The sequence below is a fragment of the Mycobacterium farcinogenes genome, from assembly GCF_019739075.1.
GTDB lineage: Bacteria > Actinomycetota > Actinomycetes > Mycobacteriales > Mycobacteriaceae > Mycobacterium > Mycobacterium senegalense.
The window spans coordinates 1264860-1320149 of the sequence record NZ_CP081673.1 but is presented as its reverse complement, the minus strand read 5'-3'; the positions used below and the strand labels follow the sequence as shown (position 1 = coordinate 1320149).

Annotated in this window: 57 protein-coding genes (1 of these 57 cut by a window edge); 26 read left to right on the top strand and 31 right to left on the bottom strand. The window is 66.0% G+C overall.

The annotated features are described in order from the left end of the window. The 5 genes in view from K6L26_RS06015 to K6L26_RS05995 are tightly spaced (at most 42 nt apart) and all read left to right on the top strand, a layout consistent with a single transcriptional unit that may run on beyond the window. Nucleotides 1-316: the final stretch of a xanthine dehydrogenase family protein molybdopterin-binding subunit gene (locus K6L26_RS06015; protein ID WP_019344272.1), read on the top strand. The gene continues 2066 nt to the left of window position 1, outside the view; 316 of the gene's 2382 nt are visible here — the last part of the coding sequence; its start codon lies beyond the left edge, outside the window; its stop codon occupies nucleotides 314-316. A gap of 2 nt (nucleotides 317-318) precedes the next feature. Next, entirely contained in the window at nucleotides 319-1020 is a 702-nt protein-coding gene (locus K6L26_RS06010) for an SRPBCC family protein (protein WP_019344271.1), read from the top strand. Next, the gene (locus K6L26_RS06005) at nucleotides 1017-1901 is read left to right on the top strand and encodes an FAD binding domain-containing protein (RefSeq protein WP_019344270.1); all 885 of its coding nucleotides are present in this window, start codon (nucleotides 1017-1019) and stop codon (nucleotides 1899-1901) included. The genes K6L26_RS06010 and K6L26_RS06005 overlap by 4 nt, the downstream gene beginning before the upstream one ends. Beyond that, the gene (locus tag K6L26_RS06000; protein ID WP_019344269.1) at nucleotides 1894-2400 is read left to right on the top strand and encodes a (2Fe-2S)-binding protein; all 507 of its coding nucleotides are present in this window, start codon (nucleotides 1894-1896) and stop codon (nucleotides 2398-2400) included. Before K6L26_RS06005 ends, K6L26_RS06000 begins: the two co-directional genes overlap by 8 nt. A gap of 42 nt (nucleotides 2401-2442) precedes the next feature. Continuing rightward, entirely contained in the window at nucleotides 2443-3330 is an 888-nt protein-coding gene (locus K6L26_RS05995; RefSeq protein WP_019344268.1) for an NAD(P)-dependent oxidoreductase, read from the top strand. A gap of 4 nt (nucleotides 3331-3334) precedes the next feature. Here the strand turns inward: K6L26_RS05995 and K6L26_RS05990 are convergent, their stop codons facing one another. Continuing rightward, nucleotides 3335-4168 carry an SDR family oxidoreductase gene (locus tag K6L26_RS05990; RefSeq protein WP_036392880.1) on the bottom strand — a complete coding sequence of 278 codons (834 nt, stop codon included), beginning with the start codon at nucleotides 4166-4168 and terminating at the stop codon, nucleotides 3335-3337. A gap of 2 nt (nucleotides 4169-4170) precedes the next feature. Beyond that, complete coding sequence (locus K6L26_RS05985) at nucleotides 4171-5079, bottom strand: enoyl-CoA hydratase (RefSeq protein WP_019344266.1); 909 nt, start codon at nucleotides 5077-5079, stop codon at nucleotides 4171-4173. 265 nt (nucleotides 5080-5344) lie between these two features. Here K6L26_RS05985 and K6L26_RS05980 point away from each other — a divergent pair, with 265 nt between their 5' ends. The 5 genes from K6L26_RS05980 to K6L26_RS05960 all read left to right on the top strand — a co-directional run bounded on the left by K6L26_RS05980 (nucleotide 5345) and on the right by K6L26_RS05960 (nucleotide 8280). After that, nucleotides 5345-5728 carry a hypothetical protein gene (locus tag K6L26_RS05980; protein WP_047038988.1) on the top strand — a complete coding sequence of 128 codons (384 nt, stop codon included), beginning with the start codon at nucleotides 5345-5347 and terminating at the stop codon, nucleotides 5726-5728. Nucleotides 5729-5832: 104 nt separating this feature from the next. After that, the gene (locus K6L26_RS05975; protein WP_085980542.1) at nucleotides 5833-6120 is read left to right on the top strand and encodes a hypothetical protein; all 288 of its coding nucleotides are present in this window, start codon (nucleotides 5833-5835) and stop codon (nucleotides 6118-6120) included. A 108-nt stretch (nucleotides 6121-6228) separates the two neighbouring features. Beyond that, nucleotides 6229-6618, top strand: coding sequence for a hypothetical protein (locus tag K6L26_RS05970; protein WP_036391795.1), 390 nt, complete (start codon nucleotides 6229-6231; stop codon nucleotides 6616-6618). A gap of 45 nt (nucleotides 6619-6663) precedes the next feature. Continuing rightward, nucleotides 6664-6828: a hypothetical protein gene (locus tag K6L26_RS05965; RefSeq protein WP_019345941.1), complete on the top strand. Its 165-nt coding sequence runs from the start codon at nucleotides 6664-6666 to the stop codon at nucleotides 6826-6828. Then, nucleotides 6829-8280 (top strand): alpha,alpha-trehalose-phosphate synthase (UDP-forming), encoded by a 1452-nt coding sequence (locus K6L26_RS05960; protein WP_064897032.1) that lies wholly within the window; start codon nucleotides 6829-6831, stop codon nucleotides 8278-8280. A 31-nt stretch (nucleotides 8281-8311) separates the two neighbouring features. On the opposite strand, the gene K6L26_RS05955 is transcribed toward K6L26_RS05960, so the two are convergent. The 12 genes from K6L26_RS05955 to K6L26_RS05900 all read right to left on the bottom strand — a co-directional run bounded on the left by K6L26_RS05955 (nucleotide 8312) and on the right by K6L26_RS05900 (nucleotide 20121). Beyond that, on the bottom strand, nucleotides 8312-8797 hold the full coding sequence (locus K6L26_RS05955) for a hypothetical protein (RefSeq protein ID WP_064900098.1): 486 nt from the start codon (nucleotides 8795-8797) through the stop codon (nucleotides 8312-8314). Then, complete coding sequence (locus K6L26_RS05950; RefSeq protein WP_047038992.1) at nucleotides 8797-9495, bottom strand: Rv1363c family protein; 699 nt, start codon at nucleotides 9493-9495, stop codon at nucleotides 8797-8799. Before K6L26_RS05950 ends, K6L26_RS05955 begins: the two co-directional genes overlap by 1 nt. Further along, nucleotides 9495-11174 carry an MCE family protein gene (locus tag K6L26_RS05945; RefSeq protein ID WP_047038994.1) on the bottom strand — a complete coding sequence of 560 codons (1680 nt, stop codon included), beginning with the start codon at nucleotides 11172-11174 and terminating at the stop codon, nucleotides 9495-9497. Before K6L26_RS05945 ends, K6L26_RS05950 begins: the two co-directional genes overlap by 1 nt. Then, complete coding sequence (locus K6L26_RS05940; RefSeq protein ID WP_047038997.1) at nucleotides 11174-12370, bottom strand: MCE family protein; 1197 nt, start codon at nucleotides 12368-12370, stop codon at nucleotides 11174-11176. The genes K6L26_RS05945 and K6L26_RS05940 overlap by 1 nt, the downstream gene beginning before the upstream one ends. Continuing rightward, the gene (locus tag K6L26_RS05935; RefSeq protein ID WP_043368613.1) at nucleotides 12367-13782 is read right to left on the bottom strand and encodes a virulence factor Mce family protein; all 1416 of its coding nucleotides are present in this window, start codon (nucleotides 13780-13782) and stop codon (nucleotides 12367-12369) included. Before K6L26_RS05935 ends, K6L26_RS05940 begins: the two co-directional genes overlap by 4 nt. Further along, entirely contained in the window at nucleotides 13779-14837 is a 1059-nt protein-coding gene (locus K6L26_RS05930) for a virulence factor Mce family protein (protein ID WP_019345603.1), read from the bottom strand. Before K6L26_RS05930 ends, K6L26_RS05935 begins: the two co-directional genes overlap by 4 nt. After that, a complete protein-coding gene (locus K6L26_RS05925) occupies nucleotides 14830-15876 on the bottom strand; it encodes an MCE family protein (RefSeq protein WP_043368615.1) in 1047 nt (348 codons plus the stop codon). Before K6L26_RS05925 ends, K6L26_RS05930 begins: the two co-directional genes overlap by 8 nt. Continuing rightward, on the bottom strand, nucleotides 15876-17081 hold the full coding sequence (locus K6L26_RS05920) for an MCE family protein (protein WP_047039002.1): 1206 nt from the start codon (nucleotides 17079-17081) through the stop codon (nucleotides 15876-15878). The genes K6L26_RS05925 and K6L26_RS05920 overlap by 1 nt, the downstream gene beginning before the upstream one ends. A gap of 15 nt (nucleotides 17082-17096) precedes the next feature. Further along, the gene (locus tag K6L26_RS05915; protein WP_019345104.1) at nucleotides 17097-17939 is read right to left on the bottom strand and encodes an MlaE family ABC transporter permease; all 843 of its coding nucleotides are present in this window, start codon (nucleotides 17937-17939) and stop codon (nucleotides 17097-17099) included. Continuing rightward, complete coding sequence (locus tag K6L26_RS05910) at nucleotides 17936-18700, bottom strand: MlaE family ABC transporter permease (protein ID WP_003879810.1); 765 nt, start codon at nucleotides 18698-18700, stop codon at nucleotides 17936-17938. Before K6L26_RS05910 ends, K6L26_RS05915 begins: the two co-directional genes overlap by 4 nt. Before the next feature lie 270 nt (nucleotides 18701-18970). Then, on the bottom strand, nucleotides 18971-19891 hold the full coding sequence (locus tag K6L26_RS05905; RefSeq protein WP_036391774.1) for a 3-oxoacyl-ACP reductase: 921 nt from the start codon (nucleotides 19889-19891) through the stop codon (nucleotides 18971-18973). A 38-nt stretch (nucleotides 19892-19929) separates the two neighbouring features. Continuing rightward, complete coding sequence (locus K6L26_RS05900) at nucleotides 19930-20121, bottom strand: ferredoxin (protein ID WP_036391771.1); 192 nt, start codon at nucleotides 20119-20121, stop codon at nucleotides 19930-19932. Between the two features lie 165 nt (nucleotides 20122-20286). Here K6L26_RS05900 and K6L26_RS05895 point away from each other — a divergent pair, with 165 nt between their 5' ends. From K6L26_RS05895 to K6L26_RS05880, 4 genes are all read left to right on the top strand, one after another. Further along, nucleotides 20287-21465: an acyl-CoA dehydrogenase family protein gene (locus tag K6L26_RS05895; RefSeq protein ID WP_036391767.1), complete on the top strand. Its 1179-nt coding sequence runs from the start codon at nucleotides 20287-20289 to the stop codon at nucleotides 21463-21465. A 13-nt stretch (nucleotides 21466-21478) separates the two neighbouring features. Further along, nucleotides 21479-22576, top strand: a complete 1098-nt coding sequence (locus K6L26_RS05890; RefSeq protein WP_064900096.1) for an acyl-CoA dehydrogenase family protein — start codon at nucleotides 21479-21481, stop codon at nucleotides 22574-22576. Nucleotides 22577-22578: 2 nt separating this feature from the next. Continuing rightward, the gene (gene fadD17 / locus K6L26_RS05885; RefSeq protein ID WP_064900094.1) at nucleotides 22579-24090 is read left to right on the top strand and encodes a long-chain-fatty-acid--CoA ligase FadD17; all 1512 of its coding nucleotides are present in this window, start codon (nucleotides 22579-22581) and stop codon (nucleotides 24088-24090) included. A gap of 62 nt (nucleotides 24091-24152) precedes the next feature. Next, entirely contained in the window at nucleotides 24153-25127 is a 975-nt protein-coding gene (locus tag K6L26_RS05880) for an NAD-dependent epimerase/dehydratase family protein (protein WP_221852857.1), read from the top strand. Here the strand turns inward: K6L26_RS05880 and K6L26_RS05875 are convergent. Next, entirely contained in the window at nucleotides 25113-25667 is a 555-nt protein-coding gene (locus K6L26_RS05875; protein ID WP_043368337.1) for a TetR/AcrR family transcriptional regulator, read from the bottom strand. The two genes, K6L26_RS05880 and K6L26_RS05875, sit on opposite strands and share 15 nt — an antisense overlap. 42 nt (nucleotides 25668-25709) lie before the next feature. On the opposite strand from K6L26_RS05875, the gene K6L26_RS05870 reads away from it, so the two are divergent. Further along, complete coding sequence (locus K6L26_RS05870) at nucleotides 25710-26426, top strand: helix-turn-helix domain-containing protein (RefSeq protein ID WP_064900090.1); 717 nt, start codon at nucleotides 25710-25712, stop codon at nucleotides 26424-26426. Here the strand turns inward: K6L26_RS05870 and K6L26_RS05865 are convergent. Next, nucleotides 26363-26758: a VOC family protein gene (locus tag K6L26_RS05865; RefSeq protein WP_064900088.1), complete on the bottom strand. Its 396-nt coding sequence runs from the start codon at nucleotides 26756-26758 to the stop codon at nucleotides 26363-26365. The genes K6L26_RS05870 and K6L26_RS05865 overlap by 64 nt on opposite strands. Nucleotides 26759-26886: 128 nt before the next feature. Between K6L26_RS05865 and K6L26_RS05860 the strand changes: the two genes are divergently transcribed. After that, entirely contained in the window at nucleotides 26887-28446 is a 1560-nt protein-coding gene (locus tag K6L26_RS05860) for a succinic semialdehyde dehydrogenase (RefSeq protein WP_064900086.1), read from the top strand. 22 nt (nucleotides 28447-28468) lie between these two features. Here the strand turns inward: K6L26_RS05860 and K6L26_RS05855 are convergent, their stop codons facing one another. The 3 genes from K6L26_RS05855 to K6L26_RS05845 are packed head-to-tail and all read right to left on the bottom strand — an operon-like array spanning nucleotide 28469 to nucleotide 32122. Next, nucleotides 28469-29317 (bottom strand): class I SAM-dependent methyltransferase, encoded by an 849-nt coding sequence (locus tag K6L26_RS05855; protein ID WP_064900084.1) that lies wholly within the window; start codon nucleotides 29315-29317, stop codon nucleotides 28469-28471. Nucleotides 29318-29350: 33 nt separating this feature from the next. Further along, nucleotides 29351-30472 carry an NAD(P)H-dependent flavin oxidoreductase gene (locus tag K6L26_RS05850; protein WP_036391748.1) on the bottom strand — a complete coding sequence of 374 codons (1122 nt, stop codon included), beginning with the start codon at nucleotides 30470-30472 and terminating at the stop codon, nucleotides 29351-29353. Beyond that, nucleotides 30473-32122 (bottom strand): acyl-CoA synthetase, encoded by a 1650-nt coding sequence (locus K6L26_RS05845; protein WP_043368335.1) that lies wholly within the window; start codon nucleotides 32120-32122, stop codon nucleotides 30473-30475. 69 nt (nucleotides 32123-32191) lie between these two features. On the opposite strand from K6L26_RS05845, the gene K6L26_RS05840 reads away from it, so the two are divergent. Further along, on the top strand, nucleotides 32192-32992 hold the full coding sequence (locus K6L26_RS05840; RefSeq protein WP_019345119.1) for a crotonase/enoyl-CoA hydratase family protein: 801 nt from the start codon (nucleotides 32192-32194) through the stop codon (nucleotides 32990-32992). Between the two features lie 67 nt (nucleotides 32993-33059). Here K6L26_RS05840 and K6L26_RS05835 read toward each other — a convergent pair whose 3' ends face one another. The 4 genes from K6L26_RS05835 to K6L26_RS05820 all read right to left on the bottom strand — a co-directional run bounded on the left by K6L26_RS05835 (nucleotide 33060) and on the right by K6L26_RS05820 (nucleotide 36570). After that, nucleotides 33060-33386 (bottom strand): hypothetical protein, encoded by a 327-nt coding sequence (locus K6L26_RS05835; protein WP_131722078.1) that lies wholly within the window; start codon nucleotides 33384-33386, stop codon nucleotides 33060-33062. 144 nt (nucleotides 33387-33530) lie between these two features. After that, complete coding sequence (locus K6L26_RS05830) at nucleotides 33531-34736, bottom strand: cytochrome P450 (protein WP_064894028.1); 1206 nt, start codon at nucleotides 34734-34736, stop codon at nucleotides 33531-33533. Beyond that, nucleotides 34733-35413 carry an acetoacetate decarboxylase family protein gene (locus K6L26_RS05825; RefSeq protein WP_051752798.1) on the bottom strand — a complete coding sequence of 227 codons (681 nt, stop codon included), beginning with the start codon at nucleotides 35411-35413 and terminating at the stop codon, nucleotides 34733-34735. Before K6L26_RS05825 ends, K6L26_RS05830 begins: the two co-directional genes overlap by 4 nt. A gap of 116 nt (nucleotides 35414-35529) precedes the next feature. After that, a complete protein-coding gene (locus K6L26_RS05820; protein ID WP_019345714.1) occupies nucleotides 35530-36570 on the bottom strand; it encodes an LLM class F420-dependent oxidoreductase in 1041 nt (346 codons plus the stop codon). Between the two features lie 58 nt (nucleotides 36571-36628). Here K6L26_RS05820 and K6L26_RS05815 point away from each other — a divergent pair, with 58 nt between their 5' ends. From K6L26_RS05815 to K6L26_RS05795, 5 genes are read left to right on the top strand one after another with little or no spacing between them, the layout of a single operon-like run. Beyond that, nucleotides 36629-37621, top strand: a complete 993-nt coding sequence (locus tag K6L26_RS05815; protein ID WP_036391738.1) for a Zn-ribbon domain-containing OB-fold protein — start codon at nucleotides 36629-36631, stop codon at nucleotides 37619-37621. Nucleotides 37622-37630: 9 nt separating this feature from the next. Continuing rightward, nucleotides 37631-38695, top strand: a complete 1065-nt coding sequence (locus K6L26_RS05810) for a thiolase family protein (protein ID WP_064894027.1) — start codon at nucleotides 37631-37633, stop codon at nucleotides 38693-38695. Then, nucleotides 38695-39870 carry a thiolase family protein gene (locus K6L26_RS05805; protein ID WP_019348372.1) on the top strand — a complete coding sequence of 392 codons (1176 nt, stop codon included), beginning with the start codon at nucleotides 38695-38697 and terminating at the stop codon, nucleotides 39868-39870. Before K6L26_RS05810 ends, K6L26_RS05805 begins: the two co-directional genes overlap by 1 nt. A gap of 37 nt (nucleotides 39871-39907) precedes the next feature. Then, a complete protein-coding gene (locus K6L26_RS05800; RefSeq protein ID WP_064894026.1) occupies nucleotides 39908-40786 on the top strand; it encodes a TIGR03619 family F420-dependent LLM class oxidoreductase in 879 nt (292 codons plus the stop codon). Between the two features lies 1 nt (nucleotide 40787). Next, nucleotides 40788-41207, top strand: a complete 420-nt coding sequence (locus tag K6L26_RS05795) for a nuclear transport factor 2 family protein (RefSeq protein WP_043370616.1) — start codon at nucleotides 40788-40790, stop codon at nucleotides 41205-41207. Here K6L26_RS05795 and K6L26_RS05790 read toward each other — a convergent pair. Beyond that, a complete protein-coding gene (locus K6L26_RS05790; protein ID WP_036392875.1) occupies nucleotides 41204-41728 on the bottom strand; it encodes a gamma carbonic anhydrase family protein in 525 nt (174 codons plus the stop codon). The genes K6L26_RS05795 and K6L26_RS05790 overlap by 4 nt on opposite strands. Nucleotides 41729-41789: 61 nt before the next feature. On the opposite strand from K6L26_RS05790, the gene K6L26_RS05785 reads away from it, so the two are divergent. The 3 genes from K6L26_RS05785 (at nucleotide 41790) to K6L26_RS05775 (ending at nucleotide 44160) form a co-directional block, all read left to right on the top strand. Then, nucleotides 41790-42425 (top strand): hypothetical protein, encoded by a 636-nt coding sequence (locus K6L26_RS05785; RefSeq protein WP_064894025.1) that lies wholly within the window; start codon nucleotides 41790-41792, stop codon nucleotides 42423-42425. A gap of 107 nt (nucleotides 42426-42532) precedes the next feature. Beyond that, nucleotides 42533-43684 carry a 3-ketosteroid-9-alpha-monooxygenase, oxygenase component gene (locus tag K6L26_RS05780; RefSeq protein WP_036391722.1) on the top strand — a complete coding sequence of 384 codons (1152 nt, stop codon included), beginning with the start codon at nucleotides 42533-42535 and terminating at the stop codon, nucleotides 43682-43684. Then, nucleotides 43684-44160: a hypothetical protein gene (locus K6L26_RS05775; protein ID WP_064894024.1), complete on the top strand. Its 477-nt coding sequence runs from the start codon at nucleotides 43684-43686 to the stop codon at nucleotides 44158-44160. The genes K6L26_RS05780 and K6L26_RS05775 overlap by 1 nt, the downstream gene beginning before the upstream one ends. 72 nt (nucleotides 44161-44232) lie before the next feature. On the opposite strand, the gene K6L26_RS05770 is transcribed toward K6L26_RS05775, so the two are convergent. The 3 genes from K6L26_RS05770 to K6L26_RS05760 all read right to left on the bottom strand — a co-directional run bounded on the left by K6L26_RS05770 (nucleotide 44233) and on the right by K6L26_RS05760 (nucleotide 47361). Further along, complete coding sequence (locus K6L26_RS05770; RefSeq protein WP_085143234.1) at nucleotides 44233-45378, bottom strand: sulfotransferase family protein; 1146 nt, start codon at nucleotides 45376-45378, stop codon at nucleotides 44233-44235. 70 nt (nucleotides 45379-45448) lie between these two features. Next, the gene (locus tag K6L26_RS05765) at nucleotides 45449-46231 is read right to left on the bottom strand and encodes an SDR family oxidoreductase (protein ID WP_019348446.1); all 783 of its coding nucleotides are present in this window, start codon (nucleotides 46229-46231) and stop codon (nucleotides 45449-45451) included. Between the two features lie 2 nt (nucleotides 46232-46233). After that, on the bottom strand, nucleotides 46234-47361 hold the full coding sequence (locus K6L26_RS05760; protein ID WP_064894022.1) for a hypothetical protein: 1128 nt from the start codon (nucleotides 47359-47361) through the stop codon (nucleotides 46234-46236). A gap of 104 nt (nucleotides 47362-47465) precedes the next feature. On the opposite strand from K6L26_RS05760, the gene K6L26_RS05755 reads away from it, so the two are divergent. After that, entirely contained in the window at nucleotides 47466-48371 is a 906-nt protein-coding gene (locus K6L26_RS05755) for an IclR family transcriptional regulator (protein ID WP_043370697.1), read from the top strand. A gap of 11 nt (nucleotides 48372-48382) precedes the next feature. On the opposite strand, the gene K6L26_RS05750 is transcribed toward K6L26_RS05755, so the two are convergent. The 4 genes from K6L26_RS05750 to K6L26_RS05735 all read right to left on the bottom strand — a co-directional run bounded on the left by K6L26_RS05750 (nucleotide 48383) and on the right by K6L26_RS05735 (nucleotide 55121). Further along, nucleotides 48383-48706, bottom strand: coding sequence for a hemophore-related protein (locus K6L26_RS05750; protein ID WP_064894021.1), 324 nt, complete (start codon nucleotides 48704-48706; stop codon nucleotides 48383-48385). A 148-nt stretch (nucleotides 48707-48854) separates the two neighbouring features. After that, entirely contained in the window at nucleotides 48855-51740 is a 2886-nt protein-coding gene (locus K6L26_RS05745; protein ID WP_047036179.1) for an MMPL/RND family transporter, read from the bottom strand. A 28-nt stretch (nucleotides 51741-51768) separates the two neighbouring features. After that, complete coding sequence (locus K6L26_RS05740) at nucleotides 51769-54657, bottom strand: MMPL/RND family transporter (protein ID WP_064894020.1); 2889 nt, start codon at nucleotides 54655-54657, stop codon at nucleotides 51769-51771. Beyond that, complete coding sequence (locus tag K6L26_RS05735; RefSeq protein WP_019346792.1) at nucleotides 54654-55121, bottom strand: MmpS family transport accessory protein; 468 nt, start codon at nucleotides 55119-55121, stop codon at nucleotides 54654-54656. The genes K6L26_RS05740 and K6L26_RS05735 overlap by 4 nt, the downstream gene beginning before the upstream one ends. Nucleotides 55122-55290: the final 169 nt, after the last annotated feature.

The following is a 55290-nucleotide window of genomic DNA, read 5'->3' as shown; positions in this document are numbered from 1 at the left end:
CGGCGCGCTGCTGGAGAAGCTGTCCTATGACGACGCCGGGAACCCCCTGTCCTCAACGTTTGTCGACTATCTGCTGCCCACCGCCACCGAGGTCCCGACGATCGAGTACGGCCACGTCGAGGTTCCCGGTCCCGGCGTCGGCGGCTACAAGGGGGCGGGCGAGGGCGGCGCCATCGGCTCGACCCCCGCGGTGATCAACGCCGTCAACGACGCGCTGGCCCCGCTCGGCGTCACGCTGACCACTCTGCCCGCCACCCCGGCGGCCATCGTCGAAGCCATCGAACGGGCGCAGGAAACATCAGGAAGGGACAACTGATCGTGGAGCTCAACAACGAATTCCGGGTCGCGGTACCGGCGGCCAAGACCTGGGAGGTGCTCACCGACGTCGAACGCGTCGCGCCCTGCCTGCCCGGCGCCACCCTGCGCAGCGTCGACGGCGACGATTTCACCGGTGCGGTCAAGGTGAAGGTCGGCCCGATCACGGTGTCCTACCAGGGCGATGCAACCTTCCAGGAGAAGGACGCGGCGGCCCAGCGGGTGGTTCTCAAGGCCAACGGCAAGGAGACCCGCGGCAACGGCACCGCCTCGGCGATAGTGACGGCCCAACTGAAGGACGAGGGCCCCGAATCGACCCTGGTGGTGGTCACCACCGACCTGGCGATCTCGGGCAAGGCCGCTCAGTTCGGTCGCGGTGTGCTGGCCGATGTGGCCGGCAGCCTGATCGACCAGTTCGCCCGCAGCCTGGAGGCCGAGCTTCTCGGCGAACGGACGCAGGCTGAAACCGGCTCCGCCGCAACGACAGCCGAGCAGGCGCCTCAGGAGGCCGCCCCGATCAACGCACTGACCCTGGCCAAGATGATGGCGGTGCCGATGGCCAAGCGCTTCGCCCCGGCCATCGGCGCGGTCGCGGCCGCCGGCGTGCTCGGCTTCCTGGTCGGCCGCGCCGGGCGCGGCAAGCGCAAGAGCGCCGGGCTGAGCACCGAGGACCTACACGCCGCACTGCTGCGGTTGGTGTCATGAAGCCCGCCCCCTTCGCCTATCACCGGCCCGCCACCGTCACCGAGGCGGTGTCCATGCTCGGCGAGTACGGCGAGGACGCCAAGGTCCTGGCCGGTGGTCAGAGCTTGGTGCCGATGCTGGCAATGCGCTTGACGCACTTCGACAATCTGATCGACATCTCGCGACTGTCCGAGCTGAACGACATCACGCTGCAGGGCAACGAAGTTCGCATCGGGGCGGCCACCCCGCACGCCCTGGTCGGCCTGGACGACGAGATCGCCGATTCGGTGCCGCTGCTGACCCTGGCGACACCGCATATCGGGCACTTCCAGATCCGCAGCCGTGGCACGCTGGGCGGCGCGATCGCCCATGCCGATCCGGCGGCGGAATACGCGGCCGTCGCGCTGGCGCTCGACGCGACGATCGAGGCCACCTCGTCGCGCGGCACACGCGAGATCCCGGCCACTGAATTCTTCACCGGCCTATGGGAAACAGCGCTGGCCTCCGACGAGATCCTTACCGCGGTGCGCTTTCCGGTGGCAACGGGACGCAGCGGGTTCGGGATCGCCGAGTTCGCCCGACGCCACGGCGATTTCGCGATCGCCGGCGCCGCGGTCGGAATCGAACTCGACGAGGACGACCGGATCACCCGGTGCGGCATCGGACTGCTCGGGCTCGGCTCCACCCCGCTGCGGGCCACCCCGGCCGAGGAAGCGGTGATCGGCACCCCGATCGGTGGTCTCAGTGCCGAAGAGATCGGCAAACTGGCGCTGTCCGAGCTCACCGACATTCCCGCCGACCTGCAGGGTTCGGCGTCGTACCGGGCCCGGGTCGGGGCCGCCATGGTCTCCCGAGCCTGGACGCAGGCAACCACCCACGCCGAGGAGGCGCTCAATGCATGAACTGCCGGTTGCGGTTTCGGTCAACGGGCGGGACTACCAGGGTGTGGTCGAGCCCCGGGTCACGCTGGCCGACTTCCTGCGGGACAACTGCGGTCTCACCGGTACCCACCTCGGCTGCGAGCACGGCGCCTGCGGCGCCTGCACGGTCCTGCTGGACGGGCAGGCCGTCCGGTCCTGCCTGGTGTTCGCAGTCCAGGTGGACGGCCAGGAGGTGACGACGGTCGAGGGTATCGCCGGCCCCGACGGCGAGTTGTCCCCGGTGCAGGCCGCACTCAAGGAGTGCCACGGCCTCCAGTGCGGCTTCTGCACACCGGGTTTCGTCACCTCGATCACCGCGATGCTGCGGGACAACCCGAACCCCACCGACGACGAGATCCGCGAAGGGCTCTCGGGCAACTTCTGCCGCTGCACCGGGTACCAGGGCATCGTGAACGCCGTACACCGGGTCTGCGGAGCCGGGGAACCCGAGGCCGAGCTCAAGCCGCTGGCCCAGCAGTAGCTCTACCCTCCCGCCGCCGACACAGTCGGTAATAGTGGAGGCATGAAGATCGGATTCATCGGCCTGGGCAACATGGGCGCGGCGATGGCCGCCAACCTGCTCTCCGCCGGGCACGAAGTCACCGCGTACAACCGCTCCCCCGACAAGGTGGCCGCGCTGGTAGCCCGTGGGGCCCGCCCGGCCTCCTCGGTAGGCGAGGCTTGTCAGGGCGACGCAGTGATCACCATGCTGGCCAACGACACTGCGGTCGAGGCGGTGACATTCGGAGATCACGGAATCCTCGCCTCGCTGCCTGAAGAGGCAATCCACGTCTCGTCGTCGACAGTGAGTACGGAGCTGGCCGAACGCCTCGCCCAGGCCCACGCCGATGCCGGCCAGGGTTTCGTCGCCGCCCCGGTGTTCGGACGTCCCGAGGCCGCAGCGGCCGCCGAGTTGTTCGTCGTCGCGGCCGGAGCCTCAGCCACGATATCCACCGTGACCCCGGTGTTCGACGCGATCGGGCAGCGCACGTTCGTGCTCGGCGAGGACCCGCGTGCCGCGAACCTGGTCAAGATCAGCGGCAACTTCCTGATCGCCTCGGTGATCGAAACCCTCGGCGAGGCAATGGCGCTGGTGGGCAAGGCCGGCGTGGACAAACAGCAGTACCTGGAACTTCTGACCTCCACACTGTTCGATGCCCCGGTGTACCGCACCTATGGCGGGCTGCTGGCCCGTGAGGAGTTCAGCCCGGCCGGCTTCACCGCCACTCTCGGCCTCAAGGACGTCAAGTTGGCGCTGAGTGCCGGCGAGGAGCTACAGGTGCCGCTGCCCGTCGCCAGCCTGCTGCGGGACCGTTTCCTGACCCTGCTGGCCACCGGCGGCAGCGATTTGGATTGGTCGGCGGTCGGTGCGCTGAGCGCGTGGGAGGCCGGGGCCCAACACCCGGCCTGACCCGTTACTCGGCGACGACGCCGCGCAGGCCGTCGACGCCGTACAACGGCTCGAGCATGCCCGAGATGTCGGGACCACGGCGCAGCGCGTGCCCGCCGTCCACCCCGATGGCCTGACCGGTGATCCAGCCCGCGGCGTCGCTGAGCAGGAACACCGCCAGGTTGGCGATGTCCTCGACCTCACCGAAGCGCGGCATGGGCGTGCAGGCCTCGTAGTCGTCGCGGGCCGCGGGCAGCTCGAAGACCGGGCCTACCATCTCTGTGCGGGTCAGGCCGGGCCGAATGCTGTTGAACCGCACCGAGGAAGGCCCGAGCTCGTCGGCGGCCAGTTTGAGCAGATGGTCGAACGCCGCCTTGCTCACCCCGTATGCGCCAAACCAGCGGTGGGTGTTGCTCGAGGCGATCGAAGAAATGCCGACGAAGGAGCCTCCGCCACCGCGGACCATCTCCCGGCCCGCGTGCTTGATCAGGTACATCGTTCCGTTGACGTTCAGATCGACGGTCTGGCGCCACAGTTCGGAGTCGATCTGGGTGATCGGACCGATGGTCAGCGACCCGCCCGCGCTGTGCACCACGCCGTGCAACCGGCCGTGCCAGGCGGTGGCCGCGTCGACCGCACGGCGGACCTCGTCTTCGTTGGTGACGTCGGCAGGCTCGTAGCGGACCGATCCGGGACCTTGGGCGTTCAACTCGTCAGCGGCGGCGCTGAGCTTGTCGGCATTGCGCCCGATGAGCAGGGCGTTGCCGCCGGCGGCGACGATGGCTGCTGCGGCACCCTTGCCGATGCCGCTGCCGCCGCCGGTGACCAGATAGGTCCGATCCTCTAACGAAATCTGCATCGTCATGGTGTATCACGCCGGGCGGGCTTGGGAGCCCCCAATGTCCGCCAGTCGGGAACATCCGGCGGCATCCCCACCGGCCAGCGATTCTCGTTGGCCGACGCCCAGTGCGCGTGCCCGAGTTCGTGGATGTGGAAGGCGTGACGCAGAGCTTCGGTGAAGCCCATCGCGTCGCTGGCCGCGTTGACCGAATCTTTGACCAGCAGAGCCGCCATCGTCGGACGCTCGGCGATGCGCCGGGCGAATTCCAATGTCTTGTCTTCGAGTTCGTCGCGTGCGAAAACCTTGGACACCATGCCCAGCCGGTATGCCTCGTCGGCGTCGATCGAATCACCGGTCAGCAGTAGCTCTTTGGCCTTGCGAGCACCGAATTCCCATGGGTGGGCGTAATACTCGACGCCCGGCATGCCCATCCGCACTCCGACGACGTCACTGAACTTGGCGTCGTCGGCCGCCACGATCAGGTCGCAGGCCCAGATCAGCATCAGGGCGGCCGAGATCGCATTGCCCTGCACCTGGGCGATGGTGATCTTGCGCAGATCGCGCCACCGCCGGGTGTTCTCGAAGTAGAAGTGCCACTCCTGCAGGTAGGTGCGTTCGGTGACACCGGCGGCGGTGGCACCGTGCGAACGGAAGGTCGGGTGTTGGCCCGGTCCCGGTTGACGCTCGGCCAGCGCCTCTTCGGAACCGAGGTCGTGCCCAGCCGAGAAGTTCTTCCCGCGGGCAGCCAGAATCACCACGCGGACCGCGTCGTCGGCCTCGGCGCGGCCGAACGCCTCGTCGAGTTGCACCAGCAGGGTGCGCGACTGAGCGTTCTGAGCACCCGGACGGTTCAGCCAGATCCGGGCGATACGTCCGTCGTCGAGCGTCTCGTATTCGACCTGGCGGGCTGTGTCGTCGGGACTGACCATTTCGGACCACCTCTTAGGCACGGTAAGTAGTTACGGAATGCACATTACGTGCATCGGGTAACCGTGCTCACACCGGGATCACAGCTACCATTCAGAGAGCTCACAGCACAGCCGGAGACACCCGCGGGGCCCAGCCTGATCACCGCCTGTTTTCCCTTGCGGGGCGTAGACTTCCGATATGTGACGATACGGCTGCCAAATCGCCCTGAGGCCGCTCCATTCGGTCGTACAGCAAAACACTCAGCGTTCTAGAGAAAGCACGGCAATGGCCCTCCTCTCGCTCACCGCCCGCCGCTTCACCGTCGCGGCTGCCATCGCCACGGCCATCGCCGCGGGCCCGGCCCTGACGGCGCTGCAGACGCCCTCTCAAGCACTGGCCTCATGCCCGAACGGGGAGACCGAGGACACCTTCACCAACGTGTGCGTCCCCGACCTCGTGCCGAACTCACCGGGCAACTTCGGCAGCGTCGCGGGCAATCCGGACCTGCCCGCGGTCAACGCGCCCGATGGTGGCGGCTCCATCCCGTGCACCGGCGCCAACTCGGGTGAGTGCATCGGCCTGGCCGAGGAGCAGCAGGCGCAGGGGCCGCAGCCGGTCCCCGAGTCCACCGTCGGCAGCAGCCCGACGGTGCACGGTTCCATCGGCTGACACAGCGCCACGGCAGAGACCACACAGTAAATCCTCAGCAGTCCTAGACTGCTGAGGTGAAATTCGTCGCGCCCGTCGCCCTGTCCGTCGCCGGCGCCGGTTATGTGCTGTCCCTGTGGCTGGGTTCGCCCGCCGCTCAGGCGGCGTGCACCTCCGGCGAGGAAGAGGACGTCTACACGACCACCTGCACCCCTTTTCTGGTGCCGAATTCACCGTCGCCGTTCAGCGGCATCCCCGGCAATCCCGACTTGCCTGCGGTCAATCTCCCCGGCGGGGGCGGAGCCATCCCGTGCACCGGCCACAATGCCGGCGAATGCATCGGCCTGGCCGAGGAGGACGCCGCCGAAGGCCCGCAACCCATTCCGCGCTCAACGATCAGTGCCAGCCCGTAGCGCTTCGGAAACGGGTTCTCAGCCAACTTCGAGATCGGATGCAGATATCTCACAGCATCCATAGAATTCCACCAACGCAACAACCGAATACCTAGAGAAAGCGTGACGATGGCTACCTTCCCGATCTCGATGCGACGACTGATCTTTGCCGGCGGATTTGCACTCGCTGCGGCCGCCGCCCCAGCGATCGTCGCGTTCTCCGCCCCGCTGCCCGCCGGCCCGGCCGTCGCATGCCCGAGTGGTGAAGAAGAAGACCTCTACACCGGCAACTGTGTTCCGCACACCGTGCCGAACTCCCCGGGCAATTTCGGCAGCATCGCGGGCAACCCGAACCTGCCCGCGATCAACGCACCAGGCGGTGGCGGCTCCATCCCATGCACCGGCGCCAACTCGGGTGAGTGCATCGGCCTGGCCGAGGAGCAGCAGGCGCAGGGGCCGCAGCCGGTCCCGGAGTCCACCGTCGGCAGCAGCCCGACGGTGCACGGTTCCATCGGCTGATGGCGTGGCGCGACCGGGGTTCTCCCGGTCGCATACAGTTGTGTCATGCCTGCGAAATCTGAAACCGCCGAGATCGACGACGTCGAGCCTCTCGCCGACAGCACCGCCAGCCAGGCCCGCCGCGTCGTCGCAACCTACGCCGCCGACGCTGACGAGTGCCGGATGTTCCTGTCCATGCTCGGCATTGGGCCCTCGAAAACCGAGGCGTAAATGAGTCCGGATGGCGGCCCCAAGGCCGCCTCCGGTAGCTCCGACTTTGTCGTGGTGGCCAACCGGCTGCCCATCGACATGGAGCGGTTGCCGGATGGCAGCACAACATGGAAGCGCAGCCCGGGCGGGTTGGTGACCGCGCTCGAGCCGCTGCTGCGTAAGCGCCGCGGGGCGTGGATCGGCTGGGCCGGTATCCCCGACAGCGGCGAGGAGCCCATCGTCGAGGAAGATCTGCAGCTCTTCCCGGTGGAACTGTCCGCACAGGACGTCGCGGACTATTACGAGGGGTTCTCGAACGCCACCCTGTGGCCGCTGTACCACGACCTCATCGTCAAACCGGTCTACCACCGCAAGTGGTGGGACGCCTACGTCGACGTGAACCGGCGTTTCGCCGAGGCCACGGCCCGGGCCGCCGCGCCCGGTGCCACGGTCTGGGTGCAGGACTATCAGCTGCAGCTCGTGCCCAAGATGCTGCGCATGCTGCGCCCCGACCTCACCATCGGCTTCTTTCTGCACATCCCGTTCCCACCGGTCGAACTGTTCATGCAGATGCCATGGCGCAGTGAGATCGTCGAAGGCCTGCTCGGGGCGGACCTGGTCGGCTTCCATCTGGCCGGCGGCGCACAGAACTTCCTGGTCCTGGCACGGCGCCTGATCGGGGCCAACACCTCACGCGCCTCGATCGGCGTGCGCTCGCGCTTCGGTCAGGTGTCCTACGGCTTCCGCACCGTCACGGTCGGAGCCTTCCCGATCTCCATCGACTCGGCTGATCTGGATGCCAAGGCGCGCAACCGCGCGATTCGGCAACGCGCCCGGCAGATCCGTGCCGAACTCGGCAACCCACGCAAGATCCTGCTGGGCGTCGACCGGCTCGACTACACCAAGGGCATCGACGTGCGGTTGCACGCGTTCTCCGAGCTGCTCGAAGAGCAGCGGGTGAAACGCGACGACACCGTCCTGGTCCAGTTGGCGACACCAAGCCGCGAGCGGGTCGAAAGCTACAAGGCGATGCGCGAGGACATCGAGCGCCAGGTCGGGCACATCAACGGCGAGTTCGGCGAGGTCGGCCACCCGGTCGTGCACTACGTTCACCGCCCGGTGCCGCGCGACGAGCTCATCGCCTTCTTCGTCGCCGCCGACGTCATGCTGGTCACCCCGCTTCGCGACGGGATGAACCTGGTGGCCAAGGAGTACGTGGCCTGCCGCAGTGATCTCGGCGGGGCTTTGGTGCTGTCCGAGTTCACCGGCGCGGCCGCCGAGTTGCGTCAGGCCTATCTGATCAACCCCCACCATCTCGAGGGCGTCAAGGACGCCATCGAAGCCGCGCTGGAGCAGAGCCCAGAAGAGGGCAGGCGGCGGATGCGGGCCCTGCGCCGGCAAGTGCTCGCCCACGACGTCGACCGGTGGGCCCGCGCGTTCCTCGATGCGTTGGGTAACGCGAACCCGGCGTGACCGGCGAACCCGGCGTGACCGGCGGGCCGCGCTAGATCGGGTTGATCGCGTTGATCAGCCAGTCCTGGCCGACCTTGCGGTAGTCCACCTTCAACCGGCTGCCGTCGTACAACGGCTGGCGGGACTGGTCGGTCACCGTGCGGTTCATGTACACCAGCACCGATCCCGACTCACGCTCCGCGGCCATCACCCCGACGCCGACGATGCTGATCTGCACCACGAGCTGACGCTTACGGGCCTCGGGGATCACCTTGGCGGTGGCGTCTTCTTCGAACTTCTCCCGAAAGCCCGGGGCGAGCAGGGGGTAAGTCTCGGTCAAGCTGCGCTCGACGGTCTGGTAGTCGTAGCCGAACACCTTCGGGATCTGTTCGGCCGCGACGGCCGGCAACTCGGCCCGGGCGATCTCCTGGCCGCGTTGCACCACGCGGTTCCAGTACAACGATCCGCCGACCGCGCCGAGCGCGACGAAGGCCACCGTGAGGAGGCCGATCAGCAGACCAACGAGCTTAGAACGCATCAGTTTCCACCGTCTGGGTACTTGAGGTCGTATCCGGTCATGTGCCCGTTGTCGTCCTCGTGAACGATCACCCGCAGCCGGTACGGACGGGTCGGGGAATTGACCCCGTCCATGTCGCTGACCGTGACGCGCACCGCCACCAGCACCGAGGCATTACCGGCGATCTCATCGACCTTCTCCAGCGCCGCGCCGTTGACCACGGCTTCCGAGCTGGCCTGGGTGTCACGGAACAATGCCTTGAGATTGTCGGCGTTGTTGCCCTGACTCATCATGTCGCGCAGCGGCCCGCTGGTCCCGTCGATGAAGCGCTTCACGCTCTCATCGATGGTGTTCTGCGTGTAGGTGAACATGTTGATCACGGTCTGCTTGCCGGTGTCGACGAAGCGTTCGTTGCGGGCCTGCGCATTCTCAACACCGCGCTGCTGATCGCTCATGACGTAGGCCAGCGTGCCCAGCGCGGCGGTGGCCACCGCCAGCACCAGGGCCGCCACCACCGCCACGAGCCGACTGTGAGCACGGCGGCGCGGCGGCGCCTTCAGCGGGGTGAGCTTCGGCGCTCGGGCCGCCGTGGTGGTCGACGAATCGACCACCACCGCGGGTGAGGTCACCTCCACGGCGGTCGCGGCCCCGGTCGGGCCGGCCGCCCTGGACGCGCGCCTACGCGCCGGCCTCTTGTTTGAGGCCGTTTCTTCCGTCATCAAGCCTGCCTTGGATCCAGCATCAGGTCTACCCAGGTTTCCGCGGGTGCCAGATCGTCGGCGCCGGCTGCGTACACACCGGTGCCTCCGTCGGCGTCAGCGAAAACCCCACTGTGCTGATCGTAGGTGCCCGTTGCGGGTGCGCTGGCCAGAGGTGGTGCCTCGGCCGGCAACGGTGCATCCGGAGCCGGCGCCGGTTCGGGTGCGCCCGGAGGCGTCCGGCCGTACGGCGGCACGATCTGGTCCGGCGGCGCGAAGTACGGCCACGGCGGGGGCTGCGGGCCCGGCTTGTTCGGCGGCACCGGCAGCGGGAACGGCGCGTGCGGCGCCGGGCCCGGCCCCGGCTCCACGCCCGGCGGCAGTTGCACCACCGGCGGGCCCGGATCCGGATCGACCTGAGGCGGGATCATCGGGAACTTGTTGGGCGGCAGGATGTTGCGGCCGTCCTCGATCGGGGTGCCGTACGGGACCGGCGGACCGCGCCACGGGTTGGAGCCCACCGGGATGTAGCCCTTGGGATCGCGGCACAGCTGGATGGTCGGGGCCCGCTTGCCGGGGAACTCCTGGCACGGGTAGTTGCGCGCACCACGCACGACCGCCGGGTCGTTCTGCGCGGTCTTGCAATACAGATCCGTCGGCAGATTCCGCAGGGTCAGGTCGGCCGGGGACCGGGTTTGGGTCGGCGGCAGGAAGCCCGTCAGGCACGGTGGCGCGTCACCCAGGTCGACCTTGAAGTCGAGCTTGCCGCCCTCGTCGGCCGGCACACCACCGGCCACGGTGTTCAGCGCGGCCATCAGGGCCGGGAAGATCACCAGGGCCTGCTCGAGCGACTTGCTGTAGATCACGCCGATGCGGCCGAAGTTGGCCAGGTTGGCCGCCAGCACGGGGAACGTCGGCCGGATCCCGCTGAACGCGGTGTTGGCTGCTTCGGTGGTGCCCGGAACCGTCTTGAGCGTCGTCCGCAGCTGCGGGTCGGCCTTGTTCACCTCACCGGTGAACCGGGCCAGCCCGTCGGCCAGGGAGCGGATGTTGTCACCGCTGCGCATCTGCGCTTCCAGGAAGGGCCCGGCTTGGTCGATCAGCTGGGTGGTCTCACCCGAGGTGGCATTGGCCTCGTCGATCAGCAGGCGCGAGGACTCGATCAGCCGCGCGAGTTCGGGTCCGGATCCGTTGAAGGCCTTGAAGCTCTCGCGCAGCAGATCCTGCAGGCGGCTGTTGCCGATGCTGTTCACCAGGGCGTCGGCCTCGTGCAGCAGGCCCGCGATGTCCTGGCCGACCCGGGTGTTCTGCTGATCGATGGTCCCGCCGTTGCGCAGCTTGTCGGTCGACGGCGATTCCGGCGGGATCAGGTCGATGTACTGCTCGCCCACGGCCGAGACGCTTTTCACCGTCGCGGTGACGTTCTGCGGGATCGCCGTGCCACTGTTGAGCTGCATCCTGGCGACCACACCGTCGGGAGCCAGGCCGACCGAATCGACCCGGCCGACCGTCACCCCGCGGTAGGTGACGTTGGCGTTCTCGTAGATCCCGCCGCCGGCGAGGAATTTGGCGTTGACGTGGTAGGTGCCGATCCCCACCGCTGCAGGCAGATGCAGGTAGAACAGCGAAATAGCACCGACGGTCAGGACGGTGACGATCCCGAAGATCATCAACTGCATACGGGTCAGCCGGTCGATCATTACGGCTTCTCCTCGTGCTGGGTGGCGGTTCCGGCGGGGATCTTGAACGGGTCGGCGGCCTGTCCGGACAGGTTCGCCATCGAGCCCGTCAGCCAGTCCGGTGGGTTGATCACTTCGCTGAGGTGCTTCATGTTCGGATCGAATCCGCCCGTGGTGAAGATCGACTCACCGAACCGGCGCAGCGTGAGATCGAAGGTGACGAACACGTTCAGGTAGTCACCGCGGACCGCGTTGCGCAGGTACTTGTAGTGGAACGGGAAGGTCGGCAGGAACTCCAGGTCCTTGATGAAATCGTCGGCGTTGTCGTTGAGCGCCTTGATCGCCGGGTAGAGATCCTTCATGTCGGCCGCGAAATCGTCCTTGGTCTCCGACAGGATGCGTGAACCCACCTCGGCGAAGCCGCGTAGCGCGGTGAACGCCTCGATGATGCTGGAGCGGTTCTCGTTGAGCACCTTGAGCGCCCCGGGCAATGTGTCGAGGGTGCGGCCCAGATTGTCCTTGCTGCGAGCCAGGATCGAGGCGAACCGGTTCAGCCCGTCGGCCGCGGCGATGATGTCGTTGGTCTGCTGGTCCAGCGACGAGGTCAGCTCGGCCAGCCGTGGGATCAGCTCGGCAAAGCTGCCGGCCCGTCCGGCCACCGCGGCATATGCCTCGTCGGTGATGTCCTGCAGCGCACCGAGATTGCCCTTGTTCACCACCATGCCCAGCGAGGACAGCACTTCCTCGGTCGTCGGGTAGCGGCTGACCTTCGACAGCGAGAGGCTGGACCCCTCGCGCAACTGCCCCTGTGGAGGCTCGTCGACCGGCTCTGAGAGTTGTACGTGCTGAGAACCCAGAAGAGACGTCTGCGCAACGCGCGCAACGGCATTCGCCGGGAGCTTGACGTCACCGTCCAGCGACAGCTGGACCGCCGCATAGAAGGTTCCGTCCGGGCGCTGCATGGCGTCCAGGCCGGACACGCTGCCCACCGTGACGTCGTCGACCATCACCGGTGAGTTCTGCGGCAGGGTCGCCACATCGGGCAACTCCACGGTCACCGTGTAGGACCCCTTGCCGTGGCCGGCGGTGCCGGGCATGTTGAGCGAGTTGAGCCCACCGAACTGGCAGCCGGCCAGCAGCATCGCCCCACTGCCGATCGCCAGCGTGCGTCCGCCGAACCGGGATGCCTTACCCCTCAATGCTTTACCCCTCGTCATCCGCCGGCACCAGCCTCAGCAGGAGCAGGCGCGGGCGCGGCCTCGGGCCCTGGTGCCGGCGCGGCAGGCGCGGCCGCAGGTCCGGGCGCAGGACCGACTCCTGTTCCGGGTGCGGGTGCGGGTGCGTCTGGCGGCAGGATCAACGAACTCAGCGTCGCGTCATGCGGGATCTGCGGCGGCGTCACGCCCGGGTTGTTCTGCCACTGCAGGTACGGCACCGGCGTCTCCGACTTCGCCTCGGTCTGCGGGGTGTCGTAGATGATCTGCCCCTTGTAGGCCGTGATGCTGTTGACCGGGTGGAACAGCACCGGCGGGTAGTTCATCGTGATACGCCGCAACACGGGACCCATCCGCTGCCGGCAGATCTCCGCGCGCTTGTAGTTGTCCGGGTTGGCACCGATGTCGAACGTGCCACCGCAGATGAACTGTGTCGGGTTGGCGAAGTTGGGCAATGACAGCAGACCACCGACGGTGCCCTGGGCCGGGTTGTAGATGTTGTAGAAGTTCGCCAGGCCGTTGGGCGTGACGTGCAGGATCTGCTCGATGTCGTCACTGTGGTCGGTCATGATCTGGGTGAAGTCGGCGAGCTTGCCCACCTGGGCGATCAACGCATCGTTGTTCTCGTTGAGGAAGCCACGGACGTCGCCCAGTGCCTGGTTCAGGGTGGCCAGCGTCTGATCGAGACCGTTGGAGCTGTCGGCCAGCACCTGCGACACGGACGACACGTGATTGGTGAACTGCACGATCTGTTCGTTGCTGTTCGACAACGCGTTGACCAGGACCTGCAGGTTCTTCACCGTGCCGAAAAGGTCGGTGCGGGAATCACCCAACCGGCCTGCGGTCTGGGACAACTCACGTAGTGCGTTGCGGAAGGAGTCGCCGTTGCCGTCGAACGTGGTGGCCGCCTGGTCGACGAACGCCGCGATCGGGCCCTGCACCGAGTTGGCCGTCGGCCCGAGTTGCGAACTGAGCTGGGTGAGTTGTTCTTTGACCTCGTCCCACTCGACAGGGACGCCGGTGCGGTCCAGGCCGATCGATGCGCCGTCGGCCATCACGTCGCCCTCGGTGTAGGCCGGTGTCAACTGAATGAACCGGGCCGACACCAGGTTCGGCGACAGGATCAACGCCTTGGCATTCGCCGGAACTTTGATGCCCCGGTCCAGCGTCATCTCGATCTTGACGTCGGACGGCCGCGGTTCGATCGAATCGATCGTGCCCACCGGCACACCGACGATCCGCACCTCGTCGCCCGGGTACAGCCCGACCGCGTTGGTGAAGTACGCCGTGAGCTTGGGGCCGGTCCGCGACGGCCACACCTGGTACACACCGACGGCGAGGACGGCCAGCAGTAACGCGGCCAGCCCGACACGCAGCCACCGGTTGCGACCGGACACTGAACTCTCTTGTGTCATGGCGATTTCGGCCTAACGATCGTGCGTTCGGAGATATAGCCACGCAGCATGTCGGCGAGGCTGTCAGGCAGCTTCCCGGGCTGGAAGTAGGTATCGAGCAGAACCTCGGACATCGACGCCGGCGGCAGGCCGTACAGGTTGATGTTGAAGCCCGGACCGTTGCCGACCACCTCGGCGAGCGTGGTCGCGTACGGCGGCAGGCGGCGCAGCGCCTCGCCGATGTGCTCTTTGCGTTCCAGCAGGTTGTCCATCACCAGGTTGAGCTTCTCGAGCGCGGGCTTGAACTCCTTGCGGTTGTCCGCGACGAATCCCGAAAGTTGTTTGGACACATCGTCGATACCGGCGATCAGGTTGCTCAGCGCCTGCCTGCGCTCGTCGAGCGCGGCGAACAGCTGGTTGCCGTCGGTGACCAGCTGGTTGACCTGCCCGGCCCGCGCGGCCAGCAGATCCGAAACCCGCTTGGCGTGGGCCAGCAATCCCTCGAGGGCCTCATCGCGCTTGTTGATGCTGCGCGACAGGTTGGCGACGCCGTCCAGCGCACCTCGCAACTGCGGCGTGGCATCGCGCAGCGTGTCGGTCAAAGTCTGGAGGGCTTGCTCGAACTTCGGCTTGTCCAGTTCGGAGACGTTCTGCCCGAGGTCCTGCAACGCCGTGTTGAGCGTGTAGGGAGTCGTGGTGCGTCCCAACGGGATAACCGTCGACGTTCCGCTGCCCTTCGGCGTCACCGACAGTGACTTCTGCCCGAGCACCGTTTCCGTCTTGATCGCCACCAGCGATTGATCGCCGATTTTGATGTTGCGATCCACCGTGAAGCTGACCTTGGCGGTATCGCCGGCCAACGCCACGTCGGTCACCTTGCCGACCGCGATGCCGGAGACGTTGACGTCGTTGCCCGGATCGATCCCGCCGGCGTCGCTGAAATACGCCTCGTACTTCTTCCCCTGCGGGAAGAAAGGCAGCCCGGTGTAGCCGAAGGACACCAGCACCACGCACACCACCAGGGCGATCCCGAAGATCCCGGTGCGTAGTGCTGTGTCGCCGTCGCGCTTAGCCATTGTCCGAACACCTCCCCTTCGACGGGTCCGACGGGCCGCCGAACGGAATCAGGATGTCGCTGCCTGCCGGACCGTTGACCTTCATCCGGATCGAGCAGTAGTAGATGTTGAAGAACGAACCGTAGGCACCGAGCCCGTTGAGCCGCAGGTAATTCTCGGCGAGCGGTTCGATGACCTTGTTGACGTCGGCCTTGCGTTCGTCGAGGCGCTGAGCCAGTGGGCGGGCGTTCTCGATCACGCCCTGCAGCGGGCGACGCGACTTCTCCAGCATGTCGGTCAGATCGTTCTCGGCCGAGGCCAGTGGTCCGATCGCACCGGCGATTGGGTCACGCCCCTCCGACAGGCCGGAGATCAGCTTCTGCAACTCGTCGACGCTGGCGTCGAACTGCGCGCCCTTCTCGTCCACCGTGCCGAGCACCGTGTTGAGGTTGGTGATCACGTCACCGATCAGCTGATCGCGGGCGGCCAGGTTCTGGGTGAACGCGCTCGTACTGGTCAGCATGTTCGCCAGCGCCCCACCCTGGCCCTGCAGCATCTCGATCACCGCGTTGGAGATCTCGTTGACCTTGTTGCCGTCGAGGCCCTTGAGCACCGGACGCAACCCGCCCAGCAGTGCGTCGAGGTCCAGCGCCGGCTGGGTGTTCTGCTGCGGGATGGTTGCACCGGGCGGGAGCTTGCGCAGCTCGCCCGGGCCCGACGTGATCTCCAGATACCGGTCGCCGACGAGGTTCTCATAGCGGACCTTCGCCTGGCTCGACGTGTACAGCTGGTAGCGCTTGTTGATGTCGAACGCCACGTCGACGGTGTTGTCCGGGTTGAGCTTGACCGCGTTGACGGTGCCGACCGGGACGCCGGCGATGCGGACGTCCTGGCCGGCCTTCAGCCGGGACGCCTGGCTGAATGTGGCGTGGTAACCGTTCTCCGAGGCGAACCGGAATTCGCCGAACACCACGACCAGCATCGCCGCCACCAACAGCATCGCGATGGTGAAGATGCTGACCTTGAGCATGGTCCGGTCAGGACGCGCACTGGACGCCATCAGAAGCGATCCCTCTCCGCGAACGCACCATTGAACAAGAACTGCAGCGTCGCCGGAGCGTCGAACTGCACCTCGGTGTTCGGTTGGAACGGCACATAGGCGTTGTCGGTCACCAGGAACGGCGAGTGGTACCAGCTACCGCCGTATTGCTTCGACGGAATGTTCGGCAAGCCACGGCAGTTGGGGCCACCCGACGCGTTCACGATCGGCAGGCTCTCCGGATAGGTGTAGGCGGGAGAGCCGGGCAGGAAGTTCGACGACACGAACAGGCCGGGTCGGATACCGCCGATGATCGGCGCGAACCGGTCCACCGCAACCGAGGTGCCCTTCAACACGCAGCCGAACTCCGGCGAGTAGTCGCCGGCCACCTTCAACGGGGCGCGCAGTCGCTGAATGGCGGCGATGTAGTCGTCGGCGGCCGGCTGCAGGGTCGCGGTGCCGTTGTTGGCCAGACCGGTCGCGGCCAGCAGTGTGGCGTTGAGGTTGGCCTGCTCGTCGACGATGGTCTTGTTCAGGGCAGGCACGTTGTCGACCACGCGGGCCAGATCCGGCCCGGCGTCACCGTAGATGTTGGCCACCACGGCGGCCTTGGCGAAGTCCTCGCGCAGGGTCGGAAGCTTCGGATTGATCTGGGCCAGATAGCCGTTGAGGCCCGTGATGGCCGCACCGAGGTCGTCCCCATGGCCGCGCAGACCCTCGCCGAGCGCGGTCAGCGTGGCGTTGAGGCTGACCGGGTCGATCTTGTTGAGCACATCCGACAGCGTCTGGAACAGGGTGTTGACCTCGAGCTGCACGTCCTTGGCGGCCACGGTGCTACCCGGGCGCAGCGACGTCGCCTGCGGCTTGTCGGGCGGCAGGAACTCCACCGACTTCGCACCGAAGATCGTGTTGCCGGCGATCCGCACGGTGGCGTTGGACGGGATGTACCGCATCTCGCCGCGCTTGATGGACAGCGTCAGCTTCGCCTCGTGGCCGGCGTAGGCGATGTCGGTGACCTTGCCTATCTGAATGCCGCGGTACTTCACCTTGGCATCGCGCTCCATCACCAGGCCGGCCCGCGGCGCGGTCAGGCTGACGGTGTCGGTCGGCACGAAGGCGGCTGTGTACGACAGGTAGGTGAAGACCACCGCCGCCGCCACGATAGCGGCCAGGATCGCGGCGGCGATCCTCACATGGCGGCGGTGCTTGGAGTTTGCGTCAGACATAGAGATTCCTGCCACCTACCCGGAAAGGTTGAAGTTGCCGGACGCGCCGTAGACGGCCAGGGAGATGAACAGCGTGATGGTGACGACGACGATCAGCGAGGTGCGCACGGCCTGGCCCACTGCCACACCCACGCCGACCGGCCCGCCGGAGGCGTTGTAGCCGTAGTACGTGTGCACGAGCATCACCGCGATCGCCATCACGATTGCCTGAAGGAACGACCACAGCAGGTCGCTGGGTATCAGGAACGTGTTGAAGTAGTGGTCGTAGAGTCCGGCGGACTGGCCGTTGATGAACACCGTGGTGAACCTCGCGGCGAAGAACGCGGCCAGCACCGACAGCGAGTACAGCGGCACGATTGCGATCAGGCCGGCCAGCAACCGGGTGGACACCAGATAAGACACCGCATGGACCGCCATCGCTTCGACGGCGTCGACCTCCTCGGCCACCCGCATCGCGCCGAGTTGGGCGGTGGCACCCGCGCCGATCGTTGCGGCCAGGGCGATACCGGCGATCACCGGGGCCACGATGCGCACGTTGAGGAATGCGGACAGGAAGCCGGTCAGGGCCTCGATACCGATGTTGCCCAGGGACGAATAACCCTGCACCGCAATGACACCGCCGGATGCCAGGGTGAGGAACGCCGCGACGCCCACGGTGCCACCGATCATCACCAGGGCACCTGCGCCCATGGTCATCTCGGCTACCAGCCGGATGGTCTCCTTGCGGTACCGGTTGAGCGCGTTGGGCAGGTACCGAATGGTCTCGCCGTAGAACAGTGCCTGCTCGCCGATGTTGTCGACGACCTTGGGCACGCCGCGGAACAGCCGGCGGAAGCGAAGTGTGGCGTCGTAACTCATCGAACGAGCACCCGGACCCCGATGGCCGTCATGATCACATTGATCACGAACAGGCAGATGAAGGCGTAGACCACGGTCTCGTTCACAGCGTTACCGACACCCTTCGGGCCTCCCTTGACGGTCAAACCGCGGTAGCACCCGACCAGGCCGGCTACCACGCCGAACAGCAGCGCCTTGATCTCGGCCAGCACGAGCTCGCCGAGCCCGGTGAGCACTGTCAGGCCGTTGATGAAGGAACCCGGGTTCACGCCCTGCAGGAATACGGAGAAGACGTAGCCACCGGCCAGGCCGATCGCGCAGACCAGGCCGTTGAGCAGCAGCGCCACGAACGTCGAGGCCAGTACGCGGGGCACGACCAGGCGCTGGATGGGATCGATGCCCAACACCCGCATGGCGTCGATCTCTTCGCGGATGGTGCGGGCACCGAGGTCGGCGCAGATCGCCGTGGCGCCCGCGCCGGCCACCACCAGCACCGTCACCACCGGGCCGAGCTGGGTGATGGTGCCGAAGGCGGTGCCTGCGCCGGACAGGTCGGCGGCACCGATCTCACGAAGCAGGATGTTGAGCGTAAATGCGACCAGGACGGTGAACGGGATGGCGACCAACAACGTCGGCACCAACGAGACGCGCGCGATCATCCACGTCTGATCCAGGAACTCTTTGAACTGGAACGGTCGACGGAACATCTTGGCGAAGGTGTCCAAGGACATCTCGACAAAGCCGCCCACGGCCCGGGCCGGAACCGCAAGCTGTTCGATCAACCTGGGCTCCGTTCTCGGGGTACTCGGATGGGGAAAATTCCGCGGAAACTCGTGTTAGCGAAATTCTGACGGCCACCTGACGTGACCGCTCCCCCATCCCTTGGTCTTACGGTGCTCTTAGTGAGCCGGATCATATTAACTAGAACACGTTCGCACTGTCAAAGAATTCAAAATCCTCATGTCGGACGCTGTTTTCGCAGTTCAGGCGTACCGACCCAACGCTCGAGTTGGAACACGTTCTACTTCCGTTGGACACGATCAACGAGACCGTCAGTCTCGTGAATCCATCAGCTCCGTCGCTGAGAATCCACGCCCAAAGTCACGACCAGCAAAGTAATCGTGCAGTGTCCCGCTGAGGTCGGCCGGGTTCCAGGCATCGGAGTCCGCAGTGAAGTGCTTCTCCGCTGTGGGCGGCGCGACCAACGTGACAGTTGGACCATAGACGATGAACAGCTGAGCGTTGACGCCTTCGGACGCCGGCGAGGCCAGGAATCGGACGAGCGTGACGACATGCTCGGTCGACAGCGGGTCAACCGTTCCGTCGGCCGCGTCCGGCGCGTCGCCGAACACGCCCGCGGTCATGGCGGTGCGGGCCCGCGGGGCGATCGCGTTGGCCCGTACACCGAAGCGTTCCAGCGCGCGGGCTGCCGACACCGTCAGCGCCGTGATGCCGGCCTTGGCGGCGCCGTAGTTGGGCTGACCGACCGGTCCCGACAGCCCGGCCTCCGACGAGGTGTTGATGATCCGGCCGTAGACGGTCCCGTCCCCCGCCTTGGCCTTCGCGCGCCAGTAGGTGGCGGCATTGCGGGTCAGCAGGAAGTGGCCGCGCAGGTGCACCGCGATGACCGCATCCCACTCCTCGTCGCTCATGTTGAAGAGGATGCGGTCGCGGGTGATGCCGGCATTGTTGACGACGATGTCCAGGCCGCCCAGACCGTCCGCGGTGGAAACCAGTTCGTCGGCGGTCGCACGCGCGCTGATGTCCCCGGCCACCGCGACACCCTTGGAACCGGCGGCTGCGATCTCGTCGAAGACGTCCGATGCGTCCAGTGCGCCGGCCATGTCGTTGACCACCACGGTCGCCCCGGCCTTGGCCAGGCCGATCGCTTCGGCGCGGCCCAGGCCCGCAGCCGCGCCGGTGACCACGGCCACCTTTCCGGACAGGTCGATCTGAGCGTCGTCAGTTGTCATCTCGCTCCTCGCGTGCGCGGCATAGTTTATGAATGCCTCTAGTCTTTACGGATCAGGGCTGCCCGGGGGCATTCGGCGATGGACTGCTCGGCCAGGTCCTCCTGGTCGGCAGGCACCGGATCAGACTTGACCACGGCGTAGTCGTCGTCATCAAGATCGAACAGATCAGGGGCAATACCCACGCACACCGCATTGCCTTCACAGCGATCGCGGTCCACTTCAACTCGCATGGCAACCTCCTCAACACGTGTGCGCACACGGGGCTGCGTGCGCGCAGCCACAGAATACGACCCCACCTGACGGAAACCAGTCCAACACCGGCCTGGATCCTAAGACTAGAACGTGTTACAACCAGGTGAGAACTCAGGTCTTTCAAGCAGTGAGGATGCAGCGGAATGCGGATCGGTTACACCCCCGAGCAGGAGGAGCTGCGCCGCGAGTTGCGCGCGTACTTCTCCAAGTTGATGACGCCCGAACGCGTCGAGGCACTCAGCTCGTCCGAGGGCGAGATGGGACGCGGCAACGTCTACCGCGACACCGTCGCGCAGATGGGCAAGGACGGCTGGCTGACCCTGAGCTGGCCGAAGGAGTTCGGCGGCCAAGCGCGCCCGCCGATGGACGGCCTGATCTTCACCGACGAGGCCGCGATCGCCGGCGCCCCGGTGCCGTTCCTGACGATCAACAGCGTCGCCCCGACGATCATGCACTTCGGCACCGAGGAACAGAAGAAGTTCTTCCTGCCCAAGATCGCCGCCGGCGAGCTGCACTTCTCGATCGGCTACTCCGAGCCCGGCGCCGGTACCGACCTGGCCGCGCTGCGGACCACCGCGGTGCGCGACGGGGATGACTACGTGGTCAACGGCCAGAAGATGTGGACGTCGCTGATCGCTTACGCCGACTACGTCTGGCTGGCGGTACGCACCAACCCCGAGGCCAAGAAGCACCGCGGCATCTCGATGCTGATCATGCCGACCACGGCTGAGGGCTTCTCCTGGACGCCGGTGCACACCATGTCCGGAGTGGACACCAGCGCCACCTACTACCAGGACGTGCGGATCCCGGCGACCAACCTGGTCGGCGAGGAGAACGCCGGCTGGAAGCTGGTGACCAACCAGCTCAACCACGAGCGGGTCGCGCTCGTTTCGGCCCAGCCGATCTACGTCGCCCTCGACGGGGTCCGGGAGTGGGCGCAGAACACCAAGGACGTGCACGGCAAGCGGGTCATCGACTCCGAATGGGTCCAGCTGAACCTGGCCCGCGTGCACGCCAAAGCCGAGGTGCTCAAGCTCATCAACTGGGAGCTGGCCTCCGCCGACGGCGCACCGTCTCCGGCCGACGCCTCGGCGGCCAAGGTGTACGGCACCGAGTTGGCCACCGAGGCCTACCGCCTGCTGATGGAGGTGCTCGGCACCGCGGCGACGCTGCGGCCCGACAGCTCGGGCGCGCTGCTGCGCGGTCGCATCGAGCGGTTCCACCGGTCGGCGCTGATCCTGACCTTCGGCGGCGGCACCAACGAGATTCAGCGTGACATCATCGGCATGGTCGCGCTCGGCCTGCCCCGAGTGAACCGGTAAGGACGGCACACCAATGGATTTCAAGACGACCGAAGAGGCCGCCGACCTGGGTGGCCTGGTGCGCACGATCACCGAGTCGGTGTGCACGCCAGAGCGTCAGCGTGAGCTCGACGGGCTCGAGCAACGTTTCGACGCCGATCTGTGGGCCAAGCTGGTCGAGGCCGACGTGCTCTCGGCCGCGGCCCCCGAGTCCGTGGGCGGCGGCGGTTTGGGCGTGCTCGAGCAGACCGCGGTGCTGACCGCGCTGGGGCGCCAGCTGGCCGCTGTTCCGTACCTGGAGTCGGTGGTGCTCGGTGCGGGTGCACTGGCCGCGTTCGGTTCCGAGCAGCTACGCACCGAGTGGGCCGCACCCGCGGTCGCCGGCGACAAGATCCTCGCGATCGCCCTCGACGGCGAGATGGGTCAGGGCCCGGTTCAGGCCCAGAGCGACGGCTCGGGCTTCCGGCTCACCGGTACCCGCACCCAGGTCAGTTACGGCCCGATCGCCGACGCCTTTCTGGTTCCGGCCGAAACCGATTCCGGGGTCAGCGTTTTCCTGGTCTCCGGCGACGATCCCGGCGTGACCGTCAGCCTGCTGAGCACCACGGGCAAGGGCAGCGTGGGTCATCTCGAGTTGCAGGGCACCTCGGTCGACGGTGCCCGCGTCGTCGGCGGCGCCGAGGTCGCCGAGTGGTTGACCACGCAGGCGGCGCTGGGTCGCAGCGCCTTCCAGCTCGGGGTGCTGGAGCGCGCGCTGGAACTGACGTCGGAGTACGCGCGTGAGCGCGAGCAGTTCGACCGGCCGATCGGCAGCTTCCAGGCCGTCTCGTCGCGGTTGGCCGACGGCTACATCGACGTCAAGGGCCTGCGGCTGACGCTGACCCAGGCGGCCTGGCGGTTGTCGGAGGGCCTGCCTGCCGATATCGATGTCGCCAGTGCGGCCTTCTGGGCTGCCGAGGCCGGCCACCGCGTCGCACACACCACGGTGCACGTGCACGGTGGTGTCGGCATCGACATGGATCACCCGGTGCACCGGTACTTCCTGGCCGCCAAGCAGACCGAGTTCGGCGTCGGCGGAGCCACCGGGCAGCTGTTGCGCATCGGCCGCGAACTCGCGGACACCCCGGTCTAGGGATGGGGGGTCCAGCCGCAGGGCCGACGGTCACCGAGCTGCTCGTCCCGCTGGCCGAGGTGACTGATCGTGGCCTCTACCAAGAGGATTCGTTCGTCAGCTGGGCCGACCACATCGCCGCCGGCGCAGCAGTGGCCGCGGCATTGCGGGCCCGGTTGGACCCCTCCAAGCCCCCACATATCGGGGCACTATTGGGCAACACCACGTTTTTCTCCAGCCTGCTGGTGGCGGCGGGACTGACCGGGCTGGTGCCCGTCGGGCTCAACCAGACCCGCCGCGGCGAGGCCCTGGCCCGCGACATCGCCAAGGCCGACTGCCAGCTGGTGCTGGCCGACAATCCCGAGGCGGTCCCGCCCGGGGTGGATTTCATCGATGTCGAATCTGCCGAGTGGGCAACCGAACTCGCGTCCTACCGCGATGTCCCGGTGACGTTCGCCGAGCTGGCGGCCGACGATCTGTTCATGCTCATCTTCACCTCGGGCACCAGCGGCGATCCCAAGGCCGTGCGGGTCACCCACGACAAGGTGGCCTTTCCTGGGCGGATGCTGGCCGACCGGTTCGGGCTCGGCCCGGCCGACACCGTGTACCTGTCGATGCCGTTGTTCCACTCCAACGCGATCATGGCCGGCTGGGCCGTCGCGGCCGCCGCCGGTGCGTCGATTGCGTTGCGGCGCAAGTTCTCCGCGTCCGGGTTCATACCCGACATCCGCCGCTACGGCGCCACCTACGCGAACTATGTCGGCAAGCCGCTGTCCTACATCCTGGCCACCGAACCGGCTGCCGACGACGCCGACAATCCGCTGCGGATCCTCTACGGCAACGAGGGCTCACCGCGGGACCTGGGCCGGTTCGCCGAGCGGTTCGCGGTGACGGTGGTCGACGGATTCGGTTCCACCGAGGGCGGTGTCGCTATCGCCCGCACTCCCGACACCCCAGAAGGCGCCCTCGGCCCGCTCACCGACCAAGTGGCGATTGTCGACGTAGAGACCGGTGAGCCCTGTCCCCCAGGGGTCGTCGGCGAGTTGGTGAACCCGACGGGTGCCGGATGGTTCCGCGGCTACTACAACGATCCCGACGCCGAGGCGGATCGCATGGCCGGCGGCGTCTACCACACCGGCGATCTGGCCTACCTGGACGAAGACGGCTTCGCGCACTTCGCCGGGCGTCTCGGCGACTGGATGCGCGTCGACGGAGAGAACCTGGGCACCGCGCCGATCGAACGAATCCTGTTGCGCCACCCCGATGTCGCCGAGGTCGCGGTGTACCCGATCCCCGATCCCGATGTCGGCGATCAGGTGATGGCCGCGTTGGTGCTGACCGGCGGCACACCGTTCGACGTCGAGAAATTCCGAGCCTTCCTGGCCGAGCAGTCCGATCTCGGGCCCAAGCAGTGGCCGTCGTACGTGCGGGTCGGCACGGCCTTGCCACGCACCGAGACGTTCAAGGTGATCAAGCGGCAGTTGTCGGCCGAGGGCACGGCGTGCGCCGACCCGGTCTGGCCGATTCAGCGGTAGCCCCTATCCGAGCCCGACGCCCATTTCGATACCATCGGCATCGAAACAGGGGAGGCGCCAGCATGCACATCGCAGTCACCGGAGGCACCGGCTACCTCGGGGCTCACACCGTACGGAGCCTGCTGGCCGCGGGGCATCGCATCCGGCTACTGGTCGCGCCGGGTTGCGGCGAAGACGAGGTGATCGGCCGCCTGGCCGCACTGGGCGAAATGTCGGTGCTGGAGGGCGATATCCGCGACGCGGACACCGTCGGGGATCTGCTCGCGGGCTGCGACGCGCTGATCCATGCCGCGGGCATTGTCGGCGCCGACCGCCGGCGCGAGCAGCTGATGTGGGAGATCAACGCGCACGCGACCGAAGCCGTCCTGCACCGCGCCACCGAGGCGGGGCTCGACCCGATCGTCTCGGTCAGCAGCTACAGCTCACTGTTCCCGCCGCCGAACGGGGTGATCTCCGCCGACACTCCGCCGGCGCCGGGCCGCAGCCCGTACGCCCAGACCAAGGCCTATGCCGATCGGGTGGCCCGCCGGTTGCAGGAGGCCGGGGCCCCCGTCGTGGTCACCTACCCGTCGAGCGTGGTGGGTCCGGCGTTCTTCACCGCCGCCGGGGTCACCGAGCGCGGCTGGGCACCGATCGCCAAAGCGGGCGCGGCACCCCGGATGGCCGGTGGTATGCAGATGATCGACGTGCGCGACGTCGCACTGGTGCACGAGCGTCTGATGGCGCCCGGACGGGGACCCAAACGCTATGTCTGCGGCGGCGTGATGGTGTCGTTCAACGAGATGATCGACGTGCTCGAACAGGGCACCGGGCGCCCGATCCGACGAATCCCTTTGTCCGCAGCGGTTTTCCGGGGAATTGGGTGGGTGGCGGATCAGCTGGGTGGGGTACTGCCGCTCGGGGACGGGATCAGCCACGAGGCCGCGCTGCTGCTGACCGCAGCCACCCCCACCGACGACGCGAGCACCCGCGCCGACCTGGGCATCGAGGCCTGGCGGTCGCCGCAGCAGGCCATGCTGGCCTCATTCGGCCGCTGACCCGCCAAGGGCTCGGCTGAGCAACCGCACCAGTTGCTGCTGCAGTTCGGGCGAATCGTCGTCGACGGCCACCGTGGTGGCGAACATTGCCGCACCAGCCGCCATGGACAGCACAGCTTTCGCGTCCGATTCGGAGCCGTATCCCCTGGCCGCGAACATCTCGACGGCCGGGCCACTGAACCCGTCCCACAGCGCCTTGCGCAAGGAGGGGTTCTCCCGCAGCGCCAGCAGCAGCCCGGGTACCGCCTCGCTCACGTCGGGCCGGACGAACAGCTGATGGCTGCCGCGGACCACCCACTCGATCCAGCCCGCCAGGTCCGTGCCGGAGAACGGTGACATGTCGGGCGATTCGCCGAGTATCGCGTGCAGCACCAGCTCAGCTTTCGACGCCCACCGCCGGCTCAGGCTGGACCGGCCGACCCCACAGCGAGCCGCCACCAGACGCACGCTCAAGTCATCCCAGCCCACCTCGACCAGCAGCTCACGCGTGGCCGCGAGCACTCGCTCGTCGATCGACGTGTCCCGTGGTCGCCCGGCCATGACCCGATTCAACCGCATGGCGGCGCGGGTAGCGTCGACTACGTGGGCTACCGCGAATATGCTGCGCCGCCACACCTGGCCGGGCTCGTCGAATGCCGGTGGCGGCGCACCGGCGCGGCCGAACCTGGCCGGGTGCTGCCCGATGGCTGCATGGACCTGATCGAGATGGACGACAAGATCGTCGTCGCCGGTCCAGACACCACGGCATTCGTCACCGCAGGCGGTCGGGACCCGGTGCAGGCGTTGCGGTTTCGGCCCGGAGCGCTGCCGCGGCTACTCGGCGTCCCGGCGTACGAGCTGCGCGACATGCGGGTCGACCTACGCGACCTGCGCAGAATCAACCGCGGTGGTTCGCTAGAAACGCTCGCCGAAACGCTCGCGTCGCAGACACCGCGCTCCGAGACCGCACCATGGCCCCTGCCGGCGCTTGAAAACATCACGCGCCGGCTGGCGGCCGGCGAATCGGTCGCCGCGACGGCACGCGCGGCCGGCTGGTCGAGTCGAACCATGCAACGGCAGTGCCGGGCGGTCTACGGCTACGGGCCGGCGACACTGCGCCGCGTCCTCCGGTTTCGTCGCGCGGTCGGGCTGATCGGCACGGGCGCGAGCCCGAGCGCGGTCGCCGCCCACGCCGGCTATTCCGACCAACCCCATCTGCACCGCGAGGTCCGCGCCCTGGCCGGAGTTTCGTGGCGTCAACTCTGCAGCGCCGCGAACAGGTCCACCGAGGTTCCGTCGGGATCTTCGACGGTGGCGTAGCGCTGTCCCCACGGCGCATCGAAGGGCTTGAGCGTTCCCGGGTACCCGGCGGCGGTGAGCCGCTCGTAGAGCGTGTCGACATCAGCGGGTGCGTCGAGGCCGAACGCCAGCGCGACCCGACCGGGCCCGCTCGGCGGAGTCCAGCCCGGGTGCATTCCGGCGATCACATCCTCGGTGTCGAACGCGAGCCGGTTTCCGCCCGGCAGTTCCACCTCGACGTGCGGACCGTCGGGTTCGGGAACCGCCAAACCGAGCAGCCGGTAGAAAAGCACGGCTCGCGGGAGGTCTTCGGTGACGATCTCGATGACCGCCGAGTTCAGATTCAAGGCCATAACCGCAGGTTAGGCCGTTGACTCCGGCCCAGTCGTGAACAGATCGGACAGGCTGGGCCTTTGTCGGACCGTTGGTACCGAGTAGGTTGGCCTTGACTGTTAGTTACTTGCCAGTAGGGAGAGTTTCGATGCCTGCTCCGTCCGCCGCGGATTTCGCTCGCCTGCGCGCACTTGTCGCGATCGATGACGCTGAACTAAGTGCGCGCGCGACGAAAACCATCGACGAGGTCTTCACCGGCAGGGAGCTGACCACGATCCCGGTCGGCACTGCCGACGACGTGACCGCGGCCTTCGCCAAAGCCCGGACCGCGCAGGCCCAGTGGGCCAAGCGCCCGGTCGCCGATCGCGCCGCGGTCATCGCCCGCTTCGGCGAACTGGTGGCCAAGAATCGCGACTTCCTGATGGACGTGGCCCAGGCTGAAACCGGCAAGGCCCGCTCGGCGGCGCAGGAAGAGATCGTCGACATGATCTTGAACTCGCGCTACTACGCGCGGGAGGCGACCAAGCTGCTCACCCCGAAGCGAGTGCAGGGCCTGCTGCCGGGCCTGGTCAAGACCGTGGTCAACCACCACCCCAAGGGCGTCATCGGCGTCATCTCGCCGTGGAATTATCCGATGGCCCTGTCGATCTCGGATTCCATCCCGGCTCTGCTGGCCGGTAATGCCGTGGTGGTCAAACCCGACAGCCAGACTCCCTACTGCACGCTGGCCAACGCCGAGCTGCTCTATCAGGCCGGCCTCCCGCGCGACCTGTTCGCGGTGGTTCCCGGCCCGGGTTCGGTGGTCGGCACCGCGATCGTCGAGAACTGCGACTACCTGATGTTCACCGGATCCACCGCGACGGGCAGAACGCTGGCCGAGCAGTGCGGCCGCCGGTTGATCGGCTTCTCGGCCGAACTCGGTGGCAAGAACCCGATGATCGTCACCAAGGGGGCCAATCTCGATGTGGTGGCCAAGGCCGCCACCCGCGCGTGCTTCTCCAACGCCGGGCAGCTGTGCATCTCGATCGAGCGGATCTACGTCGAACGCCAGATCGCAGACGAGTTCACCGCCAAGTTCGGCGAGCAGGTGCGCAAAATGAAGCTGTCAAGCGCCTACGACTTCACCGCCGACATGGGCAGCCTGATCTCCGAGGACCAGGTCAAGACGGTGTCCGGCCACGTCGACGACGCAAAGGTCAAGGGCGCCAAGGTGGTTGCCGGCGGCAACGCCCGCCCCGACGTCGGGCCACTCTTCTTCGAGCCGACGGTGCTGACCGGCGTCACCGACGAGATGGAGTGCGCCCGCAACGAGACCTTCGGCCCGCTGGTGTCGATCTACCCGGTCGACTCCGTGGCCGAGGCCATCGAGAAGGCCAACGACACCGAGTACGGCCTGAACGCCAGTGTCTGGGCCGGATCGAAGGCCGAGGGCGAGGCGATCGCGGCCCAGATCAATTCGGGCACCGTCAATGTCGACGAAGGCTACGCCCTGGCGTTCGGCAGCACCGCTGCTCCGATGGGCGGCATGAAAGCCTCCGGCGTCGGGCGTCGCCACGGCGCCGACGGGATCCTCAAGTACACCGAGTCACAGACCGTGTCCACTGCCAGGGTGATCAATCTCGATCCGCCACTGGGCATTTCGCAGACGCTCTGGCAGAAGGCGCTGACCCCGATGATCCAGGCCGTGCAGAAGCTGCCCGGCCGCTAGACCGCCGAATGTGCAGTATCCGTCAGCGCTGGCGCCGTGCGACAACCGCGAAGTTCAGCGGGATCCGCGGCGTCCCGGGCGGCAGCGTCCAGCCCTGGTCGCACGGCACCAGCGCCGGGAATGCCCGCCAGTCCATGTAGGGCAGTTCGGCCAACGCCTCGATGACGAGCCCGGCCCGCAGGAGCGAGGTGACCACTTCGGACAGGTCGTGGCGCCACTCGTGGTTACGCACATTGGTGATCTGGCCGGCCGAGTTCTCGGTGTACGTCCCCGCGTCGTCGTAGGTGCGGACTCCCCCGCCGCTGAGGTAGTCGTCGACGATGTCCCACGGCTCATTGTCCATGGCGCTGAGGATCGGATGATCGTCGCGGATCATGAACACCCCACCGGGCTCGAGCAGATCATGGATCGACCGGGCCCAGTTGGCGAGTTCGGGCAGCCACACGATGGTTCCGGTACTGGTCACCACGGTGTCGAAGCGTCGCCCGATCAACGAGGACGCGAACCGCACATCGCCCTCGACCCAGGTGATGTCACGGCCGTCGGCCTCGGCGATCCGGGCCGCGTGCCGCAGCGAGTTGGGCGACAGGTCGACACCGTGCACGTCGCGGGCCCCCAACCGCGCCCAGGAGATGGTGTCCGTACCGATGTGGCACTGCAGATGCAGCAGTGAACGGTCCTTGACCCCGGTCTCTCCCAGGTGGGGCGCGAGCACCTCCAGGTCGTTGCGCACCACCCAGGAGATCTCGGTCGGATCGGCGAGAAACCCTGCGACGTCGTACATCTGGGACCGGGCGTGCACGTCGGCCCGGTCGTCCCAGTTCGCCCTATTGGCGGCCAGCGCATCCTGAACATCCACCGGCTCAACCATACCGACACTCGTCGAGGTCGAGCCGGCGTCAGCTCAGCTCTCGGCGATGCCGTCCAGGCGCTTGGTGGCCGCCTCGAAACCGCTCACCAACTCACCGATGATGTCGGCGACCGGGCGGATCTCGTTCATCCGGCCCACAATCTGACCGACCGGCATCGAGACGGTGTCGGGGTTGTCCGACTCGTTCATCCGCTGGTGGGCCTCGCTGACCAGGATGTTCTGCAGCGGCATCGGCAGCGGTTCCGGTGCGTCCGGGGCGTCCCAGGCATCGGTCCACTTGGTCTTGAGCAGCCGGGCCGGCTTGCCGGTGTAGATCTTGCGACGGACGGTGTCGGCGGTGGTGGCCTTGAGCAGCGCCTCCTGGATCGTCGAGGTGCCGCCGGGCAGGCGATGCCCGAGGTCGTACTCGGCCGAGGTCAGGAACGCCGAGCCCATCCACACCCCCGACGCTCCGAGGGCGAGCGCCGCGGCCACCTGCTTGCCGGTGCCGATACCGCCGGCGGCCAGCACCGGGGCCTTGCCGTCAAGGGCGTCAACGATTTCCGGCCACAGCACCATCGAGCCGATCTCACCGGTGTGCCCACCGGCCTCGTGCCCTTGGGCGACGACGATGTCGACGCCGTTCTCGACGTGCCGCAATGCGTGCTTGGCGCTGCCGGCCAGCGCGGCCACCGGAACCCCGGCGGCATGCGCCTGCTCGATCACGTCGTTTGGCGGCGAACCAAGGGCGTTGGCGATCAGCTTGATCGGGTGCTTCAAGGCCACCTCGACGTGGCTGCGCGCCACCGAGTGCAGCCAGCCCAGCACGCCCTCGTTGCGCTCCTCGTCCTCGGGCAGCGGCGGAACCCCGAGATCGGCAAGGGTTTTCGCGACGAAGTCGCGGTGGCTCTGCGGGATCAGCTTGTTGATGTCGACGGCCGTGCCCTCGGTGGGGATCTTGGCCGGCATCACGACGTCGACGCCGTAGGGCTTACCGCCGGTGTTGGCGTCCATCCACTGCAGGACCTCTTCGAGGTCGTCGGCGTCGTTGAACCGCACGCAGCCCAGCACACCCAGACCACCGGCCTTGCTGACCGCAGCGGCCACCTTCTCCGAGGGGGTGAATACGAAGATCGGGTATTCGATCCCGAACCGTTCGCAGAGTTCGGTTTTCATCTATTTCGCTCCCACGTGATTGGCGTGCACGTCATCGGCCGCACGTTCTTCGGTGGTGTCCTTGGCCCACCGGTAGTCCGGCTTGCCCGCGGGCGAGCGCTTGACCTCGTCGACCAGCCAAAGGCTGCGCGGCACCTTGTAACCCGCGATCTCGCTGCGCACGAACGCATCGAGCTCGGCCAGGGTCGGGCGGGCACCCTCGCGCGGCTGCACGACGGCGGCGACGTGCTGACCGAAGCGCTCGTCGGGCACGCCGACCACCAGCGCGTCGAACACGTCCGGATGACCCTTGAGCGCGGCCTCGACCTCTTCGGGGTAGATCTTCTCGCCACCGGAGTTGATCGACACCGAGCCGCGGCCCAGCATGGTCACGCTGCCGTCGGCCTCCACCTCGGCGTAGTCACCCGGGATGGCGTACCGGACACCGTTATAGGTGCGGAAAGTCTCGGCGGTCTTCTTCTCGTCCTTGAAGTACCCGACCGGGATGTGTCCGCACTTGGCGATGATGCCGCGCACGCCGGATCCCGGCTTGACCTCGTTGCCGTCCTCGTCGAGCACCTTGGTGTTCTTGTCGATGGTCACGCGCGGGCCACCGGTGTGCGACTGGCCCTTGGCCACGATGCTGGTGCCACCGAAGCCGGTCTCCGACGAGCCGATCGAGTCGGTGATGATCCGGTTGGGCAGCAGCTCGAGGAACTTCTCCTTGAGGCTGGTCGAGAACAGCGCGGCGGTGCTGGCGAGCAGGAACAGGCTCGACAGGTCGTACTCCTTGCCCGCGGCCTGCGCGGCCAGCAGCGAGTCCAGCAGCGGGCGGGCCATCGCGTCGCCCGTGAAGAACAGCAGATTGACCTTGTGGTCATGGATCGTCTGCCACACCTCGTCGGCGTTGAACTCCGGTGCCAGCACCACGGTCTGGCCGGAGAACAGCGACATCCAGGTGGCCGACTGCGTGGCGCCGTGAATCATCGGCGGGATGGGCAGCCGGATCATCGGCGGGTTGGCCACAGCCTGCTTGGACAGGTCGTACTCGTCGGCAACGGGCTCGCCGGTGGCGAAGTCGGTGCCGCCGAACAGCACTCGGTAGATGTCCTCGTGGCGCCACATGACACCCTTGGGGAACCCGGTGGTGCCGCCGGTGTAGAGCAGGTAGATGTCGTCGGCGCTGCGCGGGCCGAAGTCGCGCTCCGGTGAGCCCTGCGCCAGCGCATCCTCGAAGGCCACGCCGCCATAGCGCTGGAAGTCGTCGTCCGAACCGTCCTCGACCGCGAGGATGGTCTTCACGTTCGGCGTCTCGGGCAGCACGTTGGCCACCCGGTCCGCGTACCGGCGCTCGTGGATCAGCGCGACCATGTCGGAGTTGTCGAACAGGTACTTCAGCTCGCCCTCGACGTAGCGGAAGTTGACGTTGACCAGGATGGCGCCGGCCTTCACGATGCCCAGCATCCCGATCACGATCTCGATGCGGTTGCGGCAGTACAGGCCGACCTTGTCGTCCTTCTTGACGCCCTGGTCGATCAGGTAGTGGGCCAGGCGGTTGGCCTTCTCCTCCAATTGGCCATAGGTCAACTGCTCATCGCCACAAATCAGCGCGACACGGTCCGGCACAGCATCGATGGCGTGCTCGGCAAGATCAGCAATATTCAGAGCCACAGAACCTAAACTAGAACGTGTTACATTTCGAGACAAGTCTGGGTTGAGAATGCATAGGAGCCGACACCCGTGAGCGATACCGAAAAAGGGCCTGACGCCCTTATTGAGCAGCGCGGACACACTCTGATCCTGACGCTGAACCGGCCGGAGGCGCGCAACGCGCTTTCCACCGAGATGCTCTCGATCATGGTCGAGGCCTGGGACCGCGTCGACAACGATCCGGAGATCCGCACCTGCATCCTGACCGGTGCCGGCGGGTACTTCTGCGCCGGCATGGACCTCAAGGGCGCGACCAAGAAGCCGCCGGGCGACTCCTTCAAGGACGGCAGCTATGACCCGTCGCGCATAGACGGCCTGCTCAAGGGCCGCCGGCTGACCAAGCCGCTGATCGCCGCGGTCGAGGGCCCGGCCATCGCCGGCGGCACCGAGATCCTGCAGGGCACCGACATCCGCGTCGCCGGTGAGAGCGCCAAGTTCGGTATCTCCGAAGCCAAGTGGAGCCTGTACCCGATGGGCGGGTCGGCGGTACGCCTGGTGCGCCAGATTCCCTACACCATCGCCTGCGACATGCTGCTGACCGGACGGCACATCACCGCCGCCCAGGCGCTCGAGTACGGCCTGATCGGTCATGTCGTTCCGGACGGCACCGCGCTGGAGAAGGCCCTCGAGATCGCCGAGGTGATCAACAACAACGGCCCGCTGGCCGTGCAGGCCATCCTCAAGACCATCCGCGAGACCGAAGGCATGCACGAAAACGAGGCGTTCAAGCCCGACACCGCCAACGGCATCCCGGTGTTCCTGTCCCAGGACGCCAAGGAGGGCCCGCTGGCCTTCAAGGAGAAGCGCGCGCCCAAGTTCCAGATGAAGTAGTTCATACCCAGATAGCCAAAACTGAGGCCCTGCTCGATATTTCGAGCAGGGCCTCAGTTTTGTGTGTTCAGCGCCAGTGTCCGGGCGGCGGCGGTCCCCAATGCCCCGGCGGCGGGGGCGGCGGGCCCCAGAACCGCGGGGGTGGCGGCGGCGGGCCCCAGAACGGCGGCGGGGGCGGAGGCGGCGGCCCCCAGAACGGCGGCGGCGGAGGCAGCGGTGGCGGTGGTGGCGGCGGGAACAGCGGCGCGGGGACCGCCGACATCACGCTCGCCGGAGCGGGAGCCGACGCCGGTGCCGCATTGGCCTGGCCGGCTATCCCGATGGCCCCGGCCAGCAGCGCCCCACCCAGCATCACTCCGCTCAACACGCTTCGCCCAGTCAAATGTCGTGCCATCTCGTGCACTCCTCTAATCGTCGCGTCACATCCCCCGATATTGCGAGACTATCTAATTAGATTCACTATGCGAAACCCGTGGATGTCTTGCACAGCGAACACTTAACTGGGACATAGGAATACACAGCCCACACGGCCGCCGGGTCAGGCTCCCAGCGGTGCCGTGGGGGTGAAGACGACCGGCATGGCCTCAGGCCCGCTGACGAAGTTGGCCGGACGCAACGGCAGTGCCTTGTCGTCGGCCAACCGCAAGTCGGGCAACCGGGTGAGCAGCCGGTCGAGCATCAGCCGCAGTTCCAGGCGAGCCAGCTGATTGCCGAGGCAGAAGTGCGTCCCGAAGCCGAAAGCCAAGTGACTGTTGGGGTTCCGGTCGATGCGGAACTCGTCGGGGTTCTCGAATACGGCCTCGTCGAAGTTCGCCGACTCGAACATCAGCATGATCTTCTCGCCGGCCTTGAGGTCGGTGCCGTGGAACGTCGTGTCCGCGGTCAGGGTGCGGCACATGTTCTTCACCGGCGAGGTCCAGCGCAGCGTCTCCTCGATGGCACCGGGCAGGGCTTCCCGGTTCGTGACGAGCGTGTCCCACTGATCGCGATGACGCAGCAGCTGATCGGTCCCGCCCGAGAGCGTGTGCCGCGTGGTCTCGTCGCCGCCGATCAGGATCAGCAGGGTCTCCATGACGATCTCGTCATCGCTCATCCGCTGTCCCTCGACTTCGGCGTTCACCAGGATCGAGAACAGGTCGTCGGTCGGCTCGGCGCGCCGCTTGGCGATCACCTCCATGGTGAACGCGGTATAGGCGGCGAACGTCTCCATCAGCATGTTGATGGCGGTCTCGTCGAGATGCGAACTCAACCCACAGACCAGGTCGTCCGACCACTTCAGCAGCATCTCGCGCTCGGTGGGCAGGACCCCGAGCATGTCGCCGATCACCGCCATCGGCAGCGGTGCGGCGATGTCGCGGACGAAATCGCATTCCCCGCGTTCGCAGACGGCGTCGATCAGGGTGTCGCACAGGCTCACGATCGACGGCACCTTGTCCATCACCCGCTTACGGGTGAAACCGGAGTTGACCAGCTTGCGGCGCAGCACGTGCGCCGGGTCGTCCATGTCGATCATGTAGGGCATGCCGGGCTGGTCGGGACGGATACCGCCGGAACTGGAGAACAGCTCGGGGTTGCGTTCGGCGTCGAGGACGGCCTGATAGGTGGTGGCCGCCGCGAGTCCGTTGCGGTCGCGGAACACCGGCTCGTTGGCCCGCATCCATCGGTAGGCCTCCCGAGCACCGCCGTCGGCGTAGAAGTTGCCGTTGGTGAAGTCAACATCGGGCTTGGGCAGTACCTGGGTCACGAAATCTCCTTGGCGTCAGCGAACGTCATTTGCACATTGCGAACCGAACTGGACAACAGCGCCCGCTTGGGCAGGCCCAGCGCCGCGAGTTCTGCCGCGTACGGGTGATCGCCGAGCCGGATTCGGACCCCGCCCGGCCGGTAGCGCACACCGGAAAGCCGCATCTGGCCTTCGGTTTCGCGCAGGACGCCGTCGAGGTAGGAAAAGGTGGACTGCACCTGAGGTTTGGCGGTGAACGCCGAGGGCACCGGCAGGCCGGGCTTGAAATCCATCCCGACCGCCATCTGACCGTCGACGCTGACCTCGAATCCGAACGGCTCACCCTCGTGAACGGTAAAGTCCGCCAAGACTTTCGGGTAGCCCCAGATCTGGCGACCGGCCTGCAGCGTGAACTCGCCGTCGACCGGGAGGTGGTGCACCAAGGCGCCCGCCGAACCCAGCCCGCGCAGGCCTGAGGAGTCCGACCCCGGCCGGTTCACCATGACGTTGGTGCCGTACTCCAGGTACGGGCCCAGATCGCCGTCGATGTAGCGCATCAGCATCAGCACCACGATGGCCCGGTGGGGCCGATGCCGGTACACGCGCAGGCCGCTGTAATCGATCATGCGCTGCGCGGCATCGGCGTCCACCGAGAACATCGCCATGTGCTGTTCGGCGGTCCGGATCTGCACCGGCATCGTCAGGACGGTGCCGAGCACGGTGTGTTGCGAGGGCCCGGAGGCGGGAGCGCTGTGACTCACGCCATAAATCTAGAACCTCGAGTAGACAGGTTGCAAGAAAGTGTCTACTCGGGTCAGTGATCCGCCGCGAGAGCCGCAAGGTCACGGATCTGCTCGACGGAGCGGGCGCCGACGACCATCATGGTCACGCCCGACGCCTCCCAGGCCTTGATCTGCTCCTTGACGTAGTCGAGGTTGCCGACGATCGCCGAATCGTCGACCAACTCATCGGGAATGACCTTGGCGGCTTCGTCTTTGCGGTCACTGCGGAACAGCTTGGTGACGTCGTCGACGACCTCCGCGTAACCCATGCGGCGGTAGACCTCGGCGTGGAAGTTGGTGTCCTCAGACCCCATGCCGCCCATGTACAGCGCCAGGTGCGGCTTCATGAGCTCCATGATCGCCGGCCGATCGTCGGTCACCACTACCTGTGCGGTGGCGCAGATCTCGAAGGTCTCCCGGGTACGGCGCGCCCCGGGGCGGGCGAAGCCCTCGTCCAGCCACTCGTTGTACATGCCGGCGATGCGCGGCGAGTAGAAGATCGGCAGCCAACCGTCGGCGATCTCGGCGGCCAGCGCGACGTTCTTGGGCCCTTCGGCACCCAGCATGACCGGGATGTCGGCGCGCAGCGGATGGGTGATCGGCTTGAGGTTCTTGCCCAGCCCGGTGGTGCCCTCACCAGTCAGCGGCAGCGGGTAGTGCGGGCCGTCGCTGTGGACCGGAGCCTCCCGCGCCCAGACCTGACGCAGGATGTCGATGTACTCACGGGTGCGGGCCAGCGGCTTGCCGAACTTCGCGCCATACCAGCCCTCGACCACCTGCGGCCCGGACACACCGAGGCCGAGGATGTGGCGGCCGCCGGAGAGATGATCCAGCGTCAGTGCGGCCATCGCGCACGCCGTCGGGGTCCGCGCCGACATCTGGATGACCGAGGTCCCCAGCCGCATGCGAGTCGTCTCGCGGCCCCACCAGGCCAGCGGGGTGTACGCGTCCGAACCCCAGGCTTCCGCGGTGAACACGGTGTCGAAGCCCTCCGCCTCGGCGGCCGCGACGAGTTCGGCGTGGTTGGTGGGCGGCTGTGCGCCCCAGTATCCGAGCTGCAGACCCAACTTCATTTAGATTGCCTTCCCACGTGTCCTTGCCACGATTGTTAGAACCTGTTCTACTCGATGTGTGACAGCCAGCCAAAGCAGCCCGGCCTCGACAGATCACCGCGAGCCGCCTCTTTCCGCGCCACTGAAACTGTCTTTTGACTACACCCGTTCAGTGGGCCCTCTGCTCAGTCAGTTCTTCACCGCCCTGCGTGAGCGCCGGATCGTCGGCGTGCGCGGGTCGGACGGACGTGTGCACGTGCCACCCGCTGAGTATGACCCGGTCACCTATGAGGCGTTGACCGAGGTCGTACCGGTCGCCAGCGTCGGGACGGTGTTGTCCTGGACCTGGCAGCCCGAGCCGCTGCAAGGCCAGCCGCTCGACCGGCCGTTCGCCTGGGCGCTGATCAAGCTCGACGGCGCCGACACGCCACTGCTGCACGCCGTGGACGTCGCCGAAGGTGAGCTCAGCACCGGTGCCCGCGTGCACGTGCACTGGGTCGACGAGCCGGTGGGTGCGATCACCGACATCGCGTACTTCGTCCCCGGCGAGATCGCCGAGGACGTCCCCGCGGTGGCGACCGATGACCGTGACCCCGTGACCATGCTGGTGGTCCCCTCGGCCATCGAGATCCAGCACACGGCTTCCCGCCCCGAGAGCACCTATCTGCGGGGTCTGCGCGACGGCAAGCTGCTCGGTGCGCGCACCGGCGACGACGGCAAGGTGTACTTCCCGCCCAAGGAAGCCGATCCGGCTACCGGCCAGGAGCTCGACCAGTTCGTCGAGCTGGTCGACAAGGGCACGGTCACCACGTTCGCGATCATCAACATCCCGTTCGCCGGCCAGCGCATCAAGCCGCCATACGTCGCGGCCTACGTGCTGCTCGACGGCGCCGACATCCCGTTCCTGCATCTGGTCACCGACATCGACGCGTCCGAGGTGCGGATGGGCATGCGGGTCGAAGCGGTGTGGAAGCCCCAGGAGGAATGGGGTCTCGGCATCGACAACATCTCGCATTTCCGGCCGACGGGTGAGCCCGACGCCGACTACGACAGCTACAAGCACCACCTGTAAAGGGATCACATGTCTTCTCGTGAAGTAGCCGTCGTCGGTTTCGCGCATGCGCCGCATGTGCGCCGTACTGATGGCACCACCAACGGCGTCGAAATGCTGATGCCGTGTTTCGCCAGCCTCTACGAAGAGCTCGGTCTGCAGCAGACCGACATCGGCTTCTGGTGCTCGGGTTCCTCCGATTACCTTGCGGGCCGGGCCTTCTCGTTCATCTCGGCGATCGACTCGATCGGCGCGGTTCCGCCGATCAACGAATCGCACGTCGAGATGGACGCGGCCTGGGCGTTGTACGAGGCCTATATCAAGATCCTGACCGGCGAGGTGGACACCGCGCTGGTCTACGGCTTCGGCAAGTCCTCGGCAGGTGTGCTGCGCCGGGTGCTGGCCCTGCAGACCGACCCGTATACCGTCGCGCCGCTGTGGCCGGATGCGGTGTCGCTGGCCGGACTTCAGGCCCGCTTCGGCCTGGATGCCGGCAAATGGACCGCCGAGCAGATGGCCCAGGTCGCGCTGGATTCGTATGCCGCGGGCGGCCGCACCGACCGTGAGCAGGTCACCGGCAGCATCAGCGAACTGCTGGACCGGCCGTACTTCGCCGATCCGCTGCGCCGCCACGACATCGCTCCGATCACCGACGGCGCGTCGGCGATCGTGCTGGCCGCCGGCGACCGGGCGCGCGAACTGCGCGAAAACCCGGCCTGGATCACCGGTTTCGAGCACCGCATCGAGACCCCGGTGCTCGGTGCGCGCGATCTGACCGTCTCGACCTCGACCGCCGCGTCGGCTCAGGCCGCCACCGGCGGTGACGTGAGCTCGATCGAGGTGGCCGAGATCTACGCCCCGTTCACCCACCAGCAGCTGATCCTCACCGAGGCGATCGGGCTGGGCGAGAACACCAAGATCAATCCCTCCGGCGGCGCGTTGGCCGCCAACCCGATGTTCTCGGCCGGTCTGGAGCGCATCGGTTTCGCCGCACAGCACATCTTCGACGGTTCCGCCGGACGCGTGCTCGCGCACGCCACCAGCGGCGCTGCGCTGCAACAGAATCTGGTCGCGGTCCTGGAGGGCAAGAACTAATGGCTAACAAAGCAGCGGTCCTCGGAACGGGCCAGACCAAGTACGTCGCCAAGCGGCATGACGTGTCGATGAACGGGCTGGTACGCGAGGCCATCGACAAGGCGCTCGCCGATTCCGGTTCCACCATGGCCGATATCGACGCCGTGGTGGTCGGCAAGGCGCCCGACTTCTTCGAGGGCGTCATGATGCCCGAGTTGTTCATGGCAGACGCCACCGGCGCCACCAACAAGCCGCTGATCCGCGTTCACACCGCGGGTTCGGTGGGCGGCTCGACCGCGATCGTCGCGGCCAGTCTGGTCAAGTCCGGCAAGTACCGCCGGGTGCTGACCATGGCCTGGGAGAAGCAGTCGGAATCGAACGCCATGTGGGCGTTGAGCATTCCGGTGCCGTTCACCAAGCCGGTCGGTGCCGGCGCGGGTGGCTACTTCGCACCCCACGTGCGCGCCTACATCCGGCGTTCGGGCGCACCGGACCACATCGGTGCCATGGTGGCGGTCAAGGACCGGCTCAACGGCGCCCGCAACCCGCTGGCTCACCTGCATCAGCCCGACATCACGCTGGAGAAGGTGATGGCCTCGCAGATGCTGTGGGATCCGATCCGGTTCGACGAGACCTGCCCGTCCTCGGACGGTGCGGCCGCCATGGTCATCGGCGATGAGCAAGCAGCGGATGCTCGGGTCGCCGAGGGGCAGCCGGTGGCCTGGATCCACGCCACTGCGCTGCGTACCGAACCGCTGGCCTATTCCGGTCGGGACCAGGTCAACCCGCAGGCCGGTCGCGACGCCGCGGCCGCACTGTGGCGCGATGCCGGAATCACCAGCCCGATCGACGAGATCGACGTGGCCGAGGTGTACGTGCCGTTCTCGTGGTTCGAGCCGATGTGGTTGGAGAACCTGGGTTTTGCCGCCGAGGGCGAGGGCTGGAAGCTCACCGAGGCCGGCGAGACGGCCATCGGCGGGAAGATCCCGTTCAATGCCTCCGGCGGTGTGCTCTCGAGTAACCCGATCGGTGCGTCCGGCATGATCCGGTTCGCCGAATCGGCCATCCAGGTGATGGGCAAGGCCGGCGACCACCAGGTCGAGGGCGCCCGCAAGGCGCTCGGTCATGCCTACGGCGGTGGCGCGCAGTACTACTCCATGTGGGTCGTGTCATCGGACAAGCCGGCAGACAAATGACGCGGCCGACGAGCGCTCGCGCGAGGAGCCATCGATGATGAAGTACACGCTCAGCGTGGCCATGGGCCCGCTGGAGCACCTGACCGGATTGGCCAGCACTGCCGAGGAAGTCGGGTTCGATTCGATCGCGCTGCCCGACTCGCTGTTCTACATGGAGAAGCAGGCCGCGGACTATCCGTACACCCCGGATGGCTCGCGGATGTGGAACGCCGAAACGCCGTGGGTCGATCCGCTGATCGCGGCCGCCTCGATGGGTGCGGTCACCTCGACGCTGCGGTTCTACACCAACGTGATGAAGCTCGGGTCGCGTAACCCGCTGCTGCTGGCCCGGCAGGTCGGCTCGGTGGCCAACCTGACCAACAACCGGTTCGGGTTCGGCGTCGGGATCGGCTGGGCACCAGAGGAATTCGAATGGTGCGGGGTGCCGTTCGCCAAGCGCGGCGCCCGGGTCGACGAGATGATCGAGGTGCTCAAGCTCGTGCTCGGCGGCGGCATGGTCGAGTTCCACGGCCAGTTCTACGATTTCGAGCGCTTGCAGATGAGTCCGGCCCCGTCCAAGCCCGTCCCGTTCTACGTCGGCGGGCACACCCCGGTCGCCCTCAAGCGGGCGGCCCGGGTCGGCGACGGCTGGACCAGCGCGATGATGACGTGCGCGCAACTGGCCGAGACCGTGACGGCGATCAACAAGCTGCGGGCCGAATACGGCCGGGCTGACGAGCCGTTCGAGTTCCAGGCGGTGTGCATCGACAAGTTCGATCTGGACGGGCATCGTGAACTGGCCGCGGCCGGCATCACCGACAACATCGTCATCCCGTGGATGCTCGAGGGCCTGGGTTTCGACGCTCCGCTGGAGAAGAAACAGGATTCGCTCAAGCGATTCGCCGATACCTACATCCACTCGGGCTGGCAGGACTGACATGACCATCACCGATCCTGCGCACCCAGCCCACTTGGCGGGCAAGCGATCCCGAGACGCGGTTGCGGCCCGGGACAAGCAGGCCTGGCTGGACAATTTCGCCGACGACGCGATCGTCCAGGACCCGATCGGACCCTCGTTCTTCGATCCGGAGGGCAAGGGTCACCAGGGCAGAGAAGCCATCGCGGCGTTCTGGGACAAGGCCATCGCCCCGACCGACAACCTCGAGTTCAACTTCGTCGACACGTTCCAGTGCGGCAACGAGGAAGCCAACATCGGCAGCATCGTCACCACGATGGGCGGACACCGCATCACCACTCCGGGTGTGTTCACCTATCGGGCGAACGAGGCGGGACAGCTGGTGGCCTTGCGGGCGTACTGGGAAGTGGACCGCGCGAGCGCCGAGAAGGTCGAGGGCTAAAGCTCGGCGAGCCCCGTGAGGTAGCGCTGGGCCAGCTCCCGGTACGCCGCCGGGTTGGTCTGCACCCACACCTGGGCGCCGGTGCCCGCGATAGGTCCGCGGATCTTCGCGGGTGCACCGGTGACCAGCACCTCGTCGGGAATCTTGGTGCCCCCGACCACCAGGGAATGCGCGGCGATCAGGCTGCGCCGGCCGATCACCGCCCCGTCGAGCACGGTGCAATGGTTGGCGATCAGGGCGTCCTCGCCCACATGCGCACCGTGAACGACGCACATGTGGGCAACCGTCGCGCCCGGACCGATATCGACCGGGATCCCCGGTGGCGCATGCAGCACCGAACCGTCTTGGACGTTGGCACCCTCGCGAATGACGATCGGGGCGAAGTCGCCTCGCAGCACGGTGTTGAACCACACCGAGGCGCCCGCCTCGATCGTCACGTTGCCGATCAAAGTCGCCGTCGGGGCCACGAACGCACTTGGGTCGACCACGGGCGCCCGGCCCTCGAACGAATACAGCGGCATCGTCCACATATACCGCAGGAAACGGGCCCTGGCGCGGCGGCGCGTACCCTGAACAGTAATTATGTCGCTCACGACACCCAATCGCCTCAGATCCCTGTTCACCACCGGAATTGCCGTCGCCGTCATCGGGACGGCCGCCGCCTGCAGCCCGGCCGAAGACTCGCCGCCCACGCCGTGGGCCCCTACGCCGACCTCTTCGTCGCCGGCTTCGCCGCCGAAGTCGTCGAAATCACAGCCATCGGACTACAGTCACCTGCTGTTGCAGGCCGAGGACGTCAGCATTCCGCCGGACACGTTCACCGCCCGCTCCAGCAACGTCAATCCGGACGGTCAGTCCGGGGCCAGCGCGCTGTTCGTCAACACCGACGACACCCGGGCGATCGCCGACACCATCCTGATCTACCCGGACGCGGAAACCGCGTCGGCGACGCTCAAGCAGGCCTCTGCCGCCGTCAGCACCATGGTGACCGGTGGCCCGCCCCAGCCGGTGCCGATCGGTTCGAACGGCTCCGTCATCTCGGGGATGGCGCCCGACGGCTCCAAGGCCGTGACGCTGCTGATGTACACCCAGGGGCGCGCCGTAGTGCGTCTGGAGTTCGACAGCAACCCGGATGATCCGGTGTCACCGCAGACGGTGGCCAGTGTCGGACGGATGCAGCAGATCGCTCTGCGAATCGGACTTCCGGAGCGGGAGTAAAAGCCGTTCACCACGGGTATGCCCCAGGTCACGCCTCAATTATTGCCATCGGGGAGCAAAAAACTGTAACGTGTTCTAGTTAAGAGCACCGATACGGGAGGCCCACCGTGACTACCGAACATGCCGGCATCAGAGAGATCGACACCGGCGCCCTGCCAGACCGCTATGCGCGGGGTTGGCACTGCCTGGGACCGGTCAAGAATTTCCTTGACGGTCAGCCTCACTCCGTGGAGATCTTCGGCACCAAGCTGGTCGTGTTCGCCGATTCCAAGGGCGAGTTGAAGATTCTCGACGGCTACTGCCGGCACATGGGCGGTGACCTGTCGCAGGGCTCCATCAAGGGCGATGAGGTGGCCTGCCCGTTCCACGACTGGCGCTGGGGCGGCGACGGCAAGTGCAAGCTGGTGCCTTACGCCAAGCGCACTCCGCGGCTGGCCCGCACCCGGGCCTGGCACACCGATGTGCGCGGCGGCCTGCTGTTCGTCTGGCACGACCACGAGGGCAACGACCCGCAGCCCGAGGTTCGGATCCCCGAGATCCCGGAGGCCGCCAGCGACGAGTGGACCGAGTGGCAGTGGAACTCGATGCTGATCGAGGGCAGCAACTGCCGCGAGATCATCGACAACGTCACCGACATGGCGCACTTCTTCTACATCCACTTCGGTCTGCCGACGTATTTCAAGAACGTCTTCGAGGGCCACATCGCCTCGCAGTACCTGCACAACGTGGGGCGTCAGGACATCGGCGGCATGGGCACCCAGTACGGCGAGTCCCACCTGGACTCCGAGGCCTCGTACTTCGGGCCGTCGTTCATGATCAACTGGCTACACAACAACTACAGCGGCTACAAGGCCGAGTCGATCCTGATCAACTGCCATTACCCGGTGACCCAGGACTCGTTCATGTTGCAGTGGGGTGTCATCGTCGAGAAGCCGAAGGGCATGGACGACAAGACCACCCAGAAGCTGGCCAACGCGATGACCGACGGTGTCAGCCAGGGCTTCCTGCAGGACGTGGAGATCTGGAAGCACAAGACCCGCATCGACAACCCGCTGCTGGTCGAGGAGGACGGCGCGGTCTACCAGATGCGTCGCTGGTACCAGCAGTTCTACGTCGACGTCGCCGACATCACCCCCGATATGACCGACCGTTTCGAGATGGAGATCGACACCACCGCGGCCAACGAGAAGTGGCATGTGGAAGTCGAGGAGAATCTCAAGAATCAGGCGGCGCAAAAAGAAGCCGCGCAGTCGAGCTGATGACCAAACGCAACGAGCGGAGCCAGGCCCCCGACGTCGAGGACCTGGCCCGCTCGATGCTGCTGTTGCACGGCGGCCACGATGACGACGATCATCACGGCGGCGGGGGCGCGGGCCCGTCCGGTGGATCATGGGCCAAGGCACCGACTTTCGCGTCCGACCCGGAACGCGCCGCGGCGGTACGCGAATCGAGTGCACGCGACCGCGAGCGTTATCTGACCTCGGGCCTGGTATCGGTCGATTGCCGGTTCTGCCATGTGTCCGTGCAGGTGAAAAAGCTCAGCGCAGAACATACTTCGGTGCAGTGGTCCACCGAAGCGGTGCAGCGCTGCGCCACTTTCGAAGAAATCCGATCACTCGGTGGGGATCCGGCCCGGGCCCGGTCATGCCCGCGGTTGAGCGACAGCATCAAACACGCCGTCGCCGAGGGGTGCCTGGAAGAGGTTTCCTCGGCCCCCTCCCCCGGCGACGGCTGATTTCTCTCGCGCGATTTGTGCACGATTTTCCGCGGCTGCCGCGGAAAATCGTGCACAAATCACATAACCGGGCTAGAGGCCCTTGAAACGCTCCTTGACCGCCTCGTCGGTCAAGCCGTAATCGGCCAGTGAGTACGTGTGCTTGGGCGCTCGAGGGCCCTGCTTGCTGGCGTTGTGACTGTCGATCATCGCCTGCCGGGCGGCTTCGGTGACCTCCAGGCCGAACCGGCGATAGATGCCTTCGACCGCACCGATCGGGTCCTTGATGAACTCGAAATAGTCGACGTCGCAGAACTGGGCCGGATCATGCTTGGCCCGTTCGGCATTGAACAACTCCAATCCGCGAGACCAGGTCTCCATGGCGTCTTCGCCGATCACGTTGCCGGTGAAGGTGTTCGACCAGCCGGCGGTCGTGTGCTGGGACAGTGAGCACATCGAGGCCATGATGGTCTCCGCCGGCCGGTGACACTGGACCACCAGTGCGTCCGGATACGTCGCGAACAACGCATCGAGGGCGAACAGATGGCTGGGGTTCTTGAGCACCCAACGCTTTTCGGGCTCGTTGAGACCGATCAGCTGTAGGTTCTTCCGGTGCCGCTGGTAGGGCTTGGTCCAGTCCTGACGGGCCAGCCACTGCGAGTAGGTCGGCACATGCGCCAGGGTCTCGTAGGACACCGAGTGCAGCGACTGCCGCAGCAGCTGCCAGCATTCCTCGACCTCATCCGCGGTCATGTAGTGCAGGCCGGTGTAATCCGGGTTCTCCTCGTGCGCCTGCTTGAACCGGGCGTCAAGTGAACTGAAAACCGGGTTGTCCGGCCAGGTTTCACGCGGCGGCCGAGGCTGCGGGAACTCCGCCAGCCACATCTCCAAACCCTGATGCCTCGGATCCGCGGCCAGCAGCCGGTGGATCACCGTGGTCCCGGTACGTGGCAGGCCCGTGACGAAGATCGGGCGCTCGATCGGCACGTCGACGTGCTGCGGATGCTGCTTGAACGCGGCTTCCGACACGAGACGGGCCACCAGCGCATTCCGGGTGAAGAAGCGCTGCATCTTGCTGCCGAGCTCGGTCAGATCGGCGTCGCGCTGGTAGGACTCCAACAGCACGCCGAGCGCTTCGATGTAGTTGTCGTCGTCGGTGCCGAAATCGTCCAGACCACAGGCCTTCACCGCCGAGGCGTGCAAGTCCTCGACGGTGCCCACATTGGTGCGCGGGGTCATGGCTCGACCCCTTCTCGCTCCGGTCCTCGCTCGTACCTCGCTGCGATCCTCACTCGTCGTCGCCTTCGCGTCATGCCTTGTACTCCCCGCAGTTGACGTCGAGGGCCTGGCCGGTGATGCCACTGGACAGGTCGCTGGCCATGAACAGGATGGCCGAGGCCACCTCGTCCTCGGTCGGCAGCCGCTTGAGGTCCGACCCGGCCGCCGAGGCGTTGTAGATCTGTTCGACGGTGGTGCCGTACTTCTGGGCCTGATGGTTGAAGTATCCCTCCAGGGTCTCACCCCAGATGTAGCCGGGCAGCACGGAGTTGACCCGGATCCCCTTCTCCCCCAGCTCGGTGGCCAGGGTCTGCGACATGGACAGCAGGGCGGACTTGGCCATCTTGTAGGCGCCGTACTTGGCCTGCGAGTGCCGCACGACCATCGAGTTCACGTTGACCACAGAGCCTTTGGCAGCCTCCAGCGCCGGAGTGAAACCCTGGGTCATGCGCAGGGCACCGAACACGGTCAGCTCGATGGCATCCCGCATGTGCTCGAAGGTGGTGTTCGCGAACGGCTTCATCGACGGCACCCGGAACGCGTTGTTGATCAACACGTCGGCCTTGCCGTACTCCTCCATCGTGCGGGCCACCACGTTGGCTACCTGCTCCTCGTCGGTGATGTCGGTGCCCACCGCGAGCGCGCGACGACCCAGGGCCGTCACCTCTTTGGCCACGTCCTGCAGCCGCTCCACCGTTCGGGCGGCCAACACGACGTCCGCACCGTTTTCCGCACATCGGCGCGCCAGCGTCGTCCCGAGCCCGGGCCCGACGCCGCTGATGACGACGACTTTGTTCTCCAGAAGACCTGACATGTCTACCCCAGCATCCGGTTGGCGATCTGATTCTGACGCAGCGCAATTCGGGCTCGCCAGTCCTGCTCTGAGATCTTGTTTTGCTCGTAGTACGGAAGTTTCGAGGCCACCGCGTCCAGATCGACGAGCTCGACCGTCGGGCCGTCCGCCTCGGTGAGCTCACGCGAGAGGCGCTGCCACCGGAACTGCAGGTAGCCCTTGCCATGGCCCAGCGTCTCGCACCAGTTGGTCACGCCGGGATTGGCATCCGAGACCACGATGCGGATCTTGCCGTCCGGATCGGCTTGCGCCTGAGTGCCGTTGAGCGAGGTCTGGTGGTTGATGTAGTCCAGCGAGATGTACCAGAGGCTACCGAGCTGGAAGCCCAGATAGGGGGCATCCGGCACCGGCAGCGTGAGGATCATGGCCTGGTCCGGCGTCATGTCGTAGTGCCCGACCGACGAGTACTGGGTGGCGAGCCCGCCGGGCGTCAGCCGCGGCGCCACCATCGTGTTGACCGGCAGGTTGTTGTAGAACCACTGCGGGAACTGCAGCCAGGTCTTCACCCGCTGCACGAGTTGCTTGCCCGCCACCGCGTAGCGCTTCTCGATCAGCTCCTTGGTCAGGGGCGCCGGCGCCGTTCCTGCCGTGTCGGTGCGCGAGACGCTGATGTAGCCGCGTTCGGCCGACCAGTCGTTGTAGACCTCGCGGATCAACAGCTGCGACGGTGAGGACGGGGTGAAGCGGTATTCGAAGGTGCCGTCGGCCGCGATGTCGAGTTCGCGGTCGTCGAAGGCGGCCTGGCTGGCCGGCACGTTCTCGTCGGTGTACTCACCACCGAGGATCTGGAAGCTCAGATCGGTGGTGGTACCGCGCTTGCCGGTGACGACGAACTCGTGCCCGGGCTGCACGCGGGTACCGAAGTACAGGGTGTCGGGGTTGTCGAGGGCCATCTTGGTGAACGGTCCCGTTCCGCTGTGCAGGAACGGATGGTCGCGGTCGTAGTCGAACCCCACGTGCGTGCACGCCGCGATGCAGCCGGCCAGGTATTGCAGGCCTTCGAGGAGATCGGCCTCCGAGGAGATGAAGGGCGCGGTGGTCACCAGGTGTTCAGCCTCGGCGATGGCGTCGGCCAGTGGTTGTGAGTACATCTCAGCATCTGCTCTCTCGGTCCAATATTGGACCGCAGTGGTAGAGTTTCCTACCCGACACTAGAACGCGTTCCAATTCGAGTCAACGCCCCTGGGAGGGACCGATGCCTGACCCCGAACCAGCGGGCCGCGCCTCACCGCCCACCGCCCGAGTGGTGGCCATCCTGGAGTTCCTGTCCCGCCATCCGCAGCAGAGGTTCGGGCTGTCCGAGCTCACCCGCCGGGTCGGGCTGAGCAAGCCGACCTGTCTGGGCATCCTGAGCACACTGGTCGACGCCGGGTACCTGATCCGCGACAGCGGCGACAAGACATACCGCCTTGGGCCGAGCTTGATCACACTTGGGCACGCAGCCCAGGAATCGATGCGCGTCAACCCGGCGGCCCGCGCCGAGTTACACGCACTGTCAGCGACTTTCGACACGTCCGCGGGCCTGACCGCGGTGGTCGACGACCGGATCACCGTGCTCGAGGTAGTCGGTCCGCAGGGCCGCGATCCCGGCGTGCGGGTGGGCCAGAGCTATCCGTTCGCTCCGCCCGTCGGGCTGATGTTCGTGCTGTGGGACGACGACGCGCTGCGGGCCTGGCTGGCCAAGGCACCGACCATCCCGCTGCGCACCGAATCCGCCCGGCTGCAGCGCGTGATCGAAAACTGTCGCGCAGACGGGTATCTCGTGGAACGGCTAACCCCCGGTGGCCGCAGGCTCTACGCGTTGATGGCCGGAATGTCGACCAACCTTCCCGACGAACTGCGCGCACTCCTCAGCGAGCTGGTCTCCGACATCGGCGAGCGGGTATATCTGCGTGACGAGGGTCCCGGCGGACGTACCCGACATGACATCAGCGTCATCTCGGCACCGGTGTTCGACCATTACCGACGTCAGGTGATGGCGGCCTCACTGCACATCGGAACCGCCTTGACGGACAAGGAGATCACCGACCGGGCCCGGGCGCTGGTGGCGACGGCCGACGCGTTGACCGCGCAACTGGGCGGGGTCAAGCCGGCGCACTGAGGCCCGTTGACTCAGAAGTTGTTGCAGGTGTCGAAAGCCGTTTGCAGCAGCCCGAGATACTGCTGATTGGCCGGATAGCTCACGATCGCCTCCGCCATGCGCTGGCGTTGTGCAGTCGGCGCCGCCAGGAATTGACGCAACGCTGATTGCGCCATCGGCGAGTCACTCGCCCTGGCATCCTGCGCGGTGAGAGCGGCCATCACCTGCGGATAACTACAGGTGGTGTTCACCGCCGAGTCCAGGTTGGGATCAGCCGATGCGACGCCGGCGCCGACACTCAGCGCGAACCCGATCCCGCTGGCGGCGACGACAAGTTTGACCGGTAATGACCTCATCGTGTGGTTTCCTCCTCCCCTCCCCCGATGTCCGGACTCTACTCGTCCTCGCTTCGGCCGCTGCGGTTTTCATAATTTGCTGACAGCACACTTCCGCTTGTATTTGACTAACGAAATAGTTTGCCGACGGAGACCTGAAGGGCAGCGATCAGTCACTCTCGGGCTTGAGGAACAGCGATCGCACCACCGAGCGGGGGGCTGTCTCCCGCAGCAACGAACTCGCCGGCCGCTGCCGCACCTTCTGCGGCCACCAGAACCAGCGGCCCAGCAGCGCCGCGATCGACGGTGTCATCAACGCGCGCACCACCAGGGTGTCCAGCAATAGGCCGATGCCGATGGTGGAGCCCACCTGCCCGATGATCCGCAGGTCACTCGCGACCATGGACATCATCGTGAACGCGAACACCAGACCCGCGGCCGTCACCACTTTCCCGCTCCCACCCATGGCCCGGATGATGCCCGTGTTGATCCCGGCGCCGATCTCCTCCTTCATCCGGGACACCAGCAGCAGGTTGTAGTCGGATCCCACTGCCAACAGGATGATCACCGACATCGCGAGCACCAGCCAGTGCAGATGTATGCCGAGGATGTGCTGCCAGATGAGCACGGAGAGCCCGAAGGCCGCACCGAGTGACAGCGCCACCGTTCCCACGATGACCAACGCCGCAATCAAGCTTCGGGTCATCAGCAGCATGATGATGAAAATCAAGCACAGTGCCGCCACGCCCGCGATGAGCAGATCGTAGGCGGAGCCATCGCGCATGTCCTTGAATGTTGCCGCGGTCCCGGCCAGGTAGATCTTGGCGCTTTCCAGTGGAGTGACCTTCAGCGCCTCTTCAGCGGCTCGGACTATGGCGTCGGCCCGAGCGATGCCTTCCGGCGTCGCGGGATCCCCACGGTGGGAAATGATGAACCGAACCGATTTTCCGTCTGGCGAGAAGAACAGATCCATGGCACGTCTGAAGTCTTCGTTCTGCAAAACTTCGGGCGGCAGATAGAAAGTGTCATCATTTCGGGCGGCGTCGAAGGCTTGGCCCATCGCGGTGGCGTTCGCGCTCATCTCCTCCATGAGGTCGAAAGTGCCCATCATGGTGCTGTGCATCGTCAGCGTCATCGCGCGCATCGACCGCATGGACGCGATCATCGGTGGGAACTGCCTGATCAGCTGGGGCATCAGAGCATCAAGCCGGCCGGTTTCGTCCACCATGTCGTGGACCTGGTCGACGACCGCATCCACCGAGTCGAGCGCATCGAACACTGACCGGAACGACCAGCAGAATGGTATGTCGAAGCAATGCGGCTCCCAATAGAAGTAATTGCGAACCGGTCGCCAAAAGTCATCGAAATCCGCGATATGGTCGCGCAGCTCCTTGATGTCCGATTCCAGCTGACGCATGATCTGCGTCATCTCGTGGGTGTTGGTCACCATTTTTTGCGTCACGGCCAGCATGCGATTCATCAGATTGATCAGCGTCGTTATATCGTCCGCCTGCTTGAGCAGATCGCCCATCTGGTTACGTTGGAAAGGCAACAATTGCTTCTGGTTGGCGTTCTGCAGACTGAGCAGGAACGGTATTGATGTCCGGTTGATCGGGTTGCCCTCTGGTCTCGTTATGCCTTGGACCCGCGAAATGCCGGGCACCGCGAAGACCGCTTTCGCCAATTTGTTCAAAATCAGCAGGTCGGCCGGATCACGCATGTCGTGGTCTGCCTCGACCAGCAAGAGGTCCGGTGTCATGCGGGACTGGGAAAAGTGCCGTTCGGCCGCCGCATACCCCAGATTCGCCGGAATGTCCGCAGGTACGTACAACCGGTCGTTGTAACTGGTGCGGTACGCCGGCAGGGCCAGCAATCCGATCAGCGCGATCACACAGGCGGTGATCAGGATGGGCGCGGGCCAGCGGACAATCGCTGTTCCCAACCGGCGCCAGCGACGGACGATGATCCTGCGCTTGGGTTCGAACAACCCGACCCGACCGCCCACGGCGAGCACCGCGGGGATCAGCGTGAGCGCCACCACGACCGCGACCACCATTGCCACTGCGGTGGGAATACCCATGGTGTGGAAGTACGGCAGCCGGGCGAAACTCAGACAGAAAATCGCTCCAGCGATGGTCATCCCGGAACCCAGAACCACCTTGGCCACGCTTCGGTATGTGGTGTAAAAGGCGGCTTCCCGGTCTTGCCCGGCCTGCCGCGCCTCCTGATAGCGCCCGAGGAAGAAGATGCCGTAGTCCGTCCCCACCGCGATGCCCAGCGATACCAGCAGGTTGACAGCGAACGTCGAGAGCCCGATGACCCCGTGGTCGCCCAGCAGTGCCACCACTCCGCGAGCCACTTGTACCTGTATGCCGACCATGACCAGCAGCAGCACCGCCGTCACGATCGACCGGTAGACGAGCAGCAGCATGGTCAGGATCACCACCAGCGTGACGATCGTGATCTTGATGATCGATTTGTCACCCGCGTGGTTCATGTCCGACACCAACGGAGCGGGGCCGGTGACGTAGGTCGTGATTCCCTCCGGTGGCGGTGTCCGCGCGACGATGTCGCGCACCGCTGCGACGGATTCGTTCGCGAGCGACTCGCCTTGGTTGCCGGCCAGATTCACCTGGACGTATACCGCCCTGTTGTCGGCACTTTGCACGGCGGTGGCGGTCAGCGGATCACCCCAGTAATCCTGGATGTGCTGCACGTGCCGGGTGTCAGCCTTCAGCTGCCGAATCAGTTCGTCGTAGTAGCGGTGTGATTGCTCGTCGAGAGGCTGCTGCCCCTCGAGGACGATCATCGCCACACTGTCGGAATCGGATTCGCCGAAGCTCGTCCCCATGCGTTGCATCGCCTGGAACGACGGAGCGTCTTTGGGGACCAGTGACACCGAGTACTGCCGTCCGACCCTTTCGAGCGAAGGTACGGCAAACGTCAGGACCGCGACGATCAGCAGCCAGGCCACGATGATCAGCGCCGCAAACCGATGGATCGTCCGCGCGACGCGCGATCGCGGCGGCCCGGTGATCATCGGCTGGTCGGTCATGCGGCCTCCAGCGCGGGAGACATCGTCATCAAGATCCGCGTTCTTCGGGCTTCAACAGCAGGGAACGCACCAACGGCCGCGGTCCGGTGGAACGCAGCAATGCACTGGCGGGACGCGGGCGCACTCGCAGTGGCCACCAGAACCACCGGCCCAGCAGGGCGGCGATCGACGGGGTCATGAACGCGCGCACGATCAAGGTGTCGAAAAGCAGGCCGATACCGATGGTCGATCCCACCTGACCGATGGTCCGGACGTCGCTGGCCAGCATCGCCAACATCGTGGAGGCGAACACCAAACCCGCGGCGGTCACCACCTTTCCGCTGCCGCCCATGGCGCGGATGATCCCGGTGTTGATCCCGGCGGCGATTTCCTCTTTCATTCGCGACACCAGCAGCAGGTTGTAGTCCGAGCCGACCGCCAGAAGAATGATCAGTGCGATGGCGAGCACGATCCAGTTCAACTGGATTCCGAGGATGTGCTGCCAGATCAGCACCGACAGACCGAATGCCGCACCCAGCGAGAGTGCCACCGTCCCGACTATGACCAACGAGGCCACGAGGCTTCGGATCATGATCAGCATGATGATGAAGATCAGGCACAACGCGGCGATACCGGCGATCAGCAGATCGTAGGTGGAGCCGTCCACTTGATCTTTTGCCATCGCCGCGGTGCCCGTCAGATAGATCCTGGCATTCTCCAGCGGAGTTCCCTTGAGCGCCTCCTCCGCCGCGGTCTTGATCGGATTGACCCGTGCGATGCCTTCAGGTGTGGCTGGATCACCTCGCTGGGAAATCAACAGGCGCACCGACTTTCCGTCCGGTGACAGGAAGACATTCATCACCCGCTTGAAGTCGGCGTTCTTGAAGACTTCCGGAGGCAGGTAGAAGGAGTCGTCGTTCTGTGCGGCGTCAAACGCCCGGCCCATGGCCGTGGCGTTGTCGCTCATCTCCTCCATCTGGGAGAAGATCCCCGACATGGTGGTGTGCATCCCCAACAACACGCTGCGAGTGCTCTGCATCGTCGCAATCATCGCCGGGAACTGGGCCATCATCTGGGGCATCAACAAGTTCAGCTGATCGAGGTTTCCGAGCAGCTGGTGCATCGTCACGGTGACCTTGTCCACCCCGTCCAACGCTTCGAACAGAGACTTGATGGACCAGCAGATCGGAATGTTGTAGCAATGCGGTTCCCAGTACAGATAGTTGCGGACCGGCCGCCAGAAGTCATCGAAGTCCGCCATGTGATCTCGGAGCTCGTTCGTGGTGGCTTCCAACTCATGGGTCTTGCCGACCAAGCTGTTGGTGGTCGCCGCGAGCTGTTGCATGAGGCCGTACATGCGCTGCATCACGCCAACCGTCTTCGTGATCTCGTCGGCCTGGGTGACCAGGTCATTCATCCGAGCCTTCTGGAACGGCAGGAGCTGAAGCTGACCGGCGTTGGAGGAGCTGATGAGAAACGGGATCGTGGTGTGTTTGAGAGGAATACCTTCCGGACGGGTGACCGCCTGGACTCGGGATACGCCGGGAACGGCCAGAACCCCTTTGACCAATTTGTTCAGAATCAAGAAGTCCGCGGGATTGCGGAGGTCGTGGTCGGCTTCGACCAACAGGATGTCGGGCGCCATCATCAGCGACTGCGGGAAATGCCTTGCCGCAGCCTCATACCCGGCATTGGCCGGAATGTCTTTGGGTAGGTACTTCTGATCGTTGTAGCCAGGTTGATACGCCGGGAGCGCCAGCAATCCGATGAGTGAAACCGCGCAAGTGGCAACGAGAATGGGTGCAGGCCATCGCACGATCGCCGTGCCCAATCGACGCCACCGCCGGGCAATGATATTGCGCCTCGGTTCGAACAGCCCAATTCTGCTGCCTACGGCGAGTACGGCCGGAATCAGCGTCAGCGCAACGCAAACCGCGACGATCATACCGAGAGCACAGGGAATACCGAGGGTTCGGAAGTAGGGTAGCCGGGTGAAGCTCAGACAGAACACCGCACCGGCGATGGTCAGTCCTGAGGCCAGCACGACCTTGGCGACGCTGCGGTAGGTCGTGTAGAAGGCCGTCTCCCGATCCTCGCCGGCCTGTCGCGCTTCCTGGTAACGGCCGACATAAAAGATGCCGTAGTCGGTTCCGGCCGCAATCCCAAGGGTCACAAGAAGATTGACGGCATAGGTGGACAATCCTAGGAGCCCGTGATCGCCGAGTAGCGCGATCACCCCTCGGGCGACCTGCAATTGCATCCCGACCAGCAGCAATAGGATCACAGCGGTGAAAATCGACCGGAAGAAGAACAGCAGCATGGCCAGGATCACGCTGAGACTCAGCCCGGTGACCAACAGCACTGTCCGGTTTCCACTCTCGCTCAGGTCCGCCACGATCGCCGCGGGTCCGGTCACATAGGCTTGGACTCCCGGCGGGGCCGGAGTGCGATTCACGATGTCCCGGACCGCTTGCAGCGACTCGTCGGACAGCGGCTGGCCAAGGTCGCCCGACAGGCTCATCTGGACGTATACCGCTTTGTTGTCGGCACTCTGCGCGGCCCCGGCAGTGAGCGGGTCGCCCCAGAAATCCTGGACATGCTGGACATGGGCGGTGTCCGCCTTGAGTTGGCGAATCAGCTCGTTGTAGTACCGGTGAGTCTCATCGCCGAGGGGCTGCTGACCTTCGATCACGATCATCGCCACACTGTTCGACTTCGACTCGCCGAAACTGTTGCCCATACGTCGTACCGCCTCGAACGACGGCGCGTCGGTGGGGATGAAGGAGACGGAGTGCTCCTTCTCGACCTGTTCGAGGGGCGGAACGAACGCGCCGAGGACGTAGGCGATCACCAGCCACAGCAGGATGATCGGCACTGCCAGCGAACGGATCACCCGCGCCACCCGCGGTGGCCGGGTCGAGAGCGGCCGGCTCGTCATGCGGCCTTCAGAAGACAGTAGGTGAACGCCTTCTCGCCCTCGCCGACGCGCTCGGCCTTGACTTTGTTGTCCACGGTGATGCGGCATCCGATGCGGTCGGTATCGCCCTGCGCGATGACGTTGACCATCGCCGTCGCCTCGGTCATCGGGAACTTCAATGACCAAGGCAAGCTTGCGTTTTCAACAAACTGCGGCTCGGCGTCGACGTCGAAGTAGCTGATGTTCGCCACTGTGCCGGGCGGGCCGAAAACCTCGTAGACCAGCTGTTTGGGGTCGTAAGGCTTGCGCTCTTCGAGCTCGGTGTCGGCATATGCGGGGCGAGTTTGGGATCCGAAAACTCCATGCAGCCGCATCACGGTGAACCCTCCCGCGATGAGGACCACCAATATGACCAGCGGAATCCACAGCCGCTTCAGAACCCGCAATTCACGAACCCCCTGAATCCGTGGCGCCGTCCGGACCATCCCCGCCTCGGGAACGGACGATGCACGTAGCCCACCACGCCCCAGATGCCGACGCCCCCAGTGCGGTTGGCCGTCGCGGCCAGCCATCATAGGGAGCTACAGCAAACATAAAGCAGCTCGTGCGGGATGGTCCGAACATGTCGAGTACAGCATGCGAAAGACCTCCATA

What these genes read in the sequence shown, in the direction of transcription:
- K6L26_RS06005 (WP_019344270.1), top strand. Translation starts at nt 1,017, where the DNA reads ATGAAGCCCGCCCCCTTCGCCTATCACCGGCCCGCCACCGTCACCGAG.
- K6L26_RS06000 (WP_019344269.1), top strand. Translation starts at nt 1,894, where the DNA reads ATGCATGAACTGCCGGTTGCGGTTTCGGTCAACGGGCGGGACTACCAG.
- K6L26_RS05995 (WP_019344268.1), top strand. Translation starts at nt 2,443, where the DNA reads ATGAAGATCGGATTCATCGGCCTGGGCAACATGGGCGCGGCGATGGCC.
- K6L26_RS05990 (WP_036392880.1), bottom strand. Translation starts at nt 4,168, where the DNA reads ATGCAGATTTCGTTAGAGGATCGGACCTATCTGGTCACCGGCGGCGGC.
- K6L26_RS05985 (WP_019344266.1), bottom strand. Translation starts at nt 5,079, where the DNA reads ATGGTCAGTCCCGACGACACAGCCCGCCAGGTCGAATACGAGACGCTC.
- K6L26_RS05980 (WP_047038988.1), top strand. Translation starts at nt 5,345, where the DNA reads ATGGCCCTCCTCTCGCTCACCGCCCGCCGCTTCACCGTCGCGGCTGCC.
- K6L26_RS05970 (WP_036391795.1), top strand. Translation starts at nt 6,229, where the DNA reads ATGGCTACCTTCCCGATCTCGATGCGACGACTGATCTTTGCCGGCGGA.
- K6L26_RS05965 (WP_019345941.1), top strand. Translation starts at nt 6,664, where the DNA reads ATGCCTGCGAAATCTGAAACCGCCGAGATCGACGACGTCGAGCCTCTC.
- K6L26_RS05960 (WP_064897032.1), top strand. Translation starts at nt 6,829, where the DNA reads ATGAGTCCGGATGGCGGCCCCAAGGCCGCCTCCGGTAGCTCCGACTTT.
- K6L26_RS05955 (WP_064900098.1), bottom strand. Translation starts at nt 8,797, where the DNA reads ATGCGTTCTAAGCTCGTTGGTCTGCTGATCGGCCTCCTCACGGTGGCC.
- K6L26_RS05950 (WP_047038992.1), bottom strand. Translation starts at nt 9,495, where the DNA reads ATGACGGAAGAAACGGCCTCAAACAAGAGGCCGGCGCGTAGGCGCGCG.
- K6L26_RS05945 (WP_047038994.1), bottom strand. Translation starts at nt 11,174, where the DNA reads ATGATCGACCGGCTGACCCGTATGCAGTTGATGATCTTCGGGATCGTC.
- K6L26_RS05940 (WP_047038997.1), bottom strand. Translation starts at nt 12,370, where the DNA reads ATGACGAGGGGTAAAGCATTGAGGGGTAAGGCATCCCGGTTCGGCGGA.
- K6L26_RS05935 (WP_043368613.1), bottom strand. Translation starts at nt 13,782, where the DNA reads ATGACACAAGAGAGTTCAGTGTCCGGTCGCAACCGGTGGCTGCGTGTC.
- K6L26_RS05930 (WP_019345603.1), bottom strand. Translation starts at nt 14,837, where the DNA reads ATGGCTAAGCGCGACGGCGACACAGCACTACGCACCGGGATCTTCGGG.
- K6L26_RS05925 (WP_043368615.1), bottom strand. Translation starts at nt 15,876, where the DNA reads ATGGCGTCCAGTGCGCGTCCTGACCGGACCATGCTCAAGGTCAGCATC.
- K6L26_RS05920 (WP_047039002.1), bottom strand. Translation starts at nt 17,081, where the DNA reads ATGTCTGACGCAAACTCCAAGCACCGCCGCCATGTGAGGATCGCCGCC.
- K6L26_RS05915 (WP_019345104.1), bottom strand. Translation starts at nt 17,939, where the DNA reads ATGAGTTACGACGCCACACTTCGCTTCCGCCGGCTGTTCCGCGGCGTG.
- K6L26_RS05905 (WP_036391774.1), bottom strand. Translation starts at nt 19,891, where the DNA reads ATGACAACTGACGACGCTCAGATCGACCTGTCCGGAAAGGTGGCCGTG.
- K6L26_RS05900 (WP_036391771.1), bottom strand. Translation starts at nt 20,121, where the DNA reads ATGCGAGTTGAAGTGGACCGCGATCGCTGTGAAGGCAATGCGGTGTGC.
- K6L26_RS05895 (WP_036391767.1), top strand. Translation starts at nt 20,287, where the DNA reads ATGCGGATCGGTTACACCCCCGAGCAGGAGGAGCTGCGCCGCGAGTTG.
- K6L26_RS05890 (WP_064900096.1), top strand. Translation starts at nt 21,479, where the DNA reads ATGGATTTCAAGACGACCGAAGAGGCCGCCGACCTGGGTGGCCTGGTG.
- fadD17 (WP_064900094.1), top strand. Translation starts at nt 22,579, where the DNA reads ATGGGGGGTCCAGCCGCAGGGCCGACGGTCACCGAGCTGCTCGTCCCG.
- K6L26_RS05880 (WP_221852857.1), top strand. Translation starts at nt 24,153, where the DNA reads ATGCACATCGCAGTCACCGGAGGCACCGGCTACCTCGGGGCTCACACC.
- K6L26_RS05875 (WP_043368337.1), bottom strand. Translation starts at nt 25,667, where the DNA reads ATGGCCGGGCGACCACGGGACACGTCGATCGACGAGCGAGTGCTCGCG.
- K6L26_RS05865 (WP_064900088.1), bottom strand. Translation starts at nt 26,758, where the DNA reads ATGGCCTTGAATCTGAACTCGGCGGTCATCGAGATCGTCACCGAAGAC.
- K6L26_RS05860 (WP_064900086.1), top strand. Translation starts at nt 26,887, where the DNA reads ATGCCTGCTCCGTCCGCCGCGGATTTCGCTCGCCTGCGCGCACTTGTC.
- K6L26_RS05855 (WP_064900084.1), bottom strand. Translation starts at nt 29,317, where the DNA reads ATGGTTGAGCCGGTGGATGTTCAGGATGCGCTGGCCGCCAATAGGGCG.
- K6L26_RS05850 (WP_036391748.1), bottom strand. Translation starts at nt 30,472, where the DNA reads ATGAAAACCGAACTCTGCGAACGGTTCGGGATCGAATACCCGATCTTC.
- K6L26_RS05835 (WP_131722078.1), bottom strand. Translation starts at nt 33,386, where the DNA reads ATGGCACGACATTTGACTGGGCGAAGCGTGTTGAGCGGAGTGATGCTG.
- K6L26_RS05825 (WP_051752798.1), bottom strand. Translation starts at nt 35,413, where the DNA reads ATGCCGGTGCAGATCCGGACCGCCGAACAGCACATGGCGATGTTCTCG.
- K6L26_RS05820 (WP_019345714.1), bottom strand. Translation starts at nt 36,570, where the DNA reads ATGAAGTTGGGTCTGCAGCTCGGATACTGGGGCGCACAGCCGCCCACC.
- K6L26_RS05810 (WP_064894027.1), top strand. Translation starts at nt 37,631, where the DNA reads ATGTCTTCTCGTGAAGTAGCCGTCGTCGGTTTCGCGCATGCGCCGCAT.
- K6L26_RS05805 (WP_019348372.1), top strand. Translation starts at nt 38,695, where the DNA reads ATGGCTAACAAAGCAGCGGTCCTCGGAACGGGCCAGACCAAGTACGTC.
- K6L26_RS05800 (WP_064894026.1), top strand. Translation starts at nt 39,908, where the DNA reads ATGAAGTACACGCTCAGCGTGGCCATGGGCCCGCTGGAGCACCTGACC.
- K6L26_RS05795 (WP_043370616.1), top strand. Translation starts at nt 40,788, where the DNA reads ATGACCATCACCGATCCTGCGCACCCAGCCCACTTGGCGGGCAAGCGA.
- K6L26_RS05790 (WP_036392875.1), bottom strand. Translation starts at nt 41,728, where the DNA reads ATGCCGCTGTATTCGTTCGAGGGCCGGGCGCCCGTGGTCGACCCAAGT.
- K6L26_RS05785 (WP_064894025.1), top strand. Translation starts at nt 41,790, where the DNA reads ATGTCGCTCACGACACCCAATCGCCTCAGATCCCTGTTCACCACCGGA.
- K6L26_RS05775 (WP_064894024.1), top strand. Translation starts at nt 43,684, where the DNA reads ATGACCAAACGCAACGAGCGGAGCCAGGCCCCCGACGTCGAGGACCTG.
- K6L26_RS05770 (WP_085143234.1), bottom strand. Translation starts at nt 45,378, where the DNA reads ATGACCCCGCGCACCAATGTGGGCACCGTCGAGGACTTGCACGCCTCG.
- K6L26_RS05765 (WP_019348446.1), bottom strand. Translation starts at nt 46,231, where the DNA reads ATGTCAGGTCTTCTGGAGAACAAAGTCGTCGTCATCAGCGGCGTCGGG.
- K6L26_RS05760 (WP_064894022.1), bottom strand. Translation starts at nt 47,361, where the DNA reads ATGTACTCACAACCACTGGCCGACGCCATCGCCGAGGCTGAACACCTG.
- K6L26_RS05755 (WP_043370697.1), top strand. Translation starts at nt 47,466, where the DNA reads ATGCCTGACCCCGAACCAGCGGGCCGCGCCTCACCGCCCACCGCCCGA.
- K6L26_RS05750 (WP_064894021.1), bottom strand. Translation starts at nt 48,706, where the DNA reads ATGAGGTCATTACCGGTCAAACTTGTCGTCGCCGCCAGCGGGATCGGG.
- K6L26_RS05745 (WP_047036179.1), bottom strand. Translation starts at nt 51,740, where the DNA reads ATGACCGACCAGCCGATGATCACCGGGCCGCCGCGATCGCGCGTCGCG.
- K6L26_RS05740 (WP_064894020.1), bottom strand. Translation starts at nt 54,657, where the DNA reads ATGACGAGCCGGCCGCTCTCGACCCGGCCACCGCGGGTGGCGCGGGTG.
- K6L26_RS05735 (WP_019346792.1), bottom strand. Translation starts at nt 55,121, where the DNA reads ATGGTCCGGACGGCGCCACGGATTCAGGGGGTTCGTGAATTGCGGGTT.